We start from the raw sequence: 57298 nt of genomic DNA on the forward strand, positions 1-57298 counted from the left end.
TTCGCCCAGGCGGCGAGGCTGTCGCCGTACGCCTTGTCGCCACCGGTGGCGGTCTTGTCCTCGAACCCGCCGCTGGCGGCGGAGAAGTCGCAGGCCCGGCCCTTGGGGTGCTCGCCGCCGCCACCGCTGCGGTGACACGAGGCGTAGCGCTTGTAACCGGCCGACTTGGCCTGCTGGAGCATGTGCAGCGTGCGCGGGGTGATGCAGCCGGACGCGGGCGTCGGGTCGTCGACCGAGCAGGACTCCGACGGCCACGAGCCGTCCGAGTTGCGCGGGGCGGGCTTCGCCGACGAGGAGGTGCCGTTGAACCCGGACCCGGCGCCGGAGCTGACCTTCGCCAGCGCCACCTCGGCGTCCTTCTTCTTGCGGGCCTGCACGGCGACCTGCTTGGCCTGCTCGCGCACCTCGGCGTCGATGGCGAGCTTCGCCTCGGCCGCCTGCGCCTTCGCGTCGGCCAGCTCCCGCAGCCGCTTGCTGTCGCGCTGGGCCATCACGTCCAGCTCGGCCGCGCGCTTGAGGAAGTCGTTCGGGTCGGCGCTGGCCAGCAGCATCGACGTCGCGGTCAGCCGGCCCATCCGGTACGACTGCGCGGCGACCTCACCGGCCTGCGCGCTGAGCCCGACGAGGCGTCCCTCGATGTCGGTGAGCTGGGCGGCGAGCGCCTTCTGCCGGCGCTTGGAGTTCTCCAGCTTGTTCTGGGCCTCGATGTGGCCCTTCGCCGCCGCCTCCAACGCCGCCCGCAACTGCTTGCTGCCGCCCTCGTTCGGGGCGTTCGGGCTGGGTACGGCGGCGGCCGGGCCGGCGGCCACGCCGGAGCCGAGCAGCACGGCCACCGCGGCGAACGCGGCGAGCAGCGACCGCCGGACGCGCCGGCCGGTAGGGCTGGTCCTGGGCACGTGTTGGTCCTTCCGTCGACCGCCGGCCCCCGTACACCGAGCGGCGTCTCCGCCGGCGCCGGACGGCGGCCTGCTGGCGGAGACCGCCGGTCACGATACCGGACCACGCGCGACACGCCAGGCCGGCGACGGCGTACGGCCTCCGACGTCGACGCAGCGTGCCGTGCCCGTCGCGCAGCGCCGCTCAACCGCTCAGCAGGGCGGCGCTCACCTCGTCCCAGATCTCCGGGCTCGCCGCCACGAGCAGTCCCCGGCCCTCGTCGGCCGGGTGGTAGTCGGCACCGTCGAACCGGCGGGCCACGCCACCGGCCTCGCGCACCAGCAACGTGCCGGGCGTGTGGTCCCACGGCAGGGTGCGCCAGAACAGCACGAACTGCTGCTCGCCGGTGAGCACGTCCAGGTATTCCCGGCCGGCGCAGTGCTGGCCGGGCAGCAGCTCACCGATGCGGCGACCGCCCTCCTCCACCCGGCGGCGGAAGTCGGGGGGCAGGAACTTCGTCGCCGCGGTGCCGCGCAGCGCGCCCACCCTCGGCTCGGCCTGCGGCGCACCCAGCGACGCCCCGTCCAGCCGGGCGCCGGCGCCGAGCCGGCCCGCCGCCATCGTGCCGTCGAGCGGGTCGTACACCCAGGACGCCACCGGTACGCCGTCGGTGAGCAGCGCCGCCATCAGTGCGAACGGCCGGCGGCCGGCGGCGAAGTTGGAGGTGCCGTCGACCGGGTCGACGAGCCAGACGTCGCCGCTGCCGCGCAGGTGCCGCAGCAGGTCGGGATCGTCGGCGACGGCCTCCTCGCCGACCACCACCGAGCCGGGACGCAGCCGCCGCAGTCCCTCGGAGATCAGCGCCTCGGCCTCGCGGTCGGCGACCGTGACCACCTCGCCCGGTGCCTTCTCGGAGATGTCGGACGCGTCGAGCCGGCGGAACAACGGCACGACGACCTTGGCCGCCGCCTCCCGCAGCAGCGCGCCGACGTCGTCCAGCAGCGGGTCAGCCACGCGGCGGCAGCTTGACCACGCTGACGAAGAACTCGTCGATCTGGCGGACCACCGAGATGAAGCGCTCGAAGTCCACCGGCTTGGTCACGTAGGCGTTGGCGTGCAGCTGGTAGCTGCGCAGGATGTCCTCGTCGGCCTGCGAGGTGGTGAGCACCACGACCGGGATGCGGCAGAGCTGCGCGTCCTTCTTGATCTCCTTGAGCACCTCCCGGCCGTCGCGCCGGGGCAGGTTCAGGTCGAGCAGGATCAGGTCGGGCGTCACCGCGTCCGCGTACCGGCCCTCGCGGCGCAGGTAGGCGAGCGCCTCGGCGCCGTCGGAGACGACGGTGAGGCGGTTGCGGAGCTTGTGCTCCTCGAACGCCTCCTGGGTCATCAGCACGTCACCGGGGTCGTCCTCGACGAGCAGGACCTCGATCGGGCTCTTGCCGTCCGCGGGCGCGGTCATCCCACCGTCTCCTTCATGCCACCGTTTGTACCGTGTCGGTCCGCCTGCGCGGGCGGCTCTTCGCGTGCCTCGCCGTCCGGCTGCCGCCCGGCGTCCGCCGGGTCGGTCTCGGCGCCCCCGGCGGCCGGCGTTCCGGCCGGCTCCGCGGCGTCCGCGGCGTCCCCGTCCGCGGCGTCCCCGTCCGCGGCGTCCCCGTCCGCTGCCGCCTCCGCCGCCTTGGCGGCCTCGATGTCGGCCTCCAGCGCGGGCAGCGTGAACCGGATGGTGGTGCCCTCGTCGGCGTCGGTGTCCACCCAGACCCGGCCGCCGTGATACTCCACGATCTTCTTGACGATGGCCAGTCCGATGCCGGTGCCCGGGTACGCGTCCTTCGAGTGCAGCCGCTGGAAGATCACGAAGATCTTGTCGGCGAACTCCGGTTCGATCCCGATGCCGTTGTCCCGGCAGCTGATCTCCCACTCGCCGTCCACCAGCCGCGCCGACACGTGCACCTTCGCCGGCACGTCGGGCCGGCGGAACTTCACCGAGTTGCTGACCAGGTTGACCAGCAGGTTGGTCAGCAGCGGCTCCTCGCCGCGGATGGTCGGCATCTCGCCCCAGGTCAGCTCCGCGTCGGCGTACTGCAACGCCGCCTCGGTCTGCCCCGCCACGTCGCCCATCACCTTGTTCAGGTCGACCTCGGTGAAACCGGTGGTCAACCGGCCGATCCGGGAGAACGCCAGGAGGTCGTTGATCAGCCGCTGCATGCGCTGCGCGCCGTCCACCGCGAACGCGATGTACTGGTCGGCCCGCTCGTCGAGCTGCCCGGCGTACCGCCGCTGGAGGAGCTGGCAGAAGCTCGCCACCTTGCGCAGCGGCTCCTGGAGGTCGTGCGAGGCGACGTACGCGAACTGCTCCAGGTCACGGTTGGACCGGGTCAGCTCCTCGGCCTGCTTCTGCAGCTGGCTGTTGACCCACTCGATGCGCTCCCGCGCCTCGCGTACCTCGTCCAGCTCCCGGGCGATCTTCATCCGCATCTGGTCGATGTCCTCGGCGAGCCGCCGGAACTCCGGCGGGCCGGAGCCCTCGATGTGGTGCCGGTAGTCGCCGTCGGCCACCTCGCGCACCTGACTGACCAGGGCGGCCAGCGGGCGGATCAGGATCCGGTCCAGCGAGAGCAGCATGACCACGCCGGCCGCCGTCACCACGAGCGCGGCGATGATCAGCAGCACGACGAGCGTGTTGCTGGTCGAGTTGACCCGGTCGGCGGTCTCCTCCCGGACGGTGAGGATCTCGTCCTGGAGCGTGTTCACCGACGCCCTGATGCCGTCGAACTGCTGCCGGGTCGCGTCCGTGATCAGCGCCTGGCCGGCCTCCGCGCCGTCCCGCTCGACAGTGGTGATGACCGGCTCGGCCACCTGGGCCCGCCACTGTGCGGTCTGCTGCTCGACCACGTCCAGCGACCGCCGCACGTCCGGGTAGTCGGCGGAGAGGTCCCGGATCGAGGTGACCAGGCTCTGCTCGCGCTTCACGCCCTCCTGGTAGGGCTCCAGGTCGCTGCGGTCGCCGTTCACCGCGTACCCGCGCACCGACGTCTCCTGGTCGAGCAGCACGCTCATCAGCTCCTGCGCCTGGACGCGCAGCGGGCCGGTCTTGAGCAGCACCGCGTCGATGTTCTCGCGGTTCTTCGCGGCGACCGCCGCCTCCGCGGCGGCCAGACCGAGCAGCAGCACCAGCACCACGCCGAGGAGCGCGACCACCCGCCGCCGCAGGGTCCACCCCTGCTGGTACGCCTTCACAGGTTCCTCCCCGTCGCCCTTCGCGCTCACTGCGTCATCTTCGTTCGCGACCGCGGAGCCGGCTCGGCGCTCACCGGCCGCTGCCCCGCGTGACCAGCAACATCGCCACGTCGTCGGCGAGCGGGCCGCCGTTTATCTGCTCGGCGCGCCCGACCAGCCAGGCGGGCAGCTCGGCCAGCGGCACCGCCCGGTTCGCCGGGTCGGCGAGCAGCCCGGTCAGGCCCGGAACGTCGAGCCGTTCGTCACCGCCGTCCACCCGGCCCTCGATCAGGCCGTCGGTGTACATCAGCAGTGACCAGTCGTCGGTGTCGAACTCCAGGTCGAAGGCGACCGGGCGGCGCGGGCGTACGCCCAGAAGCAGCCCGCCCTTGGCCGGCACCGGCGCTACCTTGCCGCCGCTGAGCAGCAGCGGCGGCGGATGACCGGCGAGGCGTACGGTGGCCCGCGCCGACGCCAGGTCGAGCCGTGTGGTGGCCACCGTCGCGAAGATCTCCTGGAGGCGGCGCTCGCTCATCAGCACCTGCTCCAGCGCGGGCAGCACCTCGTCGTCCGGCACCCCGGCCAGCACCAGGGCCCGCCAGGCGACGCGCAGTTCGACACCGAGCGCCGCCTCGTCCACGCCGTGCCCGCAGACGTCGCCGACGATCAGGTCGATCCGGTCCGGCTGGGTCTGCACCACGTCGTAGAAGTCGCCGCCGATCAGCGCGGCGTGCCGGCCGGGCCGGTAGAACGTGTGCACCGACACCTCGTCGGTGGTCATCAGCGGCTGCGGCAGCAGGCCGCGCTCCAGGCGGGCGGACTCGGCCTGGCGCAGCTCCACCTCACGCAGCCGGCGGGCGTTCTCGTCGGCCCGCTTGCGCTCGACCGCGTACCGCAGCGCCCGGGTCAGCAGGACACCGTCGACCTGGCCCTTGACCAGGTAGTCCTGCGCCCCCTCGGCGACCGCGACGATGCCCAGGTGCTCGTCCGAGCGGCCGGTCAGCACGCAGACCGCGGCACCGCTGGCCATCTCCAGCACCCGGCGCAGCCCGTCCAGGCCCTGCGCGTCCGGCAGACCCAGGTCGAGCAGGACGCAGTCCACGCCCATCACCCGCTGCCGGGCCTCGCTGAGGCTGGTGGCGACCAGCAGGTCGATCATCGAGTTGGTCTCGGCGAGCAGCTCACCGACCAGGAAGGCGTCGCCCTCGTCGTCCTCGACCAGCAGCACCCGCAGCCGCTCGCCCGGCGGTACGCCGCCGTGCAGCCCCGCCCCGGCCGACGGCACGCGGACGGCACCCGACATGCCGGAACCCCGCTGCGGTCGGGTAACCGCCGCGAGTCGCGGGAGTTCGCTGGTGATGTCGGGCTCCTTCCGAATGCCCTGCTGATCCTGACTCAGACAACAGTCGCACACCGCGCGACCGCTGCCGGTGCGGCGGAGCGTGTGACACGTCCATCCGGACAGCGGCACGGTCGACCCACGATGTTACGCCGCAAGCGGTGTCACACCGGCAGCGCACCGACCGGGGACTGCCGCCGCAGGCCCCGGGGGTGCAGGATGATCCCCACCCCGTAGATCCACCCCGAGGAGTCCCCGTGGGCGCACCCCCCACCCGCCCCGCCGACCGCGCGTTCACCAGGCCCCGCCGCCGGCCGATCGCCGCCCTGGCCGCGCTCGCCGCGCTGCTCGCCGTCGGGGCGGGCGTCCTGGTCGGCCTCTCCACCCCGGCACCGCGCCCGGCGGACGCGCCCGCGGGCGAGTTCAGCGCCGCCCGGGCGTTCCGGAACGTCGAGGTGATCGCGGCCGAGCCGCACGTGGCGGGCAGCGCCGCCAACGACCGGGTACGCGAACACCTGGTGGCGACGCTGCGCGGGCTGGGCCTTCAGACCGAGGTGCAGGACGCGGTCGCGCCCGAGGCCGGGCAGCTGTCCGGCGCGGCGGGCGGGGCGACGCTGGCCCGGGTCCGCAACGTGGTGGCCCGGCTCCCCGGCACCGACCCGACCGGGAAGGTGTTCCTGGTCTCGCACTACGACTCGGTGCAGACCGGGCCGGGCGGCAACGACGACGCCGCCGGCACCGCCGCGATCCTGGAGGTGGCCCGGGCGCTGACCACCGGCCCGCGCCCCCGCAACGACATCGTCTTCGTGCTGACCGACGCGGAGGAGGCGTGCCTGTGCGGGGCCGCCGGGTTCGCCGGCGACCATCCGCTCGCCCGTGACGGCGGGGTGGTGCTCAACCTGGAGGCGCGCGGCTCCACCGGTCCGGTGATCATGTTCGAGACGTCCCGGAACAACGCGAAGCTGGTCGAGATCTTCGGCAAGGCCGCACCGCACCCGGTGGGCACCTCGTTCGCGGTGGAGATCTACCGGGCGCTGCCGAACGACACCGACTTCACCGCGTTCCTCGACCGCGAGTTCGTCGGGCTCAACTCCGCGTACATCGACGGCGGCGCGATCTACCACACCCCGCTGGACGTGCCGGCCCGGATGGACCGGGGCAGCCTCCAGATGCACGGTGACAACGCGCTCGGCCTGGCCCGCGAGTTCGGCCGTACCGACCTGGGCGACCTGCGCGCCGGCCACGACGACACCTACTTCCCGGTGCTCGGCGGCCTGGTCCGCTACCCCGGCTGGCTGACCCTGCCGCTCGCAGTGGCCGCGCTGCTCGCTGTCGGCGCGCTCGGCTGGTTCCTGCGCCGCCGGGGCCGGGCCACCGCCGGCACGCTCGCCCTCGGCTTCGGCCTGACCCTGGTGCCGGTCGTCGTGGCCCCGCTCGGCGCGTGGCTGCTCTGGGCCGCGATCACCACGATCCGCCCCGGGTACGCCGAGCTGCTCGACCCGTACCGCCCGGTCTGGTACCGGCTCGCCGTCGTGGCGCTCGCCGCCGCGGTGCTGTTCTGCTGGTACGCGCTGCTGCGCCGCCGGGTCGGCCCGGCCGCGCTGGCGTTCGGCGGGCTGGCCTGGCTGGCCGTGTTCGGTGTGCTGCTCGCCGTCGCGGTGCCCGGCGGGGCGTACCTGACGACACTGCCGGCGCTGGCCGGCGCGCTCGCCGGTTTCGCCGCGCTCGCCACCCGCCGCGACGGACCGTGGCCGGTGGTCGCGGTGACGCTCGCCGCTGCGGTGGCAGTGGTGATCCTGCTGCCTCCGGTGGTGCTGCTGTTCCCGGCGCTCGGCATGGGCATGGGCGCGGTAGCCGCGCTCGTCGCGGTGCTGCTCGGCCTCGCCGTACTCCCGGTGGTGGACCTGCTGCACCCCCGGGCCGGCGGCCAGCGCGGCCTGCTCGCGCTGCGCGCACGCCGGCTCGGCGCGCTGCCCGCCGCGGCGGCCGCGCTGGCGGCGGTGGTGCTCGCCGGGGTCGGCCTCGCGGTGGACCGCTTCGACGCCGCGCATCCCGTGCCGACCCATCTGATGTACGCGCTGGATGCGGGCACCGGGAAGGCGGCCTGGCTGACTCGCGAGGAGAAGCCGCAGCCCTGGACCGACGGCTACGTCGACCGGAGCATCGCGGTGGCCGACGAGTTCCCCGGGCTGGGCAACGGCGAGATGCGCGCCGGACCGGCCACCGCCGCGCCCCTTCCCGCGCCGAAGGTGGAGACGCTCTCCGACACCCGCAACGGTGGCCAGCGTGTGCTGCGGGTACGGGTGGTGCCGCAGCGGCAGGTACGCCTGCTCACGCTGCACGTCGACACCAGCACCGCGACGGTGCGGTCCGCCACCGTGGCCGGGCGGAACGTGCCGGTCGAGCCGGGCGACGGGAAGTGGGGATTCGGGGTCGTGTTCCACGCCCCACCGCCGGAGGGCGTCGAGGTGACGCTGACGCTCGTGCCGCGCGGCGGTGCAGTGTCGGTGCGGGCCATGGACGCCAGTGACGGACTGTCCGGAGTGCCCGGGTTCCGGGAGCGGCCGGCGGGCGTGGGGGTGGTCGGCTCGCACAGCTCGGAGATGCTGGCGGTGGCGCGCACGTACCCGCTCTGACAGCCGTTTGATCGACACCACCTCGCCGAAGTGGCGGTATCCGCGCGCCGGGATACCGCCACCTCGGCGTACTGGTTGTGGGTCAGCGCCGCCCCAGGACCTCGGCGACCCGCAGGAAACCGTCCGCGCCGTGGCCCAGCCCGACGGCCCGGCGGGCCATACCCTCGGCCGCACGCATCACCCCGGCGTCGATGCCGTGCGCCTCGGACGTGTGGACGATGTGGGCCATGGACGACACGGCGGAGGTGATCGGGTTGCCGTCGCCGGGGAAGATCCCCGCGTCCATCTCCGCCGCACCCTCCCCGAAGATCGGCGGCAGGATCGCGGCGATGCCGGTGGCGAACGGCGCGAGTTCCCCGGCCGTCACGCCCTCCGCCTTCGCCACCGCCAGCGCGTGCGCGTAGCCCGCCATCGCGGTCCAGAAGATGTCGAGCAGCGCGATGTCGTACGCCGCCGCGCGCCCGATCTCCTCGCCGAGGTGCGTGTGGGTGCCGCCCAGCGCGTCGAGCACCGGCTGGTGCTCCTGGTAGAGGCCGGCCGGACCGCTGTAGATGAGCACCGCGTCCGGGGTGCCGATGGTGGTGGTCGGCGTCATGATCGCGCCGTCCAGGTACCGGATGGCGTGTCCGGCCGCCCACCGCGCGGTGTCCCGGGCCCGGTCCGGGGTGTCGGCCGTCAGGCTGACGACCGTTCGGCCCGTGAGTGCGGCGGCCACCGCCTCGCGTCGCAGGATGGCGTCCGACGCGTCGTAGTTCACCACGCAGACCACAGTCAGCTCGCTCGCGGCGACCGCCTCCTCAGCGGTCCGGGCGCTCGTCGCGCCCCGCTCGACCAGCTCACGGTCCTTGCCGGGCGTGCGATTCCAGACCGTCGTCGGCACTCCGGCGCTCAGGAAGGCGCCGGCCAACGCACGACCCATCGGTCCCAGACCGAGCACCGTGACAGACTTGTCGGGATTGATGTTCACGCAGACTCCTCTTGTCGAACGGACGCAGATGACGCGCAGCCGGGCCCAGGATCTGAACGTCTGTGGAGTGACGGCCGCGATCGCAGTGATCGACGGCAAGTGGAAGACAGCCCTGCTCTGGCTGCTGGAATCCGGCCCGCGCCGCCCCGGAGAGCTGCGCCGGCAGCTTCCGGGCCTCACCGAGAAGGTGCTGACTCAGGCGTTACGGGAGATGGAGGGCGACGGACTGGTGCACCGGGAGGCGTACGAGGTGCTGCCGTTGAAGACCGAGTACTCGCTCACCACTTTTGGCCGCGAACTGGCCAAGGCGCTGGCACCTCTCTCCGACTGGGGCCACCGCCGCCTGGACAAACTCGCCGAAGCCCGCACCGCCTCCTGACCTGTCCTTTTCCGCCTCCACCCACAACCAGGTTCGTCGCGGTCGCGCACGCCGACAAGTACCCACAAAAAAGTGGCTACGCCTGTCGATCGACCGCGAGACTCGGGTCATGGAATTCTTCTGCTACCACCGCGATCGGCTCGGCTCGGCAACTCTGCGCCAGGAGCTGATCGAGGAGCACTGGTCCTACATGGACGGGTACGCGGAGCAGATGATCGCTCGCGGGCCGACCCTCGCCGACGACGGTTCACCGACCGGCAGCGTGCACATCCTGGCCCTGCCCGGCCCCGCCGCCGCCCGGGCGTTCGCCTTCGACGAGCCGAACTACCAGGCCGGCGCGTACCGGGACGTGATGCTGCGGCGGTGGCGGAACATGCTGGGCCGCACCATGTGGGACTTCCCCGGCGGCCGGACCGGCGGCAATCGCTACCTGGTTCTCGGCCTCGGTCCGGAGCAGGGGACCGGCCCGGTGCTGCCGCAGCGGCAGGACGAGCTGATCGCGTACGGGCCGCTGCTGTCCGACGACGGCGCGAGGTGGCTCGGTACGGCGGCGCTGGTGCGAGCGGCCGACCCGGACGAGGCTCGGGCGGTGCTGGCCGCCGACCGGTACGCCGACGTCGAGGTGCACAACTGGGTGTTCGGCGGCCGCCCGGCGTAACCGGCTACTCGTGATCTCCCAAGCGCAGCAGCCACTCGTCACCCAGGGATGCGACGACCAGGTTGCAATGATCGAACCGCAGCAGGAGACCTGCGGGCTGCGTCGTGCCGCCGTGGATGGGCGCGGCGTTCAGCAGCCGGTGCCCCGGCAGCAGCGCCAGCAGATCGGGACGTTGCGCCGGTCCGACGCGCGTCTCACCGAATTCCCCATGTCGTAGGCGACGTACGGCTCGGTGAACTGAAGGCGCAGCAACTCGCCGGCGGGGGCGATTCGCCGACTGGGACACGCCGCCAAGTATCCACGTGGCTAGGCTGGCGACGTGCCAAGCGATCTGGAGCGTGTGCGGCAGGCGCTGGCGATGTGGGACGGTTTCCCCGTTCACCGCGAGCCGCGCCCGATCGTGCTGACAGCGATGGGCGTCACGGCGCTCGACCGACTCATGGTGGACACGCAGTGGCGGTCGTTGTTCGACGCCCCCGGCGTTCCGGAGTCCGAGTTGCCGCCGGAGATCGCGCCGGCCGCCGTCGACTACTGCCGTGACGTGCAGAGCGGGGCGCAGAGACCGCTGGCGAACATCATCCGGGCGAACGGACCGTTCGCCACCGACCGAGGCACTCGCGAACTCCCGGCGTGGATGATGCACCCCGACGACCGGCGATGGCCGTTCATCGCTCTGGACCCGGACTTCGAACGTCGGATGACGTGGCGGCCACCCGGCGTAGGAGCCGCTCATCACGAGGAGGCCGTGCTCGCGCACGATGGGCGCACTCTGACGTTCCGGTTCATCGGAACGCCCGCGCAATATGCCGACTACCCAGACGCCGTGGTGTTCGAGACGGACACGGCGGTGCTCGTCGTACCGGTGGAGGTCGCCCGCGACGGAGACGGCTATCGGCTGGCCTACGCCGAGGAGCGCGAGGTGGTGGTGCGCCTGGCCGCTCCGCTCGGCAACCGGGTCCTGATCGGCATCGGGCACGGTCCCGGAACAACCACCTTCGGCCTCCCCATAACGGTGCTCACCGCGGCCTGACCGAGGTGAGCAGACGCGATGGCGCCACCACCCCAGAGCGCCTGAGCGTTGTCCGGTCTCGGGATCCACATGACAGATCGGTATCAGGACCTGCGTGACTCTCGGCGAGAGCGCGGAAGTGACCGGCTGTGCCGTCCGAGCACGTCAAGCCGTCCCGGGCGTTGATCGACGGCGTCTGCGCTCCCAACGGGCTCGTCGCTCGGCATAGGCACGCCGCGCATCCGACAGACTGACCGGCCGTTCGGCGTAGGCACGACGTGCATCCGTCAGACTGAGCGAACCGTTGGGGCCACCCCGCACCGTGTCAGCGTCCTCGTCGTCCTGCCCGTCGTCCTCCCAACCGCAGGCGAAGCAGATCTCGAACTGACCTCGCCCTTCGAGCGTCGGGTGCCGGCAGCAGGGACACGCGTAGGGTTCGCCACCCGCTTCAGCCACTACAGATCGCTGGTTCAACCCCTCGACGTACTGCTCAAACCACCTGGTGCGACTCGCGAGTTCTTCTGCGGACGGCCCCTCCTGCTTGCCGGCATGTTCGTCCATCCTCTGCACCTCACGTTGTCGATCGGGTTGACGTGGCTTGTATACCGCTACTTCCAGCGGAAGTGCACGAACAGCCGGCCGAAGTTCTTCGAGTCCTTCTCGACCCGGTGGTAGAGCTGCTTCACGTCCTTCTGGTCGAGGAAGCGCAGCACCTTCTTCTTCAGCGCGCCCGACCCCTTGCCCGGGATGATCTCCACGAGCGTGGCCTTCTTCGCCACGGCCTCGTCCATGATCCCGCGCAGCGCGCGGTCGATGTCGTGGCCCTTGTTGTAGATGTCGTGGAGGTCGAGCTTGAGCTTCACGGTCCCATCCTAGGTACGCGGAAGGGCAGCCCGCCCGGGCTGCCCTTCCGCGTGATCAGTCAACGACCGACCTTGCCCTCCACCCGCCGCAGGGCGGTGGCGTAGTCGGTGTTCGTCGAGTACATCGCGGCAGCGATGCGCAGGTGCCGCAGCGCGTCCACGGGCCGGTTCATCCGCTCCAGCGTGCGGCCGAGCACGTGGTGCGCGTAGTGGTCGCTCGGGTCCCGGTCGACCAGCGCGCGCAGCTGCTCCTCGGCCCGGTTGAGCTGGGCCGACTGGAAGTACGCGCGGGCCAGCAGCTGCCGGACCGAGGAGTTGTCCGGCTCGGCCTCGATGATCGGTTCGAGCAGCCGGGCCGCTCCGGTCGGGTCACCCGCTTCGAAGAACATGGTCGCCCGCCGGTACTCCGCCAGAAGATCCACTCGACCCACCTCCTCGTGTCGCGCCAGGCCCTAGGTCCGACGCTGGCACAACACCGGAGCAAGCGCGAGTGTTCCTGCGTTCGAAGATCAGGTGGTCGGGTCGTACCGGCCGCCGATCAGATCCCAGGCCCGGACACCACCGACGATTCCGGCCGTGTTCGGGACGATCACCACGTCGTCGCCCATCCGGGCCACCTGCTCGGGCCGGATCAGCCGGGAGTTGCCGCCGCCGAGATAGAGCCGGTCCCAGCGGAACACCGGCCGCAGGCCGTCCACCACCTGCCGGATCCGCCGCGACCAGAACGCGTCGCCGAGGCGCCGCCGTTCCGGCTCCCCCACGTACGTGTCGTAGGTGGTGTTCCACCGCACCGGCGCGTGCGACAGCTCCAGGTGCGGCGCCAGCACCCCGCCGTCGAACAGCGCGCTGCCCAGCCCGGTGCCGAGCGTCAGCACCAGCTCGCAGCCGGTCCCGGCGACCACGCCCGCGCCGTGCACCTCGGCGTCGTTCAGCACCAGCGCCGGCACGCCGAACGCCCCGGCCAGCGCGGTGCGCGCGTCGTACCCGGACCACTCGGCCAGCAACTCCGGGTCGACGCGGCTGCGCGGCCCGGAACGGGTCACGTAGTGCGGCGTCGCCACCACGACGCCGTGCCGGATCATGCCGGGCATGCCGACGGTGAGCCGGTCCGCCGTGGGCAGGCGGGCGCCGAGATCCAGCAGCGTCTTGACGAACAGGCCGGGCGGCAACGGGTACGGCGTGGGCACGCGCAACGGCCGCGCGCGCATGGTTCCGGCGGCATCCAGTACGGAGGCCTTGATCCCGCCGCCACCACAGTCGATCGCCAGTGTGGTCACCACGGCTGTGAGTCTCCCTCAGACCGGCGCCGCCGCGAGCGCGGGTCACGGTAATCCGGATACGCCCGCCGGTAGGCTCGATCACCTGATGAGCGCCACGTTGATCGCCAAGGACCTCACCGCCGGCCACGGTGACCGCATCCTCTTCGAAGACCTCGACCTGGTCGTCGCGCCCGGCGACGTGGTGGGGCTGGTCGGGGTCAACGGCGCGGGCAAGTCCACGCTGCTGCGTACCCTCGCCGGTCTTGCCCCCCGCGAGCAGGGCTCGGTCTCGCTGAGCCCGCCCACGGCGACTGTCGGCTACCTGCCGCAGGAGCCGGAGCGCCGGCCCGGCGAGACGGTCCGCGGCTTCCTGGCCCGGCGGACCGGGGTGACCGCCGCGCAGGCCGCGCTTGATGCCGCCACCGAGGCGCTCACCGCCGGGTCAGCGGGCGCCGACGACGCGTACGCGAACGCCTTGGAACGCTGGCTCGACCTCGGCGGCGCGGATCTGGACGAGCGGGCCGAGCAGGTCGCGGCGGAGCTGGGTCTCGACGTCGACCTGGACCACCCGATGACCGGACTGTCCGGCGGGCAGGCCGCCCGCGCCGGGCTCGCGTCGCTGCTGCTCAGCCGGTACGACGTCTTCCTGCTCGACGAGCCCACGAACGACCTGGACCTGGCCGGGCTGGACCGGCTGGAACGCTTCGTCACCGGCCTGCGGGCCGGGACCGTGCTGGTCAGCCACGACCGGGAGTTCCTCACCCGCACCGTCAACCGGATCGTCGAGCTGGACCTGCACCAGCGGCAGGTCAAGCGCTACGGCGGCGGCTACGCGGCCTACCTGGAGGAGCGCGCGGTGGCGCGCCGGCACGCCCGCGAGGAGTACGAGGAGTACGCCGACACGAAGGCCGACCTGGAGGCGCGCGCCCGCACCCAGCGGGCGTGGATGGAGAAGGGCGTCAAGAACGCCCGCCGCAAGGCCACCGACAACGACAAGATCGGCCGCAAGTACCGCGCCGAGTCGACCGAGAAGCAGGCCGCGAAGGCCAAGCAGACCGCCCGGCTGATCGAGCGGCTGGACGTGGTCGAGGAGCCGCGCAAGGAGTGGGAACTGCGGATGGAGATCGCCGCCGCGCCCCGCGCCGGCGCCGTCGTGGCCTCGCTCCGGCAAGCGGTGGTACGCCGTGGCGGCTTCACGCTCGGCCCGGTGGACCTCCAGATCGACTGGGCCGACCGGGTGGCGATCACCGGGGCGAACGGCTCCGGCAAGAGCACCCTGCTCGCCGCGCTGCTCGGGCGGCTGCCACTGGACGAGGGACACGCCGCGCTCGGCCCGGGTGTGGTGGTCGGCGAGGTCGACCAGGCCCGGGGACTGTTCCTCGGCGACCAGCCGCTGCTGGAGGCGTTCGGCGCCGCCGTACCCGATCTCGCCCCGGCGGACGTGCGGACACTGCTGGCCAAGTTCGGGCTGCGCGCCGAGCATGTGCTGCGGCCGGCGGCGACGCTGTCCCCCGGCGAGCGGACCCGGGCCGCGCTGGCCCTGCTCCAGGGCCGGGGCGTCAACCTGCTGGTGCTCGACGAGCCGACGAACCACCTCGACCTGGCCGCGATCGAGCAGTTGGAGTCGGCACTGGCGAGCTACCCGGGAACGCTGCTGCTGGTGACCCACGACCGGCGGATGCTCGACGCGGTGAGCGTGAACCGGCGGCTGCGCGTGGCGGACGGACGGATCGCCGAACACTGATCCGTGCCGACCGGCGCGCGCGGGTCCACAATGAGCGCATGCTCAAGTGGGAGTACGCGCTGCTGGTCCGCCGCCGCCAGGCCGCCGCCACCGACGCCGGGTGGGAGGTCGTCTTCATCTGGTACGGCCCGGACGGCTCCATGATCGACGTGACGCCGTACGGCGACACCGCGCTGGCCCACCTGAACCGGGCCGGTGACCAGGGCTGGGAACTGGTCGCGATGAGCGAGGACCCGTCGCTGCCGGGCAACAACGAGCTGCACCGCTACCACCTCAAGCGCCCGAAGGCAGCGGCTGCCCAGCCGCGCCAGCGCATGCGAGGCTCCCGCACAGTCCGCCGAACCCTCTCCCCCTGACCGCCCCCGTCCCCGCCCTACCCCCTGTCCCTCTGTTCCCCCTGTTCCCGTCGATCTTGCAGTTGCCGCCCTTCAGGTGCCCCTTTTGCGAGCTTGGTCCGGGCGGCAAGCGCAAGATCGACGGCGGCGGGGGCGCGGGAGCCGGCATCGGCGCGCACACCCCGACCGCTGCCCCGGTGATCAAGGAGTTTGCGTCATTGTCGTGCTCGAAACAGGACACGAACTCCTTGATCACCGAGGTCGGCGGGGCGACGCTGGCAGGACACGAACTCCTTGATCAATTTGTGACGGGGGGGCGGGCTCGGTGCCTGGGGGCATATTGGGGTGAATCGGGGGTAACGGGCCGCCGGAGGTGGCGCATGGTGGCGATGGGGCAGACCGCGCTCTCGGGTGAGCGACTCCGGCAGACCGACGGCTTCCTCGCCGAGGCGTGGGCCGACATGGTCCGGCACGACGAGCGGCTGCGCGGAACGGCGGTCGAGGTGCGCTTCGACCGTGGGGTGGCGCACCTGACCGGCGAGGTCGCCGACCCGGAACAGCTACGGCGGGTACGGGAGCTGATCGGCCGGCTGTCCGGCGTACTCGGCGTCTGGTGCCGGGTCAGCGTGGCCGGGCGGGCGCCGGTGGTGGTCGACCTGGGCTGCGGTGCGACCAAGCAGTGGCCGGGCAACCTGGGACTGGACATCTATCCGGCGCCGGGGGTGAACGCGGTCGCCAACCTGGCCGGCTCACTGCCGCTGCGCGACGACTCGGTGGACGTGTTCTTCGCGGTGCACATCGTCGAGCATCTGATCGACTTCCTGCCGCTGTTCGACGAGTGCCACCGGGCGCTGCGGCCGGGCGGGGTGCTGCACGTGATGAGTCCCTGGTGGCGGCACGTCAACGCGGTGGCCGACCCGACGCACGTACGCCTGCTCGACGTGCAGACGTTCAAGGGCATCTGCGGCCAGCGCCCGCCGGGCACGCCACGCTGGTACCCGCTGCACGTCGGCTGCGACGGCGCCTCGATCTTCGCCGACCTCACCCCGCTGCCACCGGACGCCCCTGCCCCGCCCTCCTCCCACCTTGCCCGCTTCTTCGACTGAAGCCGCGCCGGCCGACCCGAGGGACCGCCCCGTCGATCATGAGGTTGACGGCACTCAAGGAGATCGACTTCGCCGTCAACTTCATGATCGACGGGGCCAAGAACAGGGCTAGGCGGATTCGCGCAGGGCCAGGTGGTGGGGGGCCACCAGCTCGCGCGGTGGGGACTCGCGATCGGGGCCCAGGCGGCCCGCCAGCAACTCGACCGCGAGGCGGGCGATGCGCTCCTTGTCGGGGACGACTGTGGTCAGCGTCGGGATTGAGAAGCGACCGTCCTCGATGTCGTCGAAGCCGGCCACCGCGACGTCCTCGGGCACGCGCAGGCCCATCTCGTGCAGGGCACGCAGCGCGCCGAGCGCAAGGGTGTCGTTGAAGCAGAAGACGGCGTCGGGGCGTACCCCCGTGGTGAGCAGGTGCCGCATGGCGGCGGCGCCGTCCGCGCGGTGCCAGGCCGGCGCGGGCGCCACCAGGCGGTCGTCGTAGGCGATGCCGGCCTCGGTCAGCGCGGCGGTGTAGCCGGCCAGGCGGAGCCGGGCGCTGGCGCCCTCGGGGGTCCGCTGCGAGCCGATCGCGGCGATCCGGCGGCGGCCGAGCCCGATCAGGTGGGCGGTGATCTCGCGGGCGGCGGCCACGTTGTCGATCATCACGTGGTCGGCGGGGCCATGGTCGACGCGTTCGCCGAGCAGCACCATGGGCAGGCCGGCCAGCGCGGCGAGGTCGTCGGCGGTGAGCGCGAGCGGGCTCAGGATCAGGCCGTCGATCATGTGGTCGCCGATACCGCTGGCGGCCTTGCGCTCCTGCTCGGAGCGGCCACCGGTCTGGTCGATCAGCACCGTCCAGCCGTGGTCGGCGGCGGCGGTGACGACGTGCCGGGCCAGCTCGGCGAAGTAGGGGATGTCCAGTTCGGGTACGGCCAGCGCGATCACCCCGGTGCGCCCCTTGCGCAGGTTGCGGGCCGACAGGTTGGGCCGGTAGTTGAGCGCGGCGATGGCCTCCTCGACGCGGGCCCGGGTGTCGGCGCGCACGTGCTGGTAGCCGTTGACGACGTTGGAGACGGTCTTCACCGACACTCCGGCGCGCTCCGCGACGTCCTTGAGCCTGTGCCGCACTGCACTTCCTTCCGGTGAACGCTGGCCGCACTGTACCGCGCCACGACGACGCGACTGCCTCTTTACACGAGCGCTTACAACGTTGTAGAAACCACTGACAGCGGAGTGACCGCGGTCACCCGCACCAGCAGCGAGGGAGAGGTTGGCATCGTGCCGAACGCGCAGCTCACGATCGATCCGGCGTTCCGGGTCGCGCCGGCGGACCGCCGGATCTTCGGTTCCTTCGTCGAGCACATGGGGCGCTGCGTCTACGGCGGGGTGTACGAACCGGGCCACCCCACAGCCGATCGGCGAGGGCTGCGGCGCGACGTGCTGGACCTGACCCGTGAGCTGGGCGTCTCGGTGGTCCGCTACCCGGGCGGCAACTTCGTCTCCAGCTACCGCTGGGAGGACGGCATCGGCCCGGTCGGTGACCGCCCGCGCCGGCTCGACCTGGCCTGGAAGACCATCGAGACCAACGAGTTCGGGCTGGACGAGTTCATGACCTGGGCGGCGGAGGCCGGGGTCGAGCCGATGATGGCTGTCAACCTCGGCACCCGCGGCGTCACCGAGGCGCTCGAACTGCTGGAGTACACCAACCACCCGGGCGGCAGCCAGCTGTCCGACCTGCGCCGCAAGCACGGCGCCGAGAAGCCGTACGGGGTGCGGCTGTGGTGCCTCGGCAACGAGATGGACGGGCCGTGGCAGGTCGGGCACAAGACCGCCGACGAGTACGGCCGCCTCGCCGCCGAGACCGCCCGCGCGATGAAGATGATCGACCCCTCGATCAGCCTGGTCGCCTGCGGAAGCTCCAACCGGGGCATGCCCACGTTCGCCTCGTGGGAGGCGACCGTGCTGGAGCACACCTACGAGCACGTCGACTACATCTCCGCCCACACCTACTACGACCCGTCCGACGGCGACCGGGCCAGCCTGCTCGCCTCCGCCGTCGACATGGACGCCTTCATCACCGAGGTCGTCGCCACCGCCGACCACGTCGGCGCCAAGCTGCGGCAGAAGCGCAAGCTGAAGATCTCGTTCGACGAGTGGAACGTCTGGTACCAGTCCCGCCTCCAGTCCGACCTGGACCGGCGCGGCTGGGTCGAGGCGCCCGCGCTGATCGAGGACGACTACACAGCCGTCGACGCGGTGGTGGTGGGCGACCTGCTGATCACCCTGCTCCGGCACGCCGACCGCATCGGCGTGGCCTGCCAGGCGCAGCTCGCGAACGTGATCGCCCCGATCCGTACCCGCAACGGCGGCCCGGCCTGGCGGCAGAGCATCTTCCACCCGTTCGCGCTGACCGCCCGGTACGCCCGCGGCACCGTGCTGCGGACCGAGCCCACCGGCCCCACCTACGAGACCTCGCGGTACGGCGACGTGCCCGCGCTGGACACCGTCGCCGTGCACGACGAGGAGACCGGCGAGCTGGCCGTCTTCGCGGTCAACCGCGGCCCGCAGGACCTCCCGCTCGACCTGGACCTGCGCGGCCTGCCCGGCCTGCGGGCCGAGGCGCACACCACGGTGGCGGCCGGAACCGACCCGGACGCCACGAACACCGAAGCGGACCCGGAGCGGGTCACGCCCCGGGACCTCACCACACCCACTGTCGACGGCGGCCGGGCCTCCGTGCTGCTGCCGGCCACCTCCTGGAACCTGCTGCGCTTCGTGCCGGCGCTGTGACCAGCACATACTCCATCCCGTCCCCCAAGGAGTACCCATGATCCAGAACAAGATGAGCCGGCGGCGCCTGCTCGGGCTCGGCGTCGGGCTCGGCGCGGCGGCCACGCTGACACTCAGCGGCTGCGGCGGCGGCAGCAGCTCCGACAGCTCCGGCGCGTCCGGCAACGGCGGCAAGGACTACACCGGCCCGAAAGTCGACCTGAGGCTGTGGAACGGCTTCACCGGCGGCGACGGCGACATCTTCAAGACGCTCGTCCAGCAGTTCAACAGCGAGCACAAGAACATCGCGGTCAGCGTGATCACCTATCAGTGGGAGGACTACTACAGCAAGCTCCCCGGCGCGGTCTCCAGCGGCAACGGCCCGGACATCGCGGTCATGCACATGGACCAGCTCGCCACGTTCGCCGCCCGCGGCGTGATCACCGAACTGGACGACGTGGCGAAGGCGCTGGAGCTGAGCGAGGGAGACTTCGCCCCGACTGTGTGGAAGGGCGGCCTCTACAACGACAAGCGGTACGGCATCCCGCTGGACATGCACCCGCTGGGCTTCTACTACAACAAGGCGGTCATGCAGAAGGCCGGCCTGGACCCGGAGAAGCCGCCGGCCACCAGGGACGAGTACACAGCCGCGCTCACCGAGCTGAAGAAGTCCGGCGTGCAGGGCTTCTGGGTCAGCCCGTTCCAGTTCACCGGCGGCATGACGTACTACAGCCTGCTGCACCAGTGGGGCGGCACCGTCTTCGACGCCGAGGTGGCGAAGGCGACGTTCAACTCCGACCCGGCTGTCGAGGCGTGCACCTGGCTGGTCGACCTGATCAAGCAGGGCCACTCCCCCGCGAACGTCGGCCAGGACGCCGACTACCTGGCGTTCAAGAGCGGCAAGAACGCGTTCACCTGGAACGGCATCTGGCAGATCAACGACCTGAAGAAGAGTCCGAACGTGCAGTGGGGCGTCGCGCCGCTGCCGCAGATCGGCAGCCAGAAGGCCGCCTGGGCGAACTCGCACAACTTCACCATCGTCAAGCAGCGCTCCGCGAACGCCGACAAGACCGCCGGGGCGAAGGTGTTCATCAACTGGCTGAGCCAGCACTCGCTGGACTGGGCCAAGGGCGGCCAGGTGCCGGCCCGCAAGGCGGTCCGCGAGAGCAGCGAGTTCACCGCGCTCACCGAGGTCAACGCGCTCGCCCCGGAACTGGAGTACGCCGCGTTCCCGCCCGCCGCGCCCGGCCTTGGCGAGGTCATCCTGACCTTCTACAGCGCCTTCAACGAGGCGGCGCTGGGCAAGAAGTCGCCGAAGCAGGCGCTCGACGACGGCGTGGCCAAGGCGAACAAGCAGCTGGAGGACAACCGCAAGAAGTACGGGAACTGATCCGCCGTGGCGGACGTGATCGAGGTCGGGGCGGCGCGTGACGGCGCGCCGCCCCCGGCGGCACGCACCCGCCGCCGGGGCGCGACGGAACGCGGCAACCGGACGACGCCGTACCTCTTCCTCGCGCCGTACCTGATCCTGTTCGGCGTCTTCGGCCTGGCGCCGATCCTGTTCGGGGTCTGGATCAGCCTGCACCAGTGGGATCTGCAACTGCCCAACCGGCCGTTCGTCGGGCTCGGCAACTACCGGGACCTGTTCTCCAGCGACTCGGCGATCTACGGGGACTGGTGGTCGAGCGTCCGGGCGACAGGGATCTTCACGCTGTTCTCCGTACCGCTGCTCGTGGTCGTCCCGCTCGGGCTGGCGCTGCTGCTCAACCGCTCGTTCCCCGGCCGGACGTTCTTCCGGGCCGCGTTCTTCGCGCCGTACGTGCTGGGCGTGGCGGTGATCGGCCTGCTCTGGCGGTTCCTGCTCGACGCCAACCTGGGCCTGGTCAACCGGCTGCTCGGCGTGCTCGGGCTCCCCTCGGACACGCCGTGGGTGACCGACGTGCCGTGGGCCTGGGTGTCACTCGTCGGCGTGACCGTGTGGTGGACGTGCGGCTTCAACGCAGTGATCTACCTGGCCGGTCTCCAGGACATCCCGGCCGAGCTGTACGAGGCGGCCAAGGTGGACGGCGCGGGCGCGTGGGACCGGTTCCGCCACGTCACGATCCCCGGCCTGCGGCCGGTGATGCTGTTCGTCTTCACCACCACGATCCTCGCCTCGGCGAACGTGTTCGGGCAGGCGTTCCTGATCACCCAGGGCGCGCCCGGCGAACAGACCCGGACCGTGGTCTGGCGGATCGTCGACGAAGGGCTGCGGGACTACGACGCCGGGCGGGCCGCCGCGATGAGCGTGTTCTTCGCGCTGATGCTCGCAGTGGTGAGCGTCGTCAACTTCCGGCTGTTCCGCTACCGGGAAGACTGAGGGGACGACATGAGGAACATGCGCGCGGTGGCGCGGTACGGCGTACTGCTGCTGATCACCGCGATCTTCGTGACCCCGCTGGTCTGGATGCTGCTGACCTCGGTGAAGACGTACGACGACGCGCAGCGGGTGCCGCCCGGCTGGCTGCCGAACCCGTTCTCCAGCTACGGCTACCAGCAGATCGTCGACAACGCGGCGAACCCGGTGCTGCGCTGGTTCGTCAACAGCATGCTGGCGGCCACCCTGCACACGCTGCTGGTGCTGGTGACCGCGTCGATGGCCGCGTACGCGCTGGCCCGGATGCGGTTCCGCGGCCGCAAGGTGCTGTTCGCGCTGATCGTGGGCACGCTGTTCCTGCCGCCCACCTCGCTGATCATCCCGAACTTCATCATCGCCGAGCGGCTGAACTGGATCGACACGCTCACAGTGGTGATCGTGCCGGGTGCGGCGAGCGCGTTCGGGGTGTTCTTCCTGCGCCAGTTCTTCCTGTCCATCCCGGCCGAGCTGGAGGAGGCGGCAGTGCTGGACGGCGCGAACCACTGGCAGGTCTTCCGCCGGGTGCTGCTGCCGCTGTCGAAGCCGGCCCTGGCGACGCTGGCGGTGCTGTCGTTCCTGACCAACTGGAACGACTTCCTCTGGCCGGTGTACGTGCTGTTCAGCCCGGAACGGCTGACGCTGCCGGCGGGCCTGGGCCTGCTCCAGGGCGCGTACGTGACCGACTATCCGGTCATCATGGCGGGCGCGGTGCTGGCGAGCGTACCGGTGCTGATCCTGTTCGTGTTCGCCCAGCGGCACGTCATCCAGGGCGTGTCCCGCAGCGGCCTGAAGGGGTGAGGTAAGGAAGGGCCCCTTCTTAACGCCTCCGGTAGCAGAAGGGCCCCTTCTTAACGCCAGGCGTTAAGAAGGGGCCCTTCCTTCGGGGGGCCCGCCTCAGGGGGTGGGGGCGGGCTCGGGGGTGTCCGAGTGCTCGCGACGGGCGAGCCGGTTCTTGCGGTGGCCGTACCCGAAGTAGATGACCGCGCCGAGCAGCATCCAGGCGAGGAACCGCAGCCAGGTCTCCACCGACAGGTTCAGGCTCAGGTAGAGGCAGGCCACTGCGGTGACGATCGGCAGCACCGGCGAGAACGGCACCTTGAACGGCCGCTCCAGGTCGGGGCGGCGCCTGCGCAGGATCGGCACCGCGATCGCGACCAGCGTGAACGCGCAGAGCGCGCCGATGCTGACCAGGTCGGCCAGCGCGGACAGCGGCAGGAAACCGGCGAGCAGCGCCACCGCGACGGTCATGATCCCGGCGATCCGGTACGGGGTGCCCCAGCGCGGGTGCACCTTGGCGATGGCGGGTGGGATGAGCCCGTCGCGGGCGATGGCGAAGCCGATCCGGCCCATCGCCACCAGGTCGACCAGGATCACGCTGGTGAGCCCGGCGACGGCGGCGATGGAGACGAGCACCGCGGCCCAGCCGGCGCCGACCGCCCGGAACGCGGACGCGATGGGCGCGCCCTCGTCGATCTCGGTGTACTTGACCATGCCGACAACGACGAGCGAGACGCCGATGTAGAGCACCGTGGAGATGAGCAGCGTGCCGAGCAGACCCAGCGGCAGGTCCCGCTTGGGCTTGCGGGTCTCCTCACCCAGGTTCGCCACGGCCTCGAACCCGGTGTACGCGAAGAACACCACTGCGGCGGCGGTGAGCACCCCGGCGAAGCCGAAGACGGACGGCTCCAACCCGAAGATCGCCTGGGTGACCGGCTGCTTGACGCCGTCGTCCCCGGCCCCGGCCGGCTCGGCGGACGGGATGAACGGGCTGAGGTTGGCCGCCTTGACGAAGAACAGCCCGGCGATGATGACGAAGGCACAGATCGCCACCTTGACCAGCACGAGCAGGTTGGTGACCCGGGCCGACTCGCGGATGCCGACGACGGCGACCACACCGAGCACCAGCACGATGCCGATCGCGCCGAGGTTGACGACGCTGCCCTCCTCGGCGAACCAGGCGCTGGGCAGGCCGAACAGGTCGGCGAGGTAGCCGGACCAGCCACGGGCGACCACCGCCGCGCCGAGCGCGAACTCCAGCAGCAGGTCCCAGCCGATGATCCAGGCGACGATCTCGCCCATCGTCGCGTACGCGTAGGTGTAGGCGCTGCCGGCGGTCGGCACGCTGCTGGCGAGTTCGGCGTAGCAGAGCGCGGCGAGCAGCGCGACCAGGCCGGCGATGCCGAACGAGATCACCACACCCGGCCCGGCGCTGTTGCGCGCCTCGACACCGGTGAGCGTGAAGATGCCGGTGCCGATCACGATGCCGATGCCGAAGCCCATCAGGTCGACCGCGCCGAGCCGGCGCCGCAGGCCCGGTTTGCCGTCCTCGCCGTCGGCGTCGCCCTGGGCGAGCACGTCGCCGATCGGCTTGGTCCGCAGGACCGACATCTGATCACCTCCCCCGCCGTGCGGCCGCCACGGTGGCGGTCCGTGACCGGGCAAGCTACCCAGCCGTTTTGCGCTCCAATCCCGCACGGTGTGTCTCGGAATCGTCACGATCCGGCCGATCGGACGACCCCGGACATCGATCGGCCCTCAGGGTCTTGCGCCGGGCACGGATAGATGAAAGTTTTCTACCGGAGGCATGGGTATCGCGGCGAATCTTGCCGTGACGCCCCGCCGCCGACCGTCCCCCCCGGACCCGACGAAGGGACCGCACCGCATGAAGGCAACTCGGCTCGGAGCCGCCGCGCTGGCCGCGGCGCTGCTCGGCACGCTGGTCGCCGGCACACCGGCGCAGGCCGCCCCCGGCGACAACACAGGCACCGCCACTTCCCCCTCCACCGACTGCGTCACCGACCCGGCCACCCCCAAGCGCCAGTTCCGGGCCATGTGGATCGCCTCGGTGACGAACATCGACTGGCCCAGCAAGGGTTCCTGGACCGCGCCGGACCAGGTGGCCAAGCAGAAGGCCGAATACCTGGCCTGGCTCGACCTGGCCCAGAAGCTCAACCACAACGCCGTCGTGGTCCAGGTCCGCCCGACCGCGGACGCGTTCTGGCCCTCGCCGTACGAGCCGTGGTCGGAGTACCTGACCGGCGTACGCGGCAAGAACCCCGGCTGGGATCCGCTGGACTTCCTGGTCGCCGAGTCGCACAAGCGCAACCTGGAGTTCCACGCCTGGTTCAACCCGTACCGCGTCTCCATGCCCGCGCCCGGCGGCGCCGGCGCCGACCTGTCGCAACTGGCCCCGGACAGCCCGGCCCGCCAGCACCCCGACTGGGTCTTCGCCTACCCGCCGGCCGGCGTCGCCGGCAGCCGGCTCTACTACAACCCCGGCGTCCCCGAGGTCCGCGAGTTCGTCCAGACCGCGATGATGGACGCGGTCAAGCGGTACGACATCGACGGCGTGCACTTCGACGACTACTTCTACCCGTACCCGAGCGGCACCCACCAGGTGCCCGACGACGCCACGTTCGCGGCGTACAACAGGGGCTTCACCGACAAGGCCGACTGGCGGCGGGACAACATCAACCTGCTGATCCAGGAGATGAACGCCAAGATCAAGGCGGTCAAGCCGTACGTGAAGTTCGGCGTCAGCCCGTTCGGCATCTGGCGCAACGCGTCGGCCGACCCGAACGGCTCGGACACCACCGGCTCGCAGTCGTACGACATCATCTCCGCCGACTCCCGCAAGTGGGTCAAGGAGGAGTGGATCGACTACATCGTGCCGCAGCTCTACTGGTACATCGGCCAGTACCCGGCCGCCGACTACGCCCGGCTGGTGCCGTGGTGGGCCGAGCAGGTGCGCGGCACGCGGGTGCAGCTCTACATCGGCCAGGCCGACTACAAGAGCGGTGACCCGGCGTACGGGTCGTTCTGGATGAACCCGCAGGAGCTGTCGAACCACCTGACGCTCAACCGGTCGTACCCGGAGGTGCTCGGCAACGTGCACTTCTCCGCGGTGCAGGTGCGGGCGAACCGGCTCGGCGCCACCGACATCTACGCCGCCGAGCACTACTCCCGCCCGGCGCTGGTGCCCACCATGACGCACCTGCCGCGCAAGCCGCTGCTGTTCCCGGTGGTCACCAAGGCCCAGCGGGAGGCGGACGGGGTACGCCTGAGCTGGCGTCAGCCGGCCGACGGCATGGGCCCGCTCGGCACCGCCGCGTCGTACGCGATCTACCGGTTCGACGGGCACGGCCTGGCCGGGCGCTGCGACTTCGCCGACGCCTCCCACCTGGTCGGCACCGTCCGGGCCACGGACGGCGCGGTGCAGTCCTGGGTGGACACGACGGCGGCCGACGGCGCCCGGTACACGTACTACGTGACCGCGCTGGACCGGCTGGCGAACGAGAGCCCGGCGAGCCCGCCGCGCTTCGTGCGCTGACCCCCGTCGAATGCCCCCGGGCCGCCTCGCCGGCCCGGGGGCATTCGTCTGTTTGGGCGGATGTCAGCGAGCCGTTCCCCGGAGCATCGCCCCAGGTCATCCACTTGATCGACACTTGTCGACATCCGGAGATCCCGGCCACCACCCGCGGAGGTTCCCGTGTCCCGTCGCCTCGCCACCATCCTCGCCGCCGGAACACTCGCCCTGCTCACCATGCTCGGCCTGGCCACGCCGGCCGCCGCCGCGGTGAGCACCCAGCAGAAGCTGTCCGTCCTGACCAGCTGGACGCAGACCAGCGCGTCCAGCTACAACGCCTGGAACAGCGCCCGGCAGAACCGGGCACCCTGGACGGAGTACGGCTTCGACTGGTCCACCGACTACTGCTCGTCCAGCCCGGACAACCCGATCGGGTTCAACTTCAAGCTCTCCTGCTACCGGCACGACTTCGGCTACCGCAACCACAAGGCGATGGGCGTCTTCTCGTCCAGCAAGTCCCGCCTGGACAGCGCCTTCTACGCCGACCTGAAGCGGGTCTGCGCCACGTACAACGCGGTGGTCCGGCCCGCCTGCTACAGCCTCGCCTGGACGTACTACCAGGCGGTGAGCGTCTTCGGCTCGGTCGCCGCCGTGTCGCAGGCCGACCTCGACCGCGCCGCCCGGATGAAGGCCGACGCCCAGCGCCGCGCCGCGACCGCCTGACGTACCGCGCGGGGAGTCCGCCACCCGGCGGGCTCCCTGTCCGGCTCAGCCCGTTGTGCTGCGCGGCTCGAACGCCGGCCACGAACCCGGCGTCTGCTTGCCGAACCGGGGCGAGTCGGCGGCCAGGTCCGGGTGCTCGACGTGCAGCGCCAGCGCCGCCACCTCGTCCAGCCGCAGCCCCGTCCCGGCGCCGTAGGCGGCGTCGAACGACTCGTCGCCCAGCACCCGCCGCAGCTCCGTCTGCCGGGCCGACCAGTACGGGCCGTATATCCCCGGTGTGGCCCGCAGGTTCGCCCGGGTGGCCTGCGCCGCCCCGAACAGCCGGGCCGCCGCCAGCGCGTCCCCGGCGAGCGCGCAGCGAACCGCTATCGCGTTGATCGTGTCGCAGGCCCGGCCCAGGTAGCCGTGACTCATCCGGGACCGCAACGCCACCAGCAGGTGCTCGTGCGCGGCGACCAGGTCGCCCCGGGCCAGGGCCACCATGCCGAGCAGCATGTCCACCGACCGGCCGCCCCGCTCGGCGGGCCGGGCCGCCTCGACCGGGCGGGCCGCGGCGAGCAGATCGGCCGCCTCGTCCAGCGCGCCCCGGCGCCAGAGCAGCTCGGCGAGGTTGTAGACGGCCAGGAGCGCGTCGCCCACCACGTCCTGCGCGTACGCCCAGTCGATCACCTCACGGCAGACCCGCTCCGCCTCGGCGAACTGCCCCATGTCGACCAGCGGCGCCGCGCGACCGGCCAGCACCCGGGCCAGCAGCCCTCGGTCACCGGACTGCCGGGCGGCCGCCTCGGCCCGCTGCGAGTACCGCAGCTCCTCGCCGAACTCGCCGTCCGCGCCCGCGTGCAGCGAGTGCATGTGGTACGCGGCGGCCAGCTCGGCGTCCGGCATCACCTCGCCGGTCTCGGCGAGCCGGCCGTAGAGCCGGAACAGCCAGAGCCGCCCCTCCCGGGCCAGCCCGCGCTCCCGCCACCACTGGTCCAGGTCACCCGCCAGCGACAGTCCCGACCGGGCGCTGCCACCTGTGGCGCACCAGCGCAACGCGGCCCGCAACTCGTTCGCCAGCGGGTCGAGCGCGTACAGGGAGAGCGTCACCGGGCGGCCGTCCGGCCCCAGGTGCGCCCGGTCCAGCGCGTGCCGGCACCAGGCGACGTGCCGGTCCCGGGCGCTCTGCTCCTCGCCCGCCTCGACCAGCCGCCGGGCCGCGTACGCCCGGATCGGGTCGAGCATCCGGTAGGTGCTGCCGGAGGCGTGCGGCTCGGCCAGCACCATCGACTTGTCCACCAGCACCGAGAGCGGGTCGAGCGGGTCCTCGTCGAGCAGCCACTGCACGGTGGGCAGGTCCACCGGGCCGGCGAACACCGCCATCCAGCGCAGCAGCCGGGCCGAGCGCGCGCCGAGCGTCCGGTACGACCACGTCACTGTGGCCTGGATGGTCAGGTGCCGCTCGCTCGCCGACCGCTGCACCGCCCGGGTCGCCGGGGTGGGCGGTGCGGCGCCGGTCGCGGCGGCCACCAGATCCACCGTGTCCTGCTGGTTGCCGCTCCAGCCGGCCTCCACCGGCGGCGGCTCCGCCGTCTCCCGCCCGGCGTCGAGCGTGCCCAGCATGTCGTCCAGCCGCTCGGCCAGTTGCCCGGCCGAGAGCACCCGCAGCCGGGCCGCGGCAAGCTCGATGGCCAGCGGCAACCCGTCCAGGCGGCGTACCACCCGGTGCAGGTCGGCCTGCTCGGCCGGCTCCGGCGCCCGGCCGCCGCGCGCCACGGCGGTACGGTCCAGCAGCAGCGCCACCGCGTCGCTCCCCCCGCCGTCGGGCCCCTCGTCCACCGACAGCGGCGGTATCCGCCACACCACCTCGCCGGGTACGCCGAACGACTCCCGGCTGGTCGCCAGCACCCGCACACCCCGGCCACCGGCGAGCAGCCGGCCGATCACCTCGGCCGACGCCGCGGTCTGGGCGTCGCAGGTGTCCAGCAGCACGAGCATCCGGCGCGGCGCCGCGTACTCCACGAGGGTGTCGACCATCGGCCGGCCGGGCTCCGGGCGCAGGCCGAGCACGGCGGCGATCTCGAACGCCACCAGCCCCGGGTCGGTCACCGCGGCGATGTCGACGAACCAGACGCCGTCGGGGTAGTCCTCGACGATCCCGGAGGCCAGCTCCACCGCCAGCCGGGTCTTGCCGGCGCCGCCCGCGCCGAGCACCGTCACCAGGCGGTACGCCTCGACCAGCCGCCCCAGCTCGGCGCGCTCGGCCTGCCGGCCGACGAACGAGGTGACCTGGGTGGGCAGGTTGTGTGCTGTCGCGTCGGCGGTACGCGGACGCGGGAACCGCCGCTCCAGCCCGGGTGCGACGAGCTGGAACAGCCGCTCCCGGTCGTCGAAGCCGCGCAGCCGGTGCAGTCCGAGGTCCAGCAGGGACACCCCGTCCGGCAGCGGGTCGGCGTGCCGGGCGGTGGCGGCGGAGCAGAGCACCTGCCCGCCGTGCGCGGCGGCGGCCACCCGGGCGGCCCGGTGCACCTCGGGGCTGGCGTACTCGCCGTCGCGGGGCTCGGCGTACCCGGTGTGCAGTCCCATCCGTACCCGAGGGGTGGCGTCCGGGTTGGGCCACTCGTGGCCGGCGAGCGCGCGCTGCGCGGTCAGGCAGGCGCGGACCGCGGCGGCGGCGTCGGGGAACGCGAGGAAGAACGAGTCCCCCTCGGTCAGCAGCTCGGCCCCGTCGGTGCCGGCCAGGGTGTCGCGCAGCAGCCGCCGGTGCTCGTGCAGGACCGGGCGGTAGACCGGGCCGAGCATCCGGGCCAGCCGCGTCGAGCCCTCGATGTCGGTGAACACGAAGGTCACCCACCCGCTGGGGAGGTGGTGTCCTTGCGACATACGTCGAACCTCCGCCCGGTGACGTCGGGTTCATGCTGCCCTATGGTCGTGCCGTCACGCATCGTGAGAACGGCTGGGCAGATTCCGCCCCAAGGTGCCAAAGGATCACACCGGCGGCAAGACCCCGATCGACCCGCGGGACGGACGGCGGAAAGTCAGCAGCCGCAGGAGCCGCCGCAGCAACCGCCGCCGCTGGGAATCCCACCGCTCGGAGCGGAGCCGCCCCGGCCGGTGACGGCCACCGTGGACAGCAGTTTCACCGTGTCGGCGTGGCCCTGCGGGCAGGTGGCCGGCCGTCCGGCCTCGGCCATCGGGCGGTTGACCTCGAAGGTGTCGCCGCAGGCGCGGCAACGGAACTCGTACCGGGGCATGTCCCAAGCGTACGGCCGGGCCTGACGTCGTCACCCGGATGGGTGATACTCGACGGGTGGTGGACGGCGAACGGCGAGCGACGGCCCGGCCCCTGCGACCCGCCGCGCCACCCGACGACGGCACCCCGCCCATCCCGCGGCCCCGCCGCGAACGCGATTCCCTCCCCCCGAAGTCGCCCGCCGACCCGGCCCGCGACGCGGACGCCGAGCCCGGCGCGAACCCGGACGCCACGCCCGGCGTCGAGGCCGGTGGGAAGCCGGCCCCCAAGCCGGGCGTCGAGCTGGACGCCCGGCCCGGCGGAAAGCCGCAGCCCGAATCGGCCGTGAAGGCGGACGCCGAGCCCGGAGCGGGCGGGGACGAGCAGCCGGGCTCGGGGTCGAAGGCACAGGCCGAGGCGGCAGCCGAGAGCGGCGGGCGGCGTCGGCGGATGCCGTTCGCGCACGCCGTCCGGACGCGCCCGCGGCAACTCACAGTCGGCGCGGCCCGGGCCACCCGCGCCTGGTCCCGGCGGCCCGGCGGCCGCACCACGCTGCCCGCGCTGTTCCTGCTCGCGCTGGTCGCCGCCGCCGCCACTGCCGGTGCGGTGGTCGTGCCGGCGGCGGTCGGCCGGCCGGAGCCGGTCGCCGAGGCCACGCCGTCGCAGAGCGTGCCGCAGACCGCGGCGGCGCCCGCCACGCCGCCGTTGCCGGAGCTGACCGGCCTGCCCGGAACCGCCGCGCCCACCGGCACGCCGCTGCCCGGTGCGACCACCGCGCCGGTGCTGCCCGCCGGGCGTCCCGCCGACGCGCTCACCGGCTGGGCGCAGCGGGTCGGCGCGGTGACCGGCGTCCCCGTGGTGGCGCTCCAGGCGTACGCCTACGCCGAGCTGGTGCTCGCCCAGACCAACCGTGGGTGCCAGCTGAGCTGGACCACGCTGGCCGCGATCGGTTACGTCGAGTCGCGCCACGGCGCGGCCAACGGCGCCACGCTGCAAGCCGACGGGCGGGCCCTGCCGGAGATCAAGGGAGAGCCACTCGACGGGCAGGGCGGCCGGTCCCGGATCCTCGACACCGACCAGGGGCTGCTCGACGGCGACCGGGTTCACGACCGGGCGCTCGGCCCGATGCAGTTCATCCCGACCACCTGGCAGGAGATCGGCGCGGACGCGGACGGCGACGGCGTGAAGAACCCGCACGACATCGACGACGCGGCGCTGGCCGCCGGGCTCTACCTGTGCAAGGGCGGCCGGAACATGACCATCCCGGGTGACTGGTGGGGCGCCATCCTTTCCTACAACGATGTGCGTCGGTACGCCCAGGCCGTCTTCGACAAGGCCGACGAGTACGGCAGGCTCAGCCGCAACGTGAGGTGACGGCTCGCGTACATTCGCGGACTCAACCCTTCCCCCCGGCTGCCGTTGACGGCAAGCTAGACGGGTGATGGTGCGCGAGTGGGATCCCAGGACCGCGTCGTCCGCCGAGATCGCGTCCCTGCTGGACACGCTGAACGCGGTCCTGGCGGCCGATCTGCCGCAGGATCCGCCATGGCGGGAGAGCTCCATGCGGGAGTATCTCTCCGAGGTGATGCCCGGCGAGCGGCGGATCTCGTGGGTCGCGCAGGAGGACGCCGGCCCGGACGGCACGCCCGGGGCGATCCTCGGGCATGTGCACGTGCTGCTGCTCGGCGGGATCGGCGTGCTCGAGGTGCTGGTGCACCCGGCGATCCGGCGCAGCGGCGTCGGCCGCGAGCTGGTGCGGGTGGCCGCCCGCCGGGTCTGGGACGAGGGCTTCCAGTCGATCGGTGTGGAGGTGGTCGGCGACACCCCGGCCGTGGGGTTCTACGAGTCGCTGGGCTTCACCCGCGACTACGTGGAGACCCGCAGCGTGCTCGACCTGCGCTCGGTGGACTGGCCGGCGCTCACCGAGATGGCCGCCGAGGTCGGCGCGGGCTACCGCGTGGAGTTCTGGCCGGGTGGCCCGCCGGACGAGCTGATCGAGGCGTACGCGCGGGCCAAGGCCGAGGTGCGCGACTCCGACGACGTGGAGCTGCGGCCCAGCTCCTACGACCCGGACCGGCTGCGCGACAGCCTCGCCACGCTGCACCGGCGCGGCATGAAGCCGTACATCGTGCTCGCGCTGCACGAGCAGACCGGCGAGGTGGCCGGGTTGACCGAGGTGGTGGTGCCGGCGCAGCACCCGACCCGGGCCGACCAGTACGACACGATCGTCGTCCACGACCACCGCGGCTACGGCATCGACCGGGCCATCAAGGCGCGGATGCTGCTGGAGCTGCGTTCGGCCGAGCCCGAGGTGGCCGAGGTGCAGACCTGGAACGCGCAGGACAACGAGTCGATGCTGAAGGTCAACGCCGAGCTGGGCTACCGCCCCGACCGCGACTGGTGCGAATACGGTGTGGACGTGGCCGAACTGGTGCACCGGCTGGACAGTCACCGCTGACCGTTCACCGTCCGGCCATCGAAGGGCTGGACGGTGTACCCACGAGAGCCTTAACGTTCGTTAGTTCCTGTCCACCCATCGTGGAGGCCCCATGCGCCCGCGCCGCACCCTCGCCGCGCTCGCGACCACCGCCGCCGTCACCCTCACGGCGATCGCTGTCGCACCCACCGCGGCCAGCGCCGCGCCCACCGACCTGTTCATCTCGGAGTACGTCGAGGGGTCGTCCAACAACAAGGCCGTCGAGCTGTACAACGGCACCGGCGCCCCGATCGACCTGGGAGCCGGCGGCTACCAGCTCCAGCTCTTCTTCAACGGCGCCACCACCTCGACGAACGTGGCCCTCACCGGGACCGTCGCCGCCGGTGACGTGTTCGTCTTCGCCGCCGCGGCGGCCGCGCCGGCGATCCTCGCCCAAGCCGACCAGACGTACTCCGGTTCGCTGTTCAACGGCGACGACGCGATCGTGCTGCGCAAGGGCGGCACGGTGGTCGACTCCCTGGGCCAGGTCGGCGTCGACCCGGGCAGCGAGTGGGGCAGCGGCCTCACCAGCACTGCGGACAACACGCTGCGCCGGCTGCCCTCGGTGACCGCCGGCGACACCGACCCGGCGGACGCGTTCGACCCGGCCGCGCAGTGGGCCGGCTTCGCCACCGACACGTTCGACGGCCTGGGCAGCCACACCGTCGGCGACGGTCCGGTCGACCAGCCGCCCACAGTGGCCTGCGGCGGCGCGCTGACGCTGTCGGCGGGCGCCACCGCGACCCGCGAGGTGACCGCGACCGACGCCGACGACACGATCACCGACCTGGCGGTCACCTCGGTCGTGCCGGTGCCGGCGAGCGGCTCGATCAGCCGTACCGCGTTCACCCCGGCGACCGCCGACGGCGGCACGGCCACCGCGACGCTGACCGCCACCGGCCTGCCGGCCGGCAGCTACGCGGTCACCGTGACCTCCACCGACACCGACGGCGACAGCGCCACCTGCACGCTCACCGTGCAGGCCACGAGCGTGCTGTCGGTCGGCGAGGTGCAGGGCCGCACCGCCGACGACGAGGACGGCCGCACCGACCGGTCGCCGCTCGCACCGGCCAGCGGCAACGGCACCAGCTCCACGCTGTACGACGTACGCGGCGTCATCACCGGCATGTCCCTGACCCGCAGTTCGGCCGGGGCCGACCAGTGGGGCTTCTACCTCCAGAGCCGGCTCGGCAGCGAGGACGGCGACCCGCTGACCTCCGACGGCCTGTTCGTCTTCATGGGCTCGTTCACCACGCTGATCGGCGGGTACGCCCCGACCGTCGGTGACGAGGTCGTGCTGCGCGGCCGGGTCTCCGAGTACTTCAGCCAGACCCAGCTGTCCAGCGCCTCGCTGGTCCGCAAGCTCGACTCCGGCCTCGACGTGGACACCGTGGTCCGGGTCGACGACGCGGTCCCGCCGGCCGAGGCGGCCGCCGCCGACCTGTTCTGGGAGCGGCACGAGGGCGAGCGGATGCGGGTACGCGCCGGCAGCGGCGTCTCCGCGCCCCGGCACATCTACTCCTCCACCGCCGACTCCGAGATCTACGTGCTGGACCGCGAGGACCCGGTGATGAAGCGGTCCGACCCGTACGCCCGGCGGGTGTTCCGGGACGCGCACCCGCTCGACGACATCCCCAGCACGCTGTTCGACAACGGCAACAACCAGCGCATCCTGCTGGGTGCGGGCGGTGTGAAGGCGACCGCCGGTGACTCCCGGGCGCTGCTGCCCGAGGCACGCACGTTCGACACGCTCACCGAGGACGCCTACGGCTCCGTCTCGTACGCGTTCAGCAAGTACAGCGTGCAGCCGGAGCAGCTCACGCTGACCGGTGGCGCCGACCCGGCCGCCAACCACCCGCCGCAGCCGGCCGACCGCGGCAGCGAGGTCGCGATCGCCACCTACAACGTGGAGAACCTGTACGACTACCGCGACGACCCGTTCGACGGCTGCGACTTCGCCGGCAACACCGGCTGCCCCGGCGTCAGCCCGCCGTTCGACTACGTGCCGGCGAGCCCGGAGGCGTACGCGGCCAAGCTGGCCGTGCAGGCCCGGCAGATCGTCCAGTCGCTGCACAGCCCGGATCTGATCCTGGTGCAGGAGGCCGAGGACCAGGACATCTGCTCGGTGGTCGACGGCGCTCTGGCCTGCGGCGACACCAACAACGCCGACGGCGCGCCGGACACCGTGCAGGAGCTGGCACTCGCCATCGCGGCCAACGGCGGCCCGGCGTACGCCGCCGCGTACGACCGGACCGGCGCGGACGCCCGGGGCATCGCCTCGGCGTTCCTCTACCGGACCGACCGGCTGACGCTCGCCGAGGCGACCGCCGCGGACCCGCTGCTGGGCTCCGCCCCGACCGTCCAGTACCGCTCGGCGGCGCTGCCGTCCAACGCAGACGTGCAGAACCCCAAGGCGCTCAACGCGGTGCTGCCGGCCGACGTGGACCGGTCGACCGGGGTGGACGGCAGCAACGTCTACACCCGTGCGGCGCAGGTGGCCCGGTTCACCGTGAAGGCCGGCCCCGGATCGACCGAGCGGTTCACGCTCTGGGCGGTCGCCAACCACTTCTCGTCCGGACCGGACAGCCGGGTCGGGCAGCGCCGCGAGCAGGCCGCGTACGGGGCAGCGATCGTCCAGGCGGTCGAGGCGAGCGACCCGAACGCCCGCGTGGTCTACGGCGGGGACCTGAACGTCTTCCCCCGCCCGGACGACCCGATCGCCACCGCCCAGAACCCGACCCCGTCGGACCAGCTCGCCCCGTTGTACGAGGCCGGGCTGCACAACCTCTGGGACGACCTGGTGAAGGACGCGCCGGCGTCGGCGTACTCGTACACATTCAGCGGTCAGGCGCAGACGCTGGACAACCTCTTCGTGAACGACCCGATGCACGACGACCTGGTGCAGGTACGGACGGCGCACATCAACGCCGACTACCCGACCGACGCGCCGGAGCTGGGCGACCGGGGTGCCAGCGACCACGACCCGCAGGTGGCCCGGTTCCGGTCGCGCGCCTCGCTGCGGGTCGCGGACACCTCGGTCACCGAGGGCGACAAGGGCACCAGCACGATGACGTTCACCGTCACCGTGTCCCGCCCGCTCTCCGAGCCGGCCCTGATCTGCGCGGCCACCTACGGCACCACCGCCCAGGCCGGGTCGGACTACGACCCGTACGTGGGCTGCCGGTTGCTGGCCGCGGGCCGGACCTCGCTGACGTTCCCGGTCACCGTGCGCGGTGACCGCAAGCGCGAGGCGGACGAGAAGCTCACGCTGTACGTGGCCGGGGTGCCGGGCCTGCGGCTCGCCGACCCGTCCGGCGTCGGGACGATCCTGAACGACGACTGAGCGGTGTGCCGCGCGGCGGCCCGTCGATCCCCTCATGGGCGGATCGGCGGGCCGCCGCGGTATCCGCACCGTTGCGGATCGGGCGGAGGCGGCACGCTCCGGTACTTGGCCACCCGCACCTCCCACTGGCTGCGGCGGCGCAGCCAGTCCCGGACCTCCCGGTTGCGGTAGAACGTCTCCGGCGGGCGGGCCAGCCCGTACCGGTCGGCCCACCACTCCCCCGGCTCCGGGTCGGTGATGACGTCGAGGTGGGACGGGTACCGCCGCTCCGCGCCGTCCCGCAGGTCGGCCCGGTCACGCATCGGCTTGAGCACCCGGCCGGCCTCGTCGACGACCACGAGCCGGAAGCCGGCCGTGCCGACGATGCGCGACAGCATGGTCAGGCTCGGCGTCAGCGTCCCCGCCTCGATCCGCCCGATCGTGCTCGGATGCACCCGGGCGAACCGGGCCAGCTCACGTTGGCTGGCGTCGGCCCGGCGACGCACCGCCCGGACGATCCCCGGCGCCGGGAACGGCACGTCGAACGACTCGGTCAGCAGCGCCGGCCCGTCGCCTCCCGCCGCCGCGGCGGGCACGCCGGGCACGCCGGGTGCGCCAGGCACGCCGGGTGCGGCGCAGGCTCCCGTCCCCGCGCCCGTGGCAGCGGCGGTGGCGGTGCCGCTGTGGGCGCCCGTGGCGGTGCCGGCGGCGGCGCCCGCCTCCGGCTCGGTGTCGGCGATGTCTGTCACGCCGCCCACGGTCCCGTCTCCCGCACCGGCCCGGCAACCCCGCTCCCCGCCCCTGTGGAAAACCCGGGATTCGGCGTCCAACTCCGCATGGCAGCGACCGCCAGCACACACAGAGGGTGACGATCACTCAGCGTTAAGGGCTGCCATCAAAGCGAGTGACCCAGCTGCAGCACAAAGCCGACTTAAGTGGACACAAACCTCACGATCGCCACGGCAGAGATAACCACCTCGGCAGACTTTGCTCTGCAGCCACCGAGGCAGCGCTCACGATTCGTGACAGTTGCGCCCATGGCTGCAGAGCAAAGTCGGCGAGGGGTGAAGTGTCCCGCCGGCCGAAAAGATACGCTGAGTGACCGCCTTGGTCTGTGGACAACGTGCGGCGACCACAACGAGGAGGGCGAAACCGGAGAACGGCGAGGCGAGCCCTGCCGCCGCACGTGGCGGCAGCAGACGGACCACGTCGGCCGAGCAGCGGTCAGTAGGTCAGTAGCGCTCGCGCAGCAACTGGGCGGCCTCGACGGCCCAGTAGGTGAGGATGATCTGGGCGCCGGCCCGGCGGATCGAGGTGAGCGTCTCCAGCATCACCCGATCCCGGTCGATCCAGCCGTTCGCGGCGGCCGCCTCGACCATCGCGTACTCGCCGGAGACCTGGTAGGCGGCGACCGGGACGTTCACCGCATCACGGACCGCCGACACCACGTCGAGGTAGGGCAGCGCGGGCTTGACCATCACCATGTCGGCGCCCTCGGCCACGTCCAGCTCGACCTCGCGCAGCGACTCGCGCAGGTTCGCCGGGTCCTGCTGGTAGGTGCGCCGGTCCCCCTCCAGCGCCGACTCCACGGCGTCGCGGAACGGGCCGTAGAAGGCGGAGGCGTACTTCACGGCGTACGCGAGCACCGAGACGTCCTGGTGCCCGGCGGCGTCGAGCGCCTTGCGGACCACGCCGACCTGGCCGTCCATCATCCCGGACGGCCCGACCACGTGGACCCCGGCGGCGGCCTGGGCCACCGCCATGTCGGCGTACGCGGCGAGCGTGGCGTCGTTGTCGACCCCGCCGTCCGGGGTGAGCAGGCCGCAGTGCCCGTGCGAGGTGAACTCGTCCAGGCACAGGTCGCTCATCACCACAGTCGAGTCGCCGACCTCGGCGACCACGTCCCGGATCGCCGTGTTGAGCACGCCGGCCGGGTCGATGCCACCGGAGCCGGTCTCGTCCCGCGTGGCCGGCACCCCGAACAGCATGATCCCGCCGACCCCGGCCTGGACCGCCTCCGCGGCGGCCTTGCGCAGCGAGTCCCGGGAGTGCTGGAGCACCCCCGGGAGCGACGCGATGGCCCGCGGCTCGGTCAGCCCCTCCTTGACGAACATCGGCACGACCAGTTCGGCCGGGTCGACGCGGGTCTCGGAGACCAGCCGCCGCACGGCCGCGTTGCGGCGCAGCCGGCGGGGCCGGATCTCGGGGTACGGCATGACGGGCCTCCTGTCAGCGGAACCGCAGGGCGGTCGGGCCCTGCACCTTCGAGCCCCGGCGCTGCTTCGCCGGCATGGCGGCGAGCTTCTCCCGCAGCTCGACGGCGTAGGCGGCGAGCGCCTCCACCAGGTCGGGCACCGAGGCGTGCGGCGGCTGCACGTCGACGCGCAGGCCGAACTCGGTGGCGGTCTCCGCCGTCTTGGGCCCGATCACTGCAACAACGGTCCGCGCGTGCGGCTTCCCGGCGATACCGACGAGGTTCCGCACTGTGGACGACGAGGTGAACAGCACCGCGTCGAACCCGCCGGACTTGATCGCGTCGCGGATCTCGGCGGGCGGCGGCGCCGCGCGCACGGTCCGGTACGCGGTCACGTCGTCGACCTCCCAGCCGCGCTCGGTCAGGCCGGCGGCCAGGGTCTCGGTGGCGATGTCGGCGCGCGGCAGCAGCACCCGGCCGACCGGGTCGAGGATCTCGTCGTGCGGCGAGAACTCGGCCAGCAGGCCCTCGGAGGACTGCTCCCCGGAGGGGATCAGCTCGGGCTGGATGCCGAAGGCACGGACCGCCTCGGCGGTGGCGTCACCGATGCAGGCGATCTTCACGCCACCGAAGTGGCGGGCGTCGAGGCCGTGCTCGGCGAACTTCTCCCACACCGCCCGGACCGCGTTCACCGAGGTGAAGATGACCCAGGCGTACCGGCCGTCGACCAGGCCCTTCACGGCCCGCTCCATCTGCGCCGGGGTACGCGGCGGCTCGACCGCGATGGTCGGCACCTCGCACGGGATCGCCCCGTACGCGCGCAGCCGCGCACTCATCACGCCGGCCTGCTCCTTGGTGCGGGGCACCAGCACCTTCCAGCCGTACAGCGGGCGGTTCTCCCACCAGCTCAGCTTGTCGCGGTCGGTGACGGCCGCGCCGACGGTGAGCACCACCCGGCCGGTGAAGCCGAGCGCCGCCGCGACGAAGGAGTCGACTGTCGACGTGGTGGTGTACTGCGTCTCGCCGGTGCCGTCACCGGTCACCCCGACCGCTGTGGTGCCGTCGACCCCGGCGGCCAGCAGGCCGTCCCGGACGGCGGCCAGGTCACCGGCGTCCACGGCGAGCGCCAGCGAACCCCGCCCGACGGCGGTGGCGAGCGCCTCGAAGTCCAGCGCGGTGACGTCCTCGACGTCGGCGGCGGTGCGTACGCCCGGCAGCGGGACACCCGCGTACGTGGCCACGCCCTCGGCCTGGCCGACGCCCGGGACCACCTCGAAGTGCGCGGCGGTACGCGCGACCGCCTGCACCTCCTTGACCACCGAGTCGTGGCCGAACGGGTCACCGGCGACCAGGTGCACGGCGTTCTGCCCGGACCGGGCCGCGGAGATCAGCACCTTCGCCACGTCCCCCGGCACGCCCTCGGCGGGGCTGAACTCGGCGCCCGGCCGGGCCTGGGCGCGGACGTGCGCCAGGAGCGACTCGGGTACGCCCCGGTCGTAGACCACCTGGTCGGCCTCGACCAGGGCGTCCAGCGCCCGGCGGGTCAGCAGGCCCGGGTCGCCGGGACCGGCCCCGACGAATGCGATCTGGCCTACGGGCTTACGGGTGCGGGTCATTCTGTGCTCCCAAGTTGCTGGGTCCCCGGGCCGGCCTGTGCGTCCTGGCCGAGGATCGAGTCGGCGCCGAGTTCGAGGAGTTCGGCGGCGAGTGCCTTGCCGATCTCCGCCGCGTCGGCGGGCGTTCCGGTGCGGGACAGCCGGAGGTCACGAGTACCGTCCGGGCTGATCACCGCACCGCGCAGGTAGATCTCCTGATTGACGTCGCCCTCGTCGGTGGGCTCGCCTTCGGCGAGAACGGCGTACGCGGCCACGGGCGCGCTGCACCCTGCCTCCAGGGTGGCCAGCAGCGCCCGTTCCGCGGTGATCGCGGCACGGGACGGTGCGTGGTCGAGCAGCGCGAGCAGCTCGATCACGTCCTGGTCGTCGGCCCGGCACTCGACGGCGAGCGCACCCTGGGCGGGTGCGGGCAGCATGAGCATCGGGTCGAGCGTCTCGGTGATGACGTCGGCGCGGCCGATCCGGTTGAGCCCGGCGCGGGCGAGCACGACGGCGTCGAGGTCGGCGTCCGGGCCGAGCACCCGGCCGAGCCGGGTGTCGACGTTGCCCCGGATCGGGCTGACCTCCAACTGCATGCCCAGCGCGTGCAACTGGGCGATCCGGCGCAGCGCGCCGGTGCCGACGCGGGCGCCGGGCGGCAGCTCGGCGAGCGTACGGCCGTTCGTGGCCACCAGCGCGTCACGCGGATCCTGCCGGGGCGGTACGGCCGCGACGTGCAGGCCGGGCGCCGCCGCGGTGGGCAGGTCCTTGTACGAGTGGACGGCGAAGTCGATCTCGCCGGCGGTCAGCGCGTCGCGCAGCGCGGAGACGAACACGCCGACGCCGAGCCGCTGCACCGGGGCGGTGGACCTGTCGCCGGCGGTCACCACCTCGACCAGCTCGACCGGGCGGCCGGTGGCCGCGGTGAGGGCCTCGGCGACGTGGCCGGACTGGGCCATCGCCAGGGCGCTGCCCCGGGTACCGAGGCGAAGGGGGGCGGTCATCGCGCACCTCCGGTGGGCGGGACGTCGGCGGCGTCGAACGACGGCCGGCCGTCGAGGTCGGTGGCGACCACGTCGGGGACGGTGTCGACCGGGGACGTCTGCGGAACGTCCAGGTCGAACAGTTCGCGCAGCAGCGCCGCGTACTGGTCGCCGCCGGGCTCGGCGGCGAGCTGGCGGACCCGTACGGTCGGCTGGTGCAGCAGCCGCTGCACGACCCGGTGCACGGTGCGGGCGACCTCGGCGCGCTGGTCGTCGCTGAGGTCGGGGCGGCGCTGGCCGAGCCGGCGCAGCTCGGTGGTGACGACGTCCTCGGCCCGGCCGCGCAGGGCGGCCACCGTCGGTGCGACGTCGGCGCCGCGCAGCCAGCTCAGGAACGCCTCGACCTCGCCGGTCACGATCCGGGCCACCTCGGCGGCGTCGGCCGCGGCCGGTCCGTCGGCGAGGACGGCGGCCATCCGGTCGATGTCGATCACCTCGACGCCGGGCAGCTCGGCGACGCCGGGCTCGACGTCGCGCGGGACGGCCAGGTCGAGCAGGACCAGCGGGCCGCGGTCGGCGTCCCGGCGGGCCAGCGCCCGGGTCACCACGTCGCGGGTGAGCACCGCCTCGGTGGCGGCGGTGGCGGCGACCACGACGTCGACGTCGGCGAGCGCGGTGATCAGCTCGGCCATCGGCACGGCGGACGCGCCGTACGACTCGGCGAGCCGGACGGCACGGGCGGCGCCCCGGTTGGTCACGGTGAGCGGGCCGGCGCCCAGCCGGGACAGCGTGGCCACGCCCAGCGAGCCCATCGCGCCGGCGCCCACCACCATGGCGGGCCGGCCGGCCAGGTCGCCGTCGAGCAGCCCGGCGGCGAGATCGAGGGCGGCGGTGACGACGCTCTGCCCGGCCCGGTCGATGTTGGTCTCGGCGTGCGCGCGCTTGCCGACCCGCAGCGCCTGCTGCATCAGCTCGTGCAGCAGCCGCCCGGCGGAGTCGGCGCCACCGGCGGAGTGGTAGGCGTCGCGAAGCTGGCCGAGGATCTGCGCCTCGCCCACCACCATCGAGTCGAGCCCGGCGGCCACCCGGAAGACGTGGTCCACGGCGGCGGCGTCGTAGTGGACGTAGAGGTGCGGGGCGAGCGCCGCGGGCTGGCAGCCGGCCTGGTCGGCCAGGACCGCGCAGATGTCACCGAGTCCGCCGTGGAACCCGGAGACGGCGGCGTAGACCTCCACCCGGTTGCACGTGGAGACCAGGACGGCCTCGGCGACGTACGGCTGGGCGATCAGGCGGTCCAGCGTGCGGGTGAGGTCGGCGGGCGGGACGGCCAGCTGTTCCAGGGTGGCGACCGGGGCGGTGCGGTAGGACGCGCCGACGACGAGCAGTTTCACGTGCCGATCGCCTCCTGGGTGTCGGTTGCCGCGAGTCCGCCGGGCAGGGCGGTGAGGGCGGACCCGCCGGTGGCGGGGAGCGCGGTCAGCGATGCCTTGCGGTGCTCGTGGAAGGACAGGATCTGCAGCTCGATGGCGAGGTCGACCTTGCGCACGTCGACCCCGTCCGGAACCGAGAGTACGCAGGGCGCGAAGTTGAGGATGCTCGTCACGCCGACGGCGACCAACTGGTCGGCGACCGCCTGGGCGGCCGGGGCGGGGGTGGCGATGACGCCGATCGAGATCGACTCCTCGGCGACGATCTGGGGCAGCTCGTCGACGTGCCGTACGACCAGGCCGTTGATCACTTCGCCGACGCGGGACCGGTCGGCGTCGACCAGCGCGGCGATGCGGAATCCGCGGTTGGCGAAGCCGTCGTAGCCGGCCAGGGCGTGACCGAGATTACCCACGCCGACGAGCGCGACGGTCCGGCACTGGGTGAGCCCGAGCACCGAGGAGATCTGGTCGACCAGCAGCGCCACGTCGTAGCCGACGCCGCGGGTGCCGTACGAGCCGAGGTGGGACAGGTCCTTGCGGAGCTTCGCGGAGTTGACGCCGGCGGCGTTGGCGAGGCCCTCGCTGGACACCGTCTCGTGCCCGGCGTCGGCGAGCGCGTGCAGCGCACGCAGGTATTCCGGGAGCCGGGACACGGTCGCCTCGGGCAGGTCCGGAAGCGCCGGTACGGCACCGGTGCGACCGGGCGCGCCTGGTTGACGGTGCTGGCTCATGAGACTCCGTGCGGTGCGATCCTCGACCAGCGACGGGGGCCGGTCGTTTCGGGACTCCCGCTGGCGACCGAGATTGCCGGCTGTGCTAGCAGGGCGCGTCGGAACTACAGAGTAGGTGTTTGTGAAGGGGTGCACAAATCGCGATCTTGAAAGCTCGCGACGCGCCTTCACCTGCCCCTCCATTCCCGCAAGATCGATCAACCGCGTCTCTCGGCGGCGCATGCCGATTATTGCTCAATCCAGACTTCCCTGACCAATCGCGCGGGGCCCGTAGCGCTCCGTGACCGGCGTGGCGAGGCGAGTCTCACGTTTCGAGTAGGGAGAACCCCACCCCGAACAGGCCAGCGTGCGGGATGGGTCGGCGGGGCACGCGCCCATAGCCTCGAACCATGACCGCAGCACCACTGGCCACCGCGCCCGCTCCGCTGTCCCCCGTCCACGGGCTCCTGCGCCGCCTCGCCCGCGACACCACCTACGTGCTCGTGGGCCTCCCGCTGGCGATCGTCAGCTTCGTGCTGGCAGTGGTGGGGATCTCACTCAGCGCCGGGCTGCTGGTGACCACGCTCGGCCTGCCGATCCTCGCCGGCTTCCTCTACGCGGCCCGCGGGCTGGCCGACATCGAGCGGCTCCGGCTCGCCGGGGTGCAGGACCGGCCCCGGGTACGCCCGGTCTACCGCAGGCCGGAGCCGGGTGCCGGGTTCTGGCGCCGGGTGTTCACCCCGATCCGGGACGCGCAGTCGTGGCTCGACCTGCTGCACGCCTTCGTCCGGCTGCTCGTGGCGGTGCCCACGTTCGTGCTGCTCGTGGTCTGGTGGGTGCTCGCACTGGGCGGCACCCTCTACATCGCGTACGACTGGGCCATCCCGCGCGGCGCGGACGACCAGGACCTGAGCCAGCTCCTCGGGATGGGCGACGGCCCCGGCGCGCGGATCGCCCTGAACACCGCGATCGGGCTGTTCGCCCTGTTCACCCTCCCGCTGGTGGCACGCGGGTGCGCCCGGCTCCAGGCCGGGCTGGCGTACTCGCTGCTCACCGGCGTGGCCGAGATGCGGCAGCGGATCGTCACGCTGGAGGAGCAGAAGCGGGCCGCCGCCTCGGCCGAGGCGGTCGCGCTGCGCCGGCTGGAGCGCGACATCCACGACGGCCCGCAGCAGCGGCTGGTCCGGCTCGCCATGGACCTCGGCCGGGCCCGCCACCAGCTCGCCGCCGACCCGGAGGCGGCCCGGCAGACGCTCGACGAGGCGGTCGCGCAGACCCGGGAGACGCTGGACGAGCTGCGTGCCCTGTCCCGGGGCATCGCGCCGCCGATCCTGGTCGACCGGGGCCTGCCCAGCGCGCTCGCCGCGCTCGCCGCCCGCGCCCTGGTACCCACCGAGCTGGCCGTGGACGACGACCTGGGCACCGCCGCCGGACGGCTCGACCCGGGGCTGGAGAGCACCGCGTACTTCGTGGTGGCCGAGGCCCTGACGAACGTCTCGAAGCACAGCCGGGCGAACATCTGCCGGGTGGAGGTCACCCGGAAGGTGGGCCGGCTGGAGATCACCGTCACCGACGACGGCGCCGGCGGCGCGCACCTGGCCAAGGGGCACGGGCTCAGCGGCATCGCCGACCGGGTCCGGGCGGCGGGCGGCACCCTGGAGGTGGCCAGCCCGGCCGGCGGCCCGACCCGGATCCACGCCGAACTGCCGAGGTGACCTGGTTCGCCCGGGCTCCGGGCCGTCGCGCGGTGGCGCGGCGCGCCCGGCATCCGGGCCGCCGGGCGGCAACCGGGTCCGGGCGTGATAGACACCGGACCCATGCGGGTGGTGATCGCGGACGACGCCGTACTGCTCCGGGAGGGGCTGGTCCGGCTGCTGACCGAGTACGGGCACGAGGTGGTGGCGGCCGTCGGTGACGGTGACGCGCTGGTCGAGGCGGTGGTGGCGCACCGGCCCGACGTCTCGGTGGTGGACGTGCGGATGCCGCCGTCACACACCGACGAGGGACTGCGCGCCTCGGTGGAGGCCCGCCGCCGGGTGCCCGGTACGCCGATCCTGGTGCTGTCCCAGTACGTCGAGGTGTCGTACGCCGACGACCTGCTGGACACCGCGGGCGGGGGCGGCGGTGGGATCGGCTACCTGCTCAAGGACCGGGTCGCCGCGATCGACGAGTTCCTCGACGGCCTGGCCCGGGTGGCGGCCGGCGGCACCGTGCTCGACCCGGAGGTGATCAGCCAGTTGCTGGTCCGGCGGCGGCGCGACGACCCGCTGGCGTCGCTGACCCCGCGCGAGCGCGAAGTGCTGGCGCTGATGGCCGAGGGCCGCTCGAACACCGCCATCGCCCGGACGCTCGTGGTCAGCGACGGCGCGGTGGAGAAGCACGTCCGCAACATCTTCACCAAGCTCGACCTGCCCCCGGACGCGACCACCCACCACCGCCGCGTCCTGGCCGTCCTGGCCCACCTGCGCGCCTGACCGGGCCGGTCAGGCGAGCGTGCGGGCCACTGTCACCGCCTCGGTGAGCGTGTCGGCGGCCGGGTGGCCGCTGCCGCGCAGCCGGTCCGGGTCGGACAGGCCGCCGGTGTAGAGGACGCAGCGGGCGCCGACCGAGGCGGCCGCGTCGGCGTCGTCGAGCGAGTCGCCGATCAGCACCACCTCGTGCCCGCCCAGCCCCAGTTCGGCCAGGTGCTTCTCCAGCCACTCGGCCTTGTGCCCGCCGCCGACCGTGGCGCGCAGCCCGTCCACCCGGCGGAAGTGCGGGGTCAGGCCGTACGTGTGCACGGTCGGCACCAGCTCGTCGTGGAACCACATGGACAGCAGCGACTGGCTGCCCTCCCAGGACTCGATCGCGGTGGTGGCGTCGGCGGCCAGGGCGCAGGTGGTCAGCCCGGCCCGGTAGGCGTCGTGGAAGACCCGGTCGAGCGTCCCGAACGCCTCGGCGTCCACGGCCCGGCCGAGCATCTCGGCGTAGTAGTCGGCGATCGGCCGCCGGAACCGGACCCGGTGCTCGGCCGCGGTGACCGCCGGTCCGCCGGCGCTGGCGAAGGCGACGTTAGTGGCCTGAACCACCAGGTCGAGGTCGTCGAGGAGCGTTCCGTTCCAGTCCCACACGAGGTGGCGTCGCATACCCGTCACCCGAGCACCATAGTGCTAGAGCTGCGGCGTGGTCAGATCGCGCAGCAGCCGGTCCTCCTCGACCCGCCAGTAGCCGTGCTCCTTGCCGTCGAGCAGCACCACAGGCAGCCGGTCGCCGTAGTCGCGCTCCATCTCCAGGTCGCCTGTGACGTCCCGCTCCACCCACCGGTCGCCGGTGACCGCCACCACCCGGTCGAGCGCGGCCTTGGCGTCGTCGCACAGGTGGCAGCCGGGCCGGGTGATCAGGATGAGCCTCGGGTCACTGGACATCGGATACCTCCGTGCGGATCTCGGTCGGCGTCGCCGGGGACGGCACCGCGGGCGCCGGGCGCAGCTCGGTCTTGCGTACCTTCCCGATCGCCGAGTACGGCAGGCTGTCGACGAACTCGACGGCGGTCGGGCACTTGAACCGGGCCAGGTTACGCGCGCAGTGGGCGAGCAGGTCGTCCGCCGTCACCGGCGGGCCGGCCGCCCGGACCACGTACGCCCGCACAGTCTCGCCGGTCCGCGGGTGCGGCACGCCCAGGACGGCCGACTCGGCCACCCCGGGGTGCGCCTGGAGCACCAGCTCCACCTCGTGCGGGTAGACGTTGAAGCCGTTGACGAGGATCAGCTCGCCGAGCCGGTCGACCAGGAACAGGTCGCCGTCGCCGTCGGCGTACGCCACGTCGCCGGTGGGCCACCAGCCGTCCGGGTCCGGCCCACCCCGCCCGTCCGGCCAGTATCCGGCGAACAGGTTCGGGCCGCGTACCACGATCTGCCCGGGGTCGGTGCCCGCCGGCTCGTCGGAGAGGTCCATCTCGTCCTCGTCGGGGGCGTCGGCGGGCACCCCGTCGCGCCACAGCTCGGTGCCGTCGGACCCGACGAGGCGCAGCCCGACGCCGGGCAGCGGGCGGCCGATCGAACCCGGTTTCGGCTCGCCGCCGACGAGCGTCGAGGTGAGCACCGGCGCGGTCTCGGTGAGCCCGTAGCCGACGTGCACCGGGTGCCCGGTCAGCTCGGTGAAGCGCGCGCCGGCTGCGAGCGGCAGCGGCGCCGCGCCGCACACCGCGACGCGTACCGAGGCGAGCGCCGCGGCCGGGTCACGCTCCGCCTCGGCCCAGGTCAGGAACATCGGCGGTACGCCGACGAGCACTGTGACCCGGTGCCGGGCGATGTCGTCCAGCGCGCCGGCCGGGCCGGGCTCGTCGACGAGCACCCCGGTCGCGCCGTGCCGCACGACGGCGCCGAGTGCGGAGTTCAGCCCGTACGCGTGGAACAGCGGAAGGGCGAGCAGCACGACGTCGTCGGGGCCGACCACAGGTGGTTCGATGCGGTCGACCTGGTCGTGGTTGGCGGCGAGCGCCCGGTGCGACAGCATCGCGCCCTTGGGCCGGCCCTCGGTGCCGGAGGTGTAGAGCAGGACTGCGAGGTCGTCGCCGGAGCGGGCCGGGAACCGGGCCGGCGCGGCGTCGCCGGACACCGGCGGCGCGGTGTGCACGGCACGCAGCGCGGGCAGCTCGGCGGGGTCCACCCGAGCGGTCACCTCGGGCGCGCCGACGAGCACGGTCGCGCCGGAGTCGGCGAGGACGTGCCGCAGCTCGCGGGCGGTCAGCGTCGGGTTGACCGGTACGGCCACCAGCCCGGCCCGGAGCGCGGCGAGGTAGGTGACCACGAAGTCGGGGGTGTTGCCGAACGCGATCGCCACCCGGGGCGGGTGGCCGGTTCCGTCGGCCGGTGGCGCGTCGGCGAGCAGCGCGCGGGCGGTGGCGGTGACCGCGTCGTCCAGCTCGGACCAGAGCAGCGTCCGGTCGCGCCAGTGCAGCGCGGCCCGGTCGCCCCGTTGCGCGGCGGCGTGGCGGAGCCGGTCGGCGAGGTTCGGCGCGGAGCTTTCGGCGGCGTCCTGCACGGTGGCTGAGTCTGGCACAGCGGTGTCCGACAGGCCATGCCCGAACACGGCGCCGGGTCCGCCGCACGGGACTGCAATTGCCGTACGGTGGGATTCCTAGCCACGGGATGAGGATCTCCACCGGTGCCCGGGCGGGAAGCCGGACGTGACCCGGCCGCACCGCTCCCGCGACACGCCGAGCGAAAAGAAAATCGGCTCCGACCAGGACTTTCCACTGCGGACCAGGTTCCGGCGCGAAAGTCAACCACACACGACGGACAACGGGTCCGCCATGTGTGCGACCTGGCGGGAAATACTTCCGCTCTGTGTAACGGACTTGCCACGCGTGGGTGACGTTGGCCCTATCATCACTCGGGTCGGCTCACCCCATTTGCCGTGAGTCGACACCCCTCAGCCCGAGGAGGCCCCCGTGCCCGTGAGCGCATTGGACCAGCACCTCAAGGGGATCTGCCGCCCGCCGGCACGTCCCGACCCGGCCGTGCCCGACCGGGTGTTACCCGGTCCTCCGGCGCGGTCACTGTCCGCTCAGCCTGGGGAGGCGCGGTGACCACCTTCGGTTACGCCGAACGACCGGCCGGTGTCACCGGCCCGGCCCAGCGCAACCCGCTCAACGAGCGCGCGGACCCCGGCCCCCGGGGCACCGACGGCCAGCTCGCGGTACGCGGCGACGGGCGGCGCGTCCGCAGCCGCGCGCACCACACGAACGAGGCGCCGCCCCGCCCCGCGACCCCGGGCGGCAACGCGAAGCCCGCGACCGGCCGCCTGGGCAGTCCGACCCGCCCGACCATGCCGGCCCAGGCGCGACGCGGCGACGCGGCGACCGGGGCCGAGCCGTCCGCCGCCGAGACCGCGGTCCTGCCGGCGGTGACCACCGGCGACACCGCCGTCCTGCCCGCCGTGCCGGCCGCCGCGCCCGCCACCGGCTTCCCCAGCCGCCCCGACCCGTCCGACCCGGCCACCGAGGTGTGGACGCTGGTCGAGCGCGCACAGGCGGGCGAGTCCGAGGCGTTCGGGCTGATCTACGACAGGTACGTCGACACCGTCTTCCGGTTCGTCTACTTCCGCGTCGGCAACCGCCAGCTCGCCGAGGACCTCACCTCCGACACGTTCCTGCGGGCGCTCAAGCGGATCGGCAGCTTCACCTGGCAGGGGCGCGACCTCGGCGCCTGGCTGGTCACCATCGCCCGCAACCTGGTCGCCGACCACTTCAAGTCCGGGCGCTACCGGCTGGAGGTCACCACCGGTGACGTCCTGGACGCCGACCGGGAGGACCGCGGACCCGAGGGCAGCCCCGAGGCGGCGGTGGTGGAGCACATCACGAACGTCGCCCTGCTCACCGCCGTCAAGCAGCTCAACCCGGAGCAGCAGGAATGCATCGTGCTGCGGTTCCTCCAGGGCTTCTCGGTGGCCGAGACGGCCCGCTCCATGGGCAAGAACGAGGGCGCCATCAAGGCCCTGCAGTACCGGGCGGTCCGGGCGCTGGCCCGGCTGCTGCCCGACGGCTTCCACTCCTGACGGTCCCGACCCGGCCGGCGCACGACGCCGGGCGGTGTCGCATGCCCGACGTACCCCCACCCGCCCCTCACTCCCGGTGATTTCGCCGCCGCCCCAGCCGTAACCGGCGACCGGCGCGGTCCGTTTCTCCGGGTGCGACCAGTGGTTGTCCCGGCGTCCCCCGGGCCACCCGGTCCGGCGGGTCAGGTCGGCCGTTCCGGTCGGCCCTGGGCCACACGCTGCCACCGGTCGCTGGTGACGACGACGGCCGCCCGGCCGTGACCAGCGAGAGGGGGTGCCGCGGTGGACAGCGACCTCTTCTCCCGTCGGCGAGCCGAGCGCTTCGCGCAACTCCTCGACGAGGCCAACGGCGGACGCCGGCACCACGTTCGGTCCAAGGCGGACGGTGAGCTCACCGCACTCGTCGAGGTGAGCCGCCGGCTCACCGCCGAGCGGCCCGACGTCGAGGTGGACGCCGAGTTCCGTACCGGCCTGCGGGCGATGCTCGTGGCCACCGCCGAACGCGAGGGCGTCGGCGCTCCGGCCAGGACCGCCACCTCCGGCGTACGCGGTGCGCTGCTCCCCGCCATCACCGGCCGCCGGGCGCGGGCCCGGGGCGCGATCCTGGTCGGCGTGGCCGCCGGGGCGGTCGCCCTCTCCGGTATCTCCGCCGCCAGCGAGAACGCGCTGCCCGGCGACGCCCTGTACGGCATGAAGCGCTCCACCGAGCGCGCCCAGCTCGCGCTCGCCAGCTCGGACATCAGCCGAGGCCAGCTCTTCCTCGACTTCGCCCGCACCCGGCTCGACGAGGCCGCCTCGGTGCGCGACGACCGCATCGGTTTCAGCGCCGTCCTGGACGACATGGACGCGGACACCCGCCAGGGCGTACGCCTGCTGACCACTGTCGCCGCGCAGCGCTCGGACCCGACGGCGCTGGACGCGGTGGACACCTTCCTCGCCGGCCAGCGCCGGGTGGTCAGCGGCCTGCTCGACCGGCCCGACCACGCCGACCGGGACCGCACCCGCCGCTCGCTGTCCCTACTCGACGCGGCGGGCAAGCGCGCCGACGCGCTCCGCGAGGCGATCGCCTGCGGGCTGCCCGCGCCGCAGGCCAGCGACATGCTCGGGCCCGCTCCGGCCACCTGCCCGGCCGACCGCTGAGCGGCGGACGCCTACCGCGCCACACTTCTCCCGGCGGACACCCGGCCGTCACATCGTGCCGGATACGCTCGACGAGGAGGGCGTACGCCGTCGTCGAGGCAGGGAGGTCGCCGTGGCCGGGAGCCGGAAGGTGACCGTCAGCACCGACGCGCACGGGCACACCGCGGGCTGGTCGGAGACCCCCTCGGCACCGGCGACCACAGTCACGCCCGACCCCACCGCGGCCGCGTTCTTCGACGTGGACAACACGATGATGCAGGGCGCGTCGATCTACTGGTTCGCCCGCGGGCTGGCCGCCCGGAAGTACTTCACCACCGGGGACCTGGCCCGGTTCGCCTGGCAGCAGGCACGGTTCCGGCTGCTCGCCACCGAGCACGCGGGCGACATGTCGCAGGCCAAGGAGGCCGCGCTCGCCTTCGTCCAGGGCTGGCGGGTCGACGACATGGAACGCCTCACCGACGAGATCTTCGACGAGCTGATGGCGCCGCGCATCTGGGCCGGCACCCGTCGCCTGGCGCAGCGCCACCTCGACGCGGGCGAGCGGGTCTGGCTGGTCAGCGCCGCCCCGGTGGAGATCGGCCGGGTGATCGCGACCCGGCTCGGCCTGACCGGCGCGATCGGCACTGTGGCCGAGGTGGTCGACGGCGCGTACACCGGGCGGCTGGTCGGTGACCTGATGCACGGGCCGGCGAAGGCCGAGGCGGTCACCCAGCTCGCCGCCGTGGAAGGGCTGGACCTGGCCCGGTGCGCGGCCTACAGCGACTCGGCGAACGACCTGCCGATGCTCCGCGCGGTCGGCCGCGCGGTGGCCGTCAACCCCGATCCGGCGCTGCTGCGGCAGGCCCGCGAGCAGGGCTGGGACGTGCGCGACTTCCGCACCGGGCGCCGGGCCGTACGCATCGCCGTGCCCTCCACCGCGGCGGCCGGGCTGCTCGCCGGCGCGGTCACGGCCGGTCTGGCGCTGCACCGGCGCCGCCACCGCGACGCCTGACCGGCGCGGCCCGGCTCAGGGGCCGAACGGGTCCGGCCGGCGTTCGAGCAGCTTGTGCAGCGTCTGCTGAATCGTCTCCCGCACCTGGTCGGCGAGGTTGAACACCACGAGCGGGTCGTCCGCCGCGTCGCGCAGGTGCGCGGTCGGGATCGGCGGGCAGAACTCGATCAGCCACTTGCTCGGCAGCGGCACCATGCCCAGCGGACCCAGCCAGGGGAACGTCGGCGTGACCGGGAAGTACGGCAGTTTGAGCAGCCGGGCCAGCGGCTTGATGTCGGCGAGCATCGGATAGATCTCCTCGCCGCCGACGATCGCCACCGGCACGATCGGCGTACCGGTGCGCAGCGCGGCGGAGACGAACCCGCCCCGGCCGAAGCGCTGGAGCTTGTAGCGGTCGGCGTAGAGCTTGCCGACGCCCTTGAAGCCCTCCGGGAACACGCCCACCAGTTCCCCGTTGCCGAGCAGCCGCTCCGCGTCCGGGTTGCACGCGACGGTGCCGCCGGTCTTGCGGGCTATCTCGGAGACGACGGGCATCCGGAAGACCAGGTCGGCGCCGAGCAGCCGCAGGTAGCGGTGCGCCGGGTGCCGGTCGTGCAGCGCGGTGGAGAGGATCAGCGCGTCGAGCGCCACGGTGCCGGAGTGGTTGCCGACGACGAGACCGGCGCCCTCGTCGGGCACGTGCTCGATGCCGCTGACCTCGGTGCGGAACCAGTCCCGGTAGAGCAGCCGGACCAGCGGGTGGACCACCGCGTCGGTCAGGTCGGGATCGAAGCCGAACTCGTCGACCTCGTAGTCACCGGCGAGCCGCCGCCGCAGGAACGCCAGTCCCTGGGCCACCTTGCGGTCCCAGTGGTCCCCCGGCCGGTCGGCCACGGCCGGACCCGACGGCGCGTTCCCGGTCGGTGCCTCGTCCGCGGGGGCCTGCTGCACGACGGCCTTCTTGGCGACGGCCTTCTTCGCCACGGCCTTCTTCGCGACCGTCTTCTTGGCCACTGTCTTCTTCGCCGGCTGGTGCGGCGTGGCCGGAACGCCCGCGCCGGCGGAGGCGCCCGGCTCGTCGGCGGAGGTGTCCGGCTCGTCCGGCGGCGCCGCCGGGCGGGCGGACGGCGCGGTCACCCGGCGGTGCCCGTTACGCCGCGCGGGCTCCGCGCCCGGATCCGGCACACCCAGCGGTACGTCGTAACGCGCGTCACGCCGCTCGTCGGGGCTGCTCACGAACGCTCCCGTACGGTCGAGCGGACCTGCCGGATGCTCTCCAGCACCAACTGCTCGGCGGCGGCGAGCTGGTCCCGGGTGACCACGACTCCGCCGTGGTGGGCGCGGATGAAGTCCTCGAACGCGGCGGCGGTCGAGCGGGGCGTGAAGCCGTACTCCCGCTCCAGTCGGCTGGTGTCCACCACCCGACCGTGCACGAAGAGGTCCACCTGGTCCAAGCCGTACCGGCCGAAGCCCAGACTGCGGGCGACCGCGGCGACCCCGGCCAGGCCCGGTTCCAGCACCGGCACCGCCACCCGGCCGGCCCGGCGGATCGCCTGCGACAGCGACAGCACCCCCGGCCCGGCGACGTTGTACGTGCCCGGGTGGTCCTCGGCGACGGACCGGTGCAGCACCTCCAGCGCGTCGTCGAAGTGCACGAACTGCAGGCGCGGATCGCGGCCGAAGACGGTGGGCACCACCGGCTGGGAGAAGTAGCGGGTGAGCGTGGTGTCGGCGGCGTACCCGATGAACGGCGCGAAGCGCAGCACCGTCGCGGTGACGTCGGGCCTACGGCGGCGGAACCCGCGGACGTACCCCTCGATGTCGAGGATGTCGCGGCCGAAACCGCCACGCGGCACCTCGCGCGGCTCGGTCTCCTCGGTGAAGACGGCCGGATCGCGGAACGACACCCCGTACGCGGCGGTGGACGAGCGGACCACGAGCTTGCGCAGCCGGGGCGCGCGCTGCGCGGCGGCGAGCAGCTGCATGGTGCCGATGACGTTCTGTTCCTTCATCCCCGCCCGGCCGCCCTGCTGCGGGTCGGGGGCGGTGACGAGCGCCAGGTGCACCACCGTGTCGACGTCGAGGTCGTGCAGGAGGCCGCCGAGCGAGTCGAGGTCCAGGCGGATGCGTTCGACGTCGGAGAGCAGGTCGGTCAGCTCGGGGTTGGGTGGTGCCGGGTCGACCCCGATGACCCGTTCGATCCGCTCGTCGGCGGCGAGCCGGGCGGCCACGTGGGCGCCGAGCCAGCGGCCGACCCCGGTGACGACGACGACCCCCGGGGCACCGGAGGTGTCACCGGGGGTCATGTCGTGCGCCTAGCGCGGCAGGCGGGATCGAGCCGGGACGTCCGCGGCCTGATCACCTGAGCCTCCGAGGGTCGACAGTTGGCAAGTGGTGCCGGTGCCGGGCTGCTGCCCGGCACCGGTCACTTGCCGAGACGGCGACGCTGGACGCGGGTCTTGCGCAGCAGCTTGCGGTGCTTCTTCTTAGCCATGCGCTTGCGGCGCTTCTTGACCACCGAGCCCATACGACAGCCTTTCGATGCAACGTGCGGGGCGGACCGGACGGCACCACCACGGGTGGCGCCGTGACCGCTTGCGGACAACGGACCGGACCAGCGTGGTGGGCAGGGCACACCAGAGAGCGGTCACGGTCGTGGCCCAGCCTAACCGGAGTGCGTCAGCAGGACCAACGCGCCCCCGTCGATGCCCCTTTTCGTCGCACTCGGCGGACGGTGCGCCGAGGGCTCAGGCGGACTCCTGGAAGGCGCCCCGGAGGTATTCGTGCACGGCGTGCTCGGGCACCCGGAACGACCTGCCGACCCGTACCGCGGTCAGCTCACCGCTGTGCACGAGGCGGTAGACGGTCATCTTGGAGACCCGCATGACCGTCGCCACCTCGGCGACGGTCAGGAACCTGACATCCGACAGCCGTGCGTCGGACTGCGACCCGGCCATGGCTCACCGACCCATTCCCGTGCCCGGCGCGTGTCACCGGGCAGGTGTTCCCGCCTCGACGAGCGACGCGCGTGTAACCAGTACGGTAGCGGGACGGCTGTGACCTGCGCGATCCCTTCCACCCTTTGATCATGGCGAGACAGCCGTTCACCCGATGTCCACCAGGGCTTTTTCGCCCGGACGGGTGTCTCGTCCGATCCGGGCGACCGCCGTCTACTCGGCGCGCAGCGCCACCACCGGGTCGAGCCGTCCGGCCCGCTGCGCCGGCACCACTCCGAAGACGATGCCGACCGCCGCGGAGACGCCGAACGCCAGCGCCAGCGACCACCAGGTGATCGCCGCCGGGATCGGCGAGAACGCGTCCACGAGCAGCGCGGTGCCCACGCCCAGCGCCATCCCGGTCAGGCCGCCGACCGATGTCAGCAGCACCGCCTCCAGCAGGAACTGCACGCCGATGTCGCGGGGGCGGGCGCCGACCGCCTTGCGCAGGCCGATCTCGCGGGTCCGCTCGCGTACCGAGACCAGCATGATGTTGGAGACACCGACGCCGCCGACGAGCAGCGAGATGCCCGCGATGGCCGCCAGCACGCCGGTCAGCACGCCAAGGATGTCGCCGAGCACGCCGAGGATCTGCCGCTGGGTGACGGCGCTGAACTCGGTGTCCGGGTGCCGGCGGGACAGTTCCGCGACGATCCGGTCGCCGAGCTCGTCGATCCGCTCCCGGTCCGGCGCCTTCACCGCGATGCCGTCGATGCGCTGGGTGCCCCACAGCCGTTGCGCCGCCGTCACCGGTACGTGCACCTCGTCGTCCCGGTCCACGCCGAGACTCTGCCCGAGCGGGGCGAAGACGCCGATCACCCGGAACCGCACCCCGGCCAGCGTGACCTGCTGACCGAGCGGATCCCGGTCGGGGAAGAGCGCGCGGGCCACCGAGTCACCGAGCACCGCCACCCGGCGGCTGGTGTCCACGTCCGCCCCGGTGAGGTAGCGGCCCCGCGACAGCGACCTGGTGAACACCGACGGGGTGGTCTCCAGGACGCCCTGCACAGTGGTGAAGTCGGACCGGTTGCCGGCCCGTGCGGTAGCGCCGGAGGCCACCGTGACGGCGACCCGCCCGGGGTCGCCGACCACCCGGGAGACCGCGTCGGCGTCGCTGAGGTCCAGCGGCGAGACCACAGGCGCGTTGCCCACCTCGATCCGGCCCGGCACCACCAGCAGCAGGTTCGAGCCGAGCCCTTCGACCTGCTGCTCGACCTGCTGCTTCGTGCCGGTGCCGATGGCCACCAGGATCACCACCGAGGCCACCCCGATGATCACCCCGAGCATGGTCAGCAGGCTGCGCATCCGGTTGGCCCGCAGCGCGTCCGACGCCACCCGCCACGCCTCGGCCAGCCTCATCCGGCGTCGCCCTGCTGACGGCCGCCTGCGGCGCGCGGAAGGCGCCCGGTGGCCCCGGTGGCGCCACCGGGGCCACCGGGCGGGTGCCCCGGGCCGCTTCCGGACGCGGACCGGGGCTCCGCGCTGGGAGCGGGGTCCAGTGTCGCAGGTACGCCGGAGCCGTCCGACGCCGGTCGATCATGAAGGCTGTCGGACCGGATGAGCCCGTCCCGTACCGCGATGCGCCGGTGTGCCCGGGCGGCCACCTCCTGGTCGTGGGTCACCATCACCAGCGCCACCCCGGACTCGGCGTTCAACTGTTCCAGCAGCTCCAGCACCGCCTCGCCGGTGGCGCTGTCCAGGTTGCCGGTCGGCTCGTCGGCGAGCAGCACCGCCGGTTCGGTGACCAGCGCCCGGGCGATCGCCACCCGCTGCTGCTCACCGCCGGAGAGCTGGTTGGGCCGGTGGTGCAGCCGGTGACCGAGCCCCACCCGGCCCAGCATCGCCGCCGCCCGCTCCCGCCGCTGCCGCGCCCCGACACCCCGGTAGACGAGCGGCAACGCCACGTTGTCCACTGCCGACGTACGGGCCAGCAGATGGAACGCCTGGAACACGAAGCCGATGGTCTCGTTGCGCAGCGTCGCCAGCTCCGGCGCGGTGAGCGTGGTCACGTCCCGCCCGCCGATCACCAGCCGGCCGCCGCTGGGCCGGTCCAGCCCGCCGAGCAGGTGCATGAGCGTCGACTTGCCCGAGCCGGACGGGCCGATCACCGCCACGTACTCGCCCTGGTCGATGGTGAGCGACACCCCGCGCAGCGCGGACACCGAGACACCGTCCAGCTCGTACGTGCGCCAGACGTCGACCGCCTCGACCGCCGGTACGGTCACGGGAGTTCCTGGCCGTCGCGCACCTGGTCGGCGCCGCGCACCACCACCCGGTCACCGGCCCGTACGCCGTCGACGATCTGCACCAGGTCCTGCCCCTGCACGCCCACCGTCACCGGCACCCGGTCGGCCCGGCCGTCCCGCAGCACCCAGACCGCGTCCCGCCCGTCGGTGGAGAACACCGCCGACGCCGGCACCGCCACCGCGTCGGCGGCCTCCCGCACCCGCAGCCGTACCACGGCGTTCATGCCAGGGCGGGGTGCCGGAGCGGCCTCGGCCTCACCGAGGCGGCCGGCGCCCAGGTCGAGGCGGACCCGGTAGGTGACGCCGCCCCGCGCCGAGCTGGTCGGCAGCACGTCCACCGACCGCACAGTCGCCTCGTACGTCGCGCCGGTCACCGCGTCCAGCTCGACCGACGCGGCCACCCCGGCCCGGACCAGCAGCACGTCGGTCTCGTCCACCTCGGCGAGCAGGCCGAGCCGGCCGATGTCCACGACGGTGAGCACCGGCGTGCCGGCGGTGACCCGGCCACCGGCCGGGATCGCGTCGTCCACCCCCGGCGGCGGGCCGCCCTGCCCGCCCGTGCCGAGCGCCGACGGGTCGAGACCGGGCACCGCCGCGCCACCCGCCGCACCGAGCAGCCCGGCCAGGTCGGCCGGCGCCGCCGACCGGGTGCCGCCCGGCTGCACCACACCCGCGATCGGCGCGCGCAACGTCAGCGCGTCCACTGTCGCCTTCGCCAGGTCGTACGCCTGCTGGGCCTGGAGTCGTTGCGCGGACGACAGCGCGCCGACGGCGCTGTTCAGGCCGGCGACCCCGCGCTGCACCTGGGCCACGGCCCGGTCGGCGGCGCGGGCGGCCGACTCGTACTGCCGCTGCGCCGACTGGACCTGGAGCAGCAGCGCGGCGCGTACCTGCGGGTCGCCGACCTTGCCGGCGGCGGCGCGGGCGGCGGC

52 protein-coding genes (2 of these 52 cut by a window edge) are annotated in these 57298 nt (G+C 72.9%); 22 read left to right on the plus strand and 30 right to left on the minus strand.

The window, feature by feature from the left end; translation table 11 throughout:
- The 5 genes from MICAU_RS27985 to MICAU_RS28005 form a co-directional block, all read right to left on the minus strand.
- Window positions 1-896 carry the 5' portion of a VldE C-terminal domain-containing protein gene (locus MICAU_RS27985; protein ID WP_013288714.1) on the minus strand. Its footprint begins 142 nt before the window's first position, so 896 of the gene's 1038 nt are visible here — the first part of the coding sequence; it begins with the start codon at window positions 894-896; its stop codon lies beyond the left edge, outside the window.
- A gap of 184 nt (window positions 897-1080) precedes the next feature.
- Window positions 1081-1890, minus strand: a complete 810-nt coding sequence (locus MICAU_RS27990; RefSeq protein ID WP_013288715.1) for an inositol monophosphatase family protein — start codon at window positions 1888-1890, stop codon at window positions 1081-1083.
- Window positions 1883-2335, minus strand: a complete 453-nt coding sequence (locus tag MICAU_RS27995; protein ID WP_013288716.1) for a response regulator — start codon at window positions 2333-2335, stop codon at window positions 1883-1885. The genes MICAU_RS27990 and MICAU_RS27995 overlap by 8 nt, the downstream gene beginning before the upstream one ends.
- Window positions 2332-4113, minus strand: a complete 1782-nt coding sequence (locus MICAU_RS28000) for a sensor histidine kinase (RefSeq protein ID WP_013288717.1) — start codon at window positions 4111-4113, stop codon at window positions 2332-2334. The genes MICAU_RS27995 and MICAU_RS28000 overlap by 4 nt, the downstream gene beginning before the upstream one ends.
- A 70-nt stretch (window positions 4114-4183) precedes the next feature.
- Window positions 4184-5395, minus strand: coding sequence for a PP2C family protein-serine/threonine phosphatase (locus tag MICAU_RS28005; RefSeq protein WP_013288718.1), 1212 nt, complete (start codon window positions 5393-5395; stop codon window positions 4184-4186).
- 293 nt (window positions 5396-5688) lie between these two features.
- On the opposite strand from MICAU_RS28005, the gene MICAU_RS28010 reads away from it, so the two are divergent.
- Entirely contained in the window at window positions 5689-8067 is a 2379-nt protein-coding gene (locus MICAU_RS28010) for a M28 family peptidase (protein WP_013288719.1), read from the plus strand.
- 82 nt (window positions 8068-8149) lie between these two features.
- On the opposite strand, the gene MICAU_RS28015 is transcribed toward MICAU_RS28010, so the two are convergent.
- Window positions 8150-9034: an NAD(P)-dependent oxidoreductase gene (locus MICAU_RS28015; RefSeq protein ID WP_013288720.1), complete on the minus strand. Its 885-nt coding sequence runs from the start codon at window positions 9032-9034 to the stop codon at window positions 8150-8152.
- A gap of 28 nt (window positions 9035-9062) precedes the next feature.
- Here MICAU_RS28015 and MICAU_RS28020 point away from each other — a divergent pair, with 28 nt between their 5' ends.
- From MICAU_RS28020 to MICAU_RS28035, 4 genes are all read left to right on the plus strand, one after another.
- Window positions 9063-9413, plus strand: coding sequence for a winged helix-turn-helix transcriptional regulator (locus MICAU_RS28020; protein ID WP_013288721.1), 351 nt, complete (start codon window positions 9063-9065; stop codon window positions 9411-9413).
- Between the two features lie 109 nt (window positions 9414-9522).
- The gene (locus MICAU_RS28025; RefSeq protein ID WP_013288722.1) at window positions 9523-10071 is read left to right on the plus strand and encodes a YciI family protein; all 549 of its coding nucleotides are present in this window, start codon (window positions 9523-9525) and stop codon (window positions 10069-10071) included.
- A gap of 67 nt (window positions 10072-10138) precedes the next feature.
- Window positions 10139-10288, plus strand: a complete 150-nt coding sequence (locus MICAU_RS32565; protein ID WP_157547424.1) for a hypothetical protein — start codon at window positions 10139-10141, stop codon at window positions 10286-10288.
- Between the two features lie 123 nt (window positions 10289-10411).
- On the plus strand, window positions 10412-11101 hold the full coding sequence (locus MICAU_RS28035) for a hypothetical protein (protein WP_244879683.1): 690 nt from the start codon (window positions 10412-10414) through the stop codon (window positions 11099-11101).
- A 144-nt stretch (window positions 11102-11245) separates the two neighbouring features.
- Here the strand turns inward: MICAU_RS28035 and MICAU_RS32140 are convergent, their stop codons facing one another.
- The 4 genes from MICAU_RS32140 to MICAU_RS28050 all read right to left on the minus strand — a co-directional run bounded on the left by MICAU_RS32140 (window position 11246) and on the right by MICAU_RS28050 (window position 13223).
- Window positions 11246-11641, minus strand: a complete 396-nt coding sequence (locus MICAU_RS32140) for a CPCC family cysteine-rich protein (protein WP_083791370.1) — start codon at window positions 11639-11641, stop codon at window positions 11246-11248.
- A 47-nt stretch (window positions 11642-11688) separates the two neighbouring features.
- Entirely contained in the window at window positions 11689-11943 is a 255-nt protein-coding gene (locus MICAU_RS28040; RefSeq protein ID WP_013288724.1) for a Smr/MutS family protein, read from the minus strand.
- Window positions 11944-12002: 59 nt separating this feature from the next.
- Window positions 12003-12365, minus strand: coding sequence for a tetratricopeptide repeat protein (locus MICAU_RS28045; protein WP_013288725.1), 363 nt, complete (start codon window positions 12363-12365; stop codon window positions 12003-12005).
- An 87-nt stretch (window positions 12366-12452) separates the two neighbouring features.
- Window positions 12453-13223, minus strand: a complete 771-nt coding sequence (locus MICAU_RS28050) for an ROK family protein (protein WP_013288726.1) — start codon at window positions 13221-13223, stop codon at window positions 12453-12455.
- Window positions 13224-13308: 85 nt separating this feature from the next.
- On the opposite strand from MICAU_RS28050, the gene MICAU_RS28055 reads away from it, so the two are divergent.
- From MICAU_RS28055 to MICAU_RS28065, 3 genes are all read left to right on the plus strand, one after another.
- Entirely contained in the window at window positions 13309-14946 is a 1638-nt protein-coding gene (locus tag MICAU_RS28055) for an ABC-F family ATP-binding cassette domain-containing protein (RefSeq protein WP_013288727.1), read from the plus strand.
- Window positions 14947-14984: 38 nt separating this feature from the next.
- Window positions 14985-15302, plus strand: a complete 318-nt coding sequence (locus MICAU_RS28060) for a hypothetical protein (protein WP_013288728.1) — start codon at window positions 14985-14987, stop codon at window positions 15300-15302.
- A 359-nt stretch (window positions 15303-15661) separates the two neighbouring features.
- Window positions 15662-16387, plus strand: coding sequence for a BON domain-containing class I SAM-dependent methyltransferase (locus tag MICAU_RS28065; RefSeq protein WP_013288729.1), 726 nt, complete (start codon window positions 15662-15664; stop codon window positions 16385-16387).
- A gap of 108 nt (window positions 16388-16495) precedes the next feature.
- Here MICAU_RS28065 and MICAU_RS28070 read toward each other — a convergent pair whose 3' ends face one another.
- Window positions 16496-17494: a LacI family DNA-binding transcriptional regulator gene (locus MICAU_RS28070; protein WP_013288730.1), complete on the minus strand. Its 999-nt coding sequence runs from the start codon at window positions 17492-17494 to the stop codon at window positions 16496-16498.
- 150 nt (window positions 17495-17644) lie between these two features.
- On the opposite strand from MICAU_RS28070, the gene arfA reads away from it, so the two are divergent.
- The 4 genes from arfA to MICAU_RS28090 are packed head-to-tail and all read left to right on the plus strand — an operon-like array spanning window position 17645 to window position 22328.
- On the plus strand, window positions 17645-19156 hold the full coding sequence (gene arfA / locus MICAU_RS28075) for an arabinosylfuranosidase ArfA (RefSeq protein WP_013288731.1): 1512 nt from the start codon (window positions 17645-17647) through the stop codon (window positions 19154-19156).
- A 37-nt stretch (window positions 19157-19193) separates the two neighbouring features.
- Window positions 19194-20525 (plus strand): ABC transporter substrate-binding protein, encoded by a 1332-nt coding sequence (locus MICAU_RS28080; protein ID WP_013288732.1) that lies wholly within the window; start codon window positions 19194-19196, stop codon window positions 20523-20525.
- A gap of 6 nt (window positions 20526-20531) precedes the next feature.
- Window positions 20532-21494 (plus strand): carbohydrate ABC transporter permease, encoded by a 963-nt coding sequence (locus MICAU_RS28085; protein WP_013288733.1) that lies wholly within the window; start codon window positions 20532-20534, stop codon window positions 21492-21494.
- A gap of 9 nt (window positions 21495-21503) precedes the next feature.
- A complete protein-coding gene (locus tag MICAU_RS28090) occupies window positions 21504-22328 on the plus strand; it encodes a carbohydrate ABC transporter permease (protein ID WP_013288734.1) in 825 nt (274 codons plus the stop codon).
- Between the two features lie 96 nt (window positions 22329-22424).
- Here the strand turns inward: MICAU_RS28090 and MICAU_RS28095 are convergent, their stop codons facing one another.
- Window positions 22425-23918: an amino acid permease gene (locus MICAU_RS28095; protein WP_013288735.1), complete on the minus strand. Its 1494-nt coding sequence runs from the start codon at window positions 23916-23918 to the stop codon at window positions 22425-22427.
- 274 nt (window positions 23919-24192) lie between these two features.
- Here MICAU_RS28095 and MICAU_RS28100 point away from each other — a divergent pair, with 274 nt between their 5' ends.
- Both MICAU_RS28100 and MICAU_RS28105 read left to right on the plus strand, forming a co-directional pair.
- Window positions 24193-25860 carry a glycoside hydrolase family 10-like protein gene (locus tag MICAU_RS28100; RefSeq protein WP_013288736.1) on the plus strand — a complete coding sequence of 556 codons (1668 nt, stop codon included), beginning with the start codon at window positions 24193-24195 and terminating at the stop codon, window positions 25858-25860.
- A gap of 159 nt (window positions 25861-26019) precedes the next feature.
- Entirely contained in the window at window positions 26020-26559 is a 540-nt protein-coding gene (locus MICAU_RS28105) for a phospholipase (protein WP_013288737.1), read from the plus strand.
- Window positions 26560-26604: 45 nt separating this feature from the next.
- Here the strand turns inward: MICAU_RS28105 and MICAU_RS28110 are convergent, their stop codons facing one another.
- Both MICAU_RS28110 and MICAU_RS28115 read right to left on the minus strand, forming a co-directional pair.
- Complete coding sequence (locus tag MICAU_RS28110; RefSeq protein ID WP_013288738.1) at window positions 26605-29421, minus strand: ATP-binding protein; 2817 nt, start codon at window positions 29419-29421, stop codon at window positions 26605-26607.
- Window positions 29422-29576: 155 nt separating this feature from the next.
- The gene (locus tag MICAU_RS28115; protein WP_013288739.1) at window positions 29577-29792 is read right to left on the minus strand and encodes an FmdB family zinc ribbon protein; all 216 of its coding nucleotides are present in this window, start codon (window positions 29790-29792) and stop codon (window positions 29577-29579) included.
- A gap of 38 nt (window positions 29793-29830) precedes the next feature.
- Between MICAU_RS28115 and MICAU_RS28120 the strand changes: the two genes are divergently transcribed.
- From MICAU_RS28120 to MICAU_RS28130, 3 genes are all read left to right on the plus strand, one after another.
- Window positions 29831-31144, plus strand: coding sequence for a lytic transglycosylase domain-containing protein (locus MICAU_RS28120; RefSeq protein WP_013288740.1), 1314 nt, complete (start codon window positions 29831-29833; stop codon window positions 31142-31144).
- Between the two features lie 67 nt (window positions 31145-31211).
- A complete protein-coding gene (locus tag MICAU_RS28125; protein ID WP_013288741.1) occupies window positions 31212-32228 on the plus strand; it encodes a GNAT family N-acetyltransferase in 1017 nt (338 codons plus the stop codon).
- Window positions 32229-32319: 91 nt separating this feature from the next.
- Entirely contained in the window at window positions 32320-35589 is a 3270-nt protein-coding gene (locus MICAU_RS28130; protein WP_013288742.1) for a lamin tail domain-containing protein, read from the plus strand.
- Between the two features lie 32 nt (window positions 35590-35621).
- On the opposite strand, the gene MICAU_RS28135 is transcribed toward MICAU_RS28130, so the two are convergent.
- The 6 genes from MICAU_RS28135 to MICAU_RS28160 all read right to left on the minus strand — a co-directional run bounded on the left by MICAU_RS28135 (window position 35622) and on the right by MICAU_RS28160 (window position 42498).
- The gene (locus MICAU_RS28135) at window positions 35622-36317 is read right to left on the minus strand and encodes a helix-turn-helix transcriptional regulator (RefSeq protein ID WP_244879684.1); all 696 of its coding nucleotides are present in this window, start codon (window positions 36315-36317) and stop codon (window positions 35622-35624) included.
- A 483-nt stretch (window positions 36318-36800) separates the two neighbouring features.
- Window positions 36801-37784 (minus strand): porphobilinogen synthase, encoded by a 984-nt coding sequence (gene hemB, locus MICAU_RS28140; protein WP_013288744.1) that lies wholly within the window; start codon window positions 37782-37784, stop codon window positions 36801-36803.
- Window positions 37785-37797: 13 nt separating this feature from the next.
- On the minus strand, window positions 37798-39378 hold the full coding sequence (locus MICAU_RS28145; RefSeq protein WP_013288745.1) for a bifunctional uroporphyrinogen-III C-methyltransferase/uroporphyrinogen-III synthase: 1581 nt from the start codon (window positions 39376-39378) through the stop codon (window positions 37798-37800).
- The gene (gene hemC / locus MICAU_RS28150) at window positions 39375-40361 is read right to left on the minus strand and encodes a hydroxymethylbilane synthase (RefSeq protein WP_013288746.1); all 987 of its coding nucleotides are present in this window, start codon (window positions 40359-40361) and stop codon (window positions 39375-39377) included. Before hemC ends, MICAU_RS28145 begins: the two co-directional genes overlap by 4 nt.
- Window positions 40358-41731 carry a glutamyl-tRNA reductase gene (locus MICAU_RS28155; RefSeq protein WP_013288747.1) on the minus strand — a complete coding sequence of 458 codons (1374 nt, stop codon included), beginning with the start codon at window positions 41729-41731 and terminating at the stop codon, window positions 40358-40360. Before MICAU_RS28155 ends, hemC begins: the two co-directional genes overlap by 4 nt.
- Window positions 41728-42498 (minus strand): redox-sensing transcriptional repressor Rex, encoded by a 771-nt coding sequence (locus MICAU_RS28160; protein WP_013288748.1) that lies wholly within the window; start codon window positions 42496-42498, stop codon window positions 41728-41730. The genes MICAU_RS28155 and MICAU_RS28160 overlap by 4 nt, the downstream gene beginning before the upstream one ends.
- A 389-nt stretch (window positions 42499-42887) precedes the next feature.
- Here MICAU_RS28160 and MICAU_RS28165 point away from each other — a divergent pair, with 389 nt between their 5' ends.
- Both MICAU_RS28165 and MICAU_RS28170 read left to right on the plus strand, forming a co-directional pair.
- Window positions 42888-44192 (plus strand): sensor histidine kinase, encoded by a 1305-nt coding sequence (locus MICAU_RS28165; RefSeq protein ID WP_013288749.1) that lies wholly within the window; start codon window positions 42888-42890, stop codon window positions 44190-44192.
- A 102-nt stretch (window positions 44193-44294) separates the two neighbouring features.
- Window positions 44295-44951: a LuxR C-terminal-related transcriptional regulator gene (locus MICAU_RS28170; protein WP_013288750.1), complete on the plus strand. Its 657-nt coding sequence runs from the start codon at window positions 44295-44297 to the stop codon at window positions 44949-44951.
- Window positions 44952-44960: 9 nt separating this feature from the next.
- Here MICAU_RS28170 and MICAU_RS28175 read toward each other — a convergent pair whose 3' ends face one another.
- From MICAU_RS28175 to MICAU_RS28185, 3 genes are read right to left on the minus strand one after another with little or no spacing between them, the layout of a single operon-like run.
- Window positions 44961-45602 carry an HAD family hydrolase gene (locus tag MICAU_RS28175; protein WP_013288751.1) on the minus strand — a complete coding sequence of 214 codons (642 nt, stop codon included), beginning with the start codon at window positions 45600-45602 and terminating at the stop codon, window positions 44961-44963.
- A gap of 24 nt (window positions 45603-45626) precedes the next feature.
- Window positions 45627-45881, minus strand: a complete 255-nt coding sequence (locus tag MICAU_RS28180; RefSeq protein ID WP_013288752.1) for a glutaredoxin family protein — start codon at window positions 45879-45881, stop codon at window positions 45627-45629.
- A complete protein-coding gene (locus tag MICAU_RS28185; RefSeq protein WP_013288753.1) occupies window positions 45871-47547 on the minus strand; it encodes an AMP-binding protein in 1677 nt (558 codons plus the stop codon). Before MICAU_RS28185 ends, MICAU_RS28180 begins: the two co-directional genes overlap by 11 nt.
- A gap of 495 nt (window positions 47548-48042) precedes the next feature.
- Here MICAU_RS28185 and MICAU_RS28190 point away from each other — a divergent pair, with 495 nt between their 5' ends.
- From MICAU_RS28190 to MICAU_RS28200, 3 genes are all read left to right on the plus strand, one after another.
- On the plus strand, window positions 48043-49014 hold the full coding sequence (locus MICAU_RS28190) for an ECF subfamily RNA polymerase sigma factor, BldN family (RefSeq protein ID WP_013288754.1): 972 nt from the start codon (window positions 48043-48045) through the stop codon (window positions 49012-49014).
- Between the two features lie 282 nt (window positions 49015-49296).
- Complete coding sequence (locus MICAU_RS28195; RefSeq protein ID WP_013288755.1) at window positions 49297-50154, plus strand: DUF5667 domain-containing protein; 858 nt, start codon at window positions 49297-49299, stop codon at window positions 50152-50154.
- Window positions 50155-50266: 112 nt separating this feature from the next.
- Complete coding sequence (locus MICAU_RS28200) at window positions 50267-51145, plus strand: HAD family hydrolase (protein WP_013288756.1); 879 nt, start codon at window positions 50267-50269, stop codon at window positions 51143-51145.
- Window positions 51146-51160: 15 nt separating this feature from the next.
- Here the strand turns inward: MICAU_RS28200 and MICAU_RS28205 are convergent, their stop codons facing one another.
- The 7 genes from MICAU_RS28205 to MICAU_RS28230 all read right to left on the minus strand — a co-directional run.
- Window positions 51161-52018 carry a lysophospholipid acyltransferase family protein gene (locus MICAU_RS28205; RefSeq protein ID WP_030269196.1) on the minus strand — a complete coding sequence of 286 codons (858 nt, stop codon included), beginning with the start codon at window positions 52016-52018 and terminating at the stop codon, window positions 51161-51163.
- Between the two features lie 338 nt (window positions 52019-52356).
- Window positions 52357-53430, minus strand: a complete 1074-nt coding sequence (locus MICAU_RS28210) for an NAD-dependent epimerase/dehydratase family protein (RefSeq protein ID WP_013288758.1) — start codon at window positions 53428-53430, stop codon at window positions 52357-52359.
- 119 nt (window positions 53431-53549) lie between these two features.
- Entirely contained in the window at window positions 53550-53651 is a 102-nt protein-coding gene (locus MICAU_RS32145) for a 30S ribosomal protein bS22 (RefSeq protein ID WP_007465623.1), read from the minus strand.
- A gap of 220 nt (window positions 53652-53871) precedes the next feature.
- Window positions 53872-54081, minus strand: coding sequence for a helix-turn-helix domain-containing protein (locus tag MICAU_RS28215; protein WP_013288759.1), 210 nt, complete (start codon window positions 54079-54081; stop codon window positions 53872-53874).
- A 213-nt stretch (window positions 54082-54294) separates the two neighbouring features.
- Window positions 54295-55479 carry an ABC transporter permease gene (locus MICAU_RS28220; RefSeq protein ID WP_013288760.1) on the minus strand — a complete coding sequence of 395 codons (1185 nt, stop codon included), beginning with the start codon at window positions 55477-55479 and terminating at the stop codon, window positions 54295-54297.
- Entirely contained in the window at window positions 55476-56345 is an 870-nt protein-coding gene (locus MICAU_RS28225; RefSeq protein WP_013288761.1) for an ABC transporter ATP-binding protein, read from the minus strand. The genes MICAU_RS28220 and MICAU_RS28225 overlap by 4 nt, the downstream gene beginning before the upstream one ends.
- Window positions 56342-57298, minus strand: the 3' portion of a protein-coding gene (locus tag MICAU_RS28230) for an efflux RND transporter periplasmic adaptor subunit (RefSeq protein ID WP_013288762.1). Its footprint extends 441 nt past the window's final position; the window shows 957 of its 1398 coding nt (coding positions 442-1398); the start codon falls outside the window, past its right edge; the stop codon is at window positions 56342-56344. Before MICAU_RS28230 ends, MICAU_RS28225 begins: the two co-directional genes overlap by 4 nt.

The sequence above is a fragment of the Micromonospora aurantiaca ATCC 27029 genome (genome assembly GCF_000145235.1).
Lineage (GTDB): Bacteria > Actinomycetota > Actinomycetes > Mycobacteriales > Micromonosporaceae > Micromonospora > Micromonospora aurantiaca.

Coding starts and splice junctions, on each gene's coding strand:
- MICAU_RS27995 (WP_013288716.1), bottom strand. CDS start 2,335: ATGACCGCGCCCGCGGACGGCAAGAGCCCGATCGAGGTCCTGCTCGTC.
- MICAU_RS28005 (WP_013288718.1), bottom strand. CDS start 5,395: ATGTCGGGTGCCGTCCGCGTGCCGTCGGCCGGGGCGGGGCTGCACGGC.
- MICAU_RS28020 (WP_013288721.1), top strand. CDS start 9,063: ATGACGCGCAGCCGGGCCCAGGATCTGAACGTCTGTGGAGTGACGGCC.
- MICAU_RS28025 (WP_013288722.1), top strand. CDS start 9,523: ATGGAATTCTTCTGCTACCACCGCGATCGGCTCGGCTCGGCAACTCTG.
- MICAU_RS32565 (WP_157547424.1), top strand. CDS start 10,139: ATGATCGAACCGCAGCAGGAGACCTGCGGGCTGCGTCGTGCCGCCGTG.
- MICAU_RS32140 (WP_083791370.1), bottom strand. CDS start 11,641: ATGGACGAACATGCCGGCAAGCAGGAGGGGCCGTCCGCAGAAGAACTC.
- MICAU_RS28055 (WP_013288727.1), top strand. CDS start 13,309: ATGAGCGCCACGTTGATCGCCAAGGACCTCACCGCCGGCCACGGTGAC.
- MICAU_RS28060 (WP_013288728.1), top strand. CDS start 14,985: ATGCTCAAGTGGGAGTACGCGCTGCTGGTCCGCCGCCGCCAGGCCGCC.
- MICAU_RS28065 (WP_013288729.1), top strand. CDS start 15,662: ATGGTGGCGATGGGGCAGACCGCGCTCTCGGGTGAGCGACTCCGGCAG.
- MICAU_RS28080 (WP_013288732.1), top strand. CDS start 19,194: ATGATCCAGAACAAGATGAGCCGGCGGCGCCTGCTCGGGCTCGGCGTC.
- MICAU_RS28090 (WP_013288734.1), top strand. CDS start 21,504: ATGAGGAACATGCGCGCGGTGGCGCGGTACGGCGTACTGCTGCTGATC.
- MICAU_RS28095 (WP_013288735.1), bottom strand. CDS start 23,918: ATGTCGGTCCTGCGGACCAAGCCGATCGGCGACGTGCTCGCCCAGGGC.
- MICAU_RS28100 (WP_013288736.1), top strand. CDS start 24,193: ATGAAGGCAACTCGGCTCGGAGCCGCCGCGCTGGCCGCGGCGCTGCTC.
- MICAU_RS28110 (WP_013288738.1), bottom strand. CDS start 29,421: ATGTCGCAAGGACACCACCTCCCCAGCGGGTGGGTGACCTTCGTGTTC.
- MICAU_RS28115 (WP_013288739.1), bottom strand. CDS start 29,792: ATGCCCCGGTACGAGTTCCGTTGCCGCGCCTGCGGCGACACCTTCGAG.
- MICAU_RS28120 (WP_013288740.1), top strand. CDS start 29,831: ATGGGTGATACTCGACGGGTGGTGGACGGCGAACGGCGAGCGACGGCC.
- MICAU_RS28125 (WP_013288741.1), top strand. CDS start 31,212: ATGGTGCGCGAGTGGGATCCCAGGACCGCGTCGTCCGCCGAGATCGCG.
- MICAU_RS28130 (WP_013288742.1), top strand. CDS start 32,320: ATGCGCCCGCGCCGCACCCTCGCCGCGCTCGCGACCACCGCCGCCGTC.
- hemB (WP_013288744.1), bottom strand. CDS start 37,784: ATGCCGTACCCCGAGATCCGGCCCCGCCGGCTGCGCCGCAACGCGGCC.
- MICAU_RS28145 (WP_013288745.1), bottom strand. CDS start 39,378: ATGACCCGCACCCGTAAGCCCGTAGGCCAGATCGCATTCGTCGGGGCC.
- hemC (WP_013288746.1), bottom strand. CDS start 40,361: ATGACCGCCCCCCTTCGCCTCGGTACCCGGGGCAGCGCCCTGGCGATG.
- MICAU_RS28160 (WP_013288748.1), bottom strand. CDS start 42,498: ATGAGCCAGCACCGTCAACCAGGCGCGCCCGGTCGCACCGGTGCCGTA.
- MICAU_RS28165 (WP_013288749.1), top strand. CDS start 42,888: ATGACCGCAGCACCACTGGCCACCGCGCCCGCTCCGCTGTCCCCCGTC.
- MICAU_RS28170 (WP_013288750.1), top strand. CDS start 44,295: ATGCGGGTGGTGATCGCGGACGACGCCGTACTGCTCCGGGAGGGGCTG.
- MICAU_RS28175 (WP_013288751.1), bottom strand. CDS start 45,602: ATGCGACGCCACCTCGTGTGGGACTGGAACGGAACGCTCCTCGACGAC.
- MICAU_RS28180 (WP_013288752.1), bottom strand. CDS start 45,881: ATGTCCAGTGACCCGAGGCTCATCCTGATCACCCGGCCCGGCTGCCAC.
- MICAU_RS28210 (WP_013288758.1), bottom strand. CDS start 53,430: ATGACCCCCGGTGACACCTCCGGTGCCCCGGGGGTCGTCGTCGTCACC.
- MICAU_RS32145 (WP_007465623.1), bottom strand. CDS start 53,651: ATGGGCTCGGTGGTCAAGAAGCGCCGCAAGCGCATGGCTAAGAAGAAG.
- MICAU_RS28215 (WP_013288759.1), bottom strand. CDS start 54,081: ATGGCCGGGTCGCAGTCCGACGCACGGCTGTCGGATGTCAGGTTCCTG.
- MICAU_RS28220 (WP_013288760.1), bottom strand. CDS start 55,479: ATGAGGCTGGCCGAGGCGTGGCGGGTGGCGTCGGACGCGCTGCGGGCC.